The sequence below is a fragment of the Pseudomonas sp. RC10 genome, assembly GCF_038397775.1.
Lineage (GTDB): Bacteria > Pseudomonadota > Gammaproteobacteria > Pseudomonadales > Pseudomonadaceae > Aquipseudomonas > Aquipseudomonas bambusae.
Map to the genome: position 1 here is coordinate 6129677 of NZ_CP151650.1, position 57671 is coordinate 6187347.

The following is a 57671-nucleotide window of genomic DNA, read 5'->3' on the forward strand; positions in this document are numbered from 1 at the left end:
GGGGATGTGAGTCAGTTGCCAGGGCTGATCGTCGCGCGCTGCCTGGCCGATGAAGCGCTGCATGCGCGTGCGTGGTTGATTGAATTGTGGAAAGTGCTGCGGCCTGCGCTGCTGGGCAGAGAGGCTGTCGCGCCGAGAATCTGGAGTACCTGATTTTGCGGATTCACACATCTCTGTGGGAGTGAGCTTGCTCGCGATAGCGGTTTGTCAGAAAAGGATATGTGTCTGACAAACCGCTATCGCGAGCAAGCTCACTCCTACAGGATTTGTGGCGGTCACAACTTATTTGGCTTTTTGAAACGGAAAAACACATGGACCTGACGCCACGCGAAAAAGACAAGATGCTGATCTTCACCGCAGGCCTGGTGGCCGAGCGGCGACTGGCCCGGGGCTTGAAGCTCAACTACCCGGAAGCCATGGCCTTCATCTCCGCCGCGCTGCTGGAAGGCGCGCGCGATGGCCAGACCGTTGCGGAACTCATGCACTACGGCACCACCCTGCTCACCCGGGAACAAGTGATGGAAGGCATCCCGGAAATGATCCCGGAAATCCAGGTCGAGGCCACGTTCCCGGACGGCACCAAGCTGGTGACCGTGCACCAACCGATTGCCTGAAACACCCCTTTTTGAACAAGTGAAAACGAACATGACGTATACGATTCGTGACGCGCTGCTGACTGACATGCCTGCCGTGCTGGACATCTACAACGACGCCGTCCTCAACACCACGGCGATCTGGAACGAACAGCCGGTGGACCTGGCCAATCGCGAAGCGTGGTTTGCCGCGCGCCAGACCCAGGCCTACCCGATTCTCGTGGTCGTCGATAACGCCGGTCATGTGCTGGGCTATTCCTCGTTCGGCGACTGGCGGCCCTTCGAAGGCTTCCGTCACACCGTCGAACATTCGGTCTATGTGCGCGCCGACCAGCGCGGCACCGGCCTTGGTCCCTTGTTAATGAAAGCGCTGATCGAACGCGCCAAGGCTTGCGACAAACACATGATGGTCGCGGCCATCGAAAGCGGAAATGCCGCCTCGATTCACCTGCACGAACGGCAAGGCTTCATCACCACCGGCCAGATGCCGCAAGTCGGCACCAAATTCGGCCGCTGGCTGGACCTGACCTTCATGCAGCTGGACCTGTCGCCGGGGGCCAAGGCCCCGCCGTCTCAGGCGCCGTCGCAGGGTTCGAACCCATAATCCGATAGCCAACCCTATGCCCTGATTTCTCTCTTTGAAGGAAGCCAAGTCATGAATGCTGCTCAGTTGCGACGTGTCACCGGTGAAAGCTTTGCGCATTACCGCCACGGTCTGGTGGCGTTGTTGCTGGACGCTGTGCACCGGGGCGCGTCCATCGGTTTCATGGCCGATCTGAGCGCCGACGAGGCGTATAGCTGGTGGGAGAGCATCAAGACCGAGGTCGAGCAGGGCAAGGTGCTGATGTGGGTCGTGGTGCAGGACGAGCAGGTGCTGGCGACCGTGCAATTGGCGCTGTGCCAGAAGGCCAACGGCCTGAACCGCGCCGAGGTGCAAAAGCTGCTGGTGCTGCACCACGCCCGCCGTCGCGGCCTGGCCACGCAATTGATGCAGGCGGTCGAACAGGCCGCTGCACAGCAGAAACGCGGACTGCTGTATCTGGACACCCTGGCCGGTTCGCCTGCCGAAGATTTTTACCGCGCGCTGGGTTACGAGCTGTGCGGCCAACTGCCGGACTACGCCTGCAACCCTGACGGCGAGTACAACGCCACCGCCATTTACTACAAGTTACTGTCGAGGAAGAGCGCATGATTCCTGGTGAATACCAGATCCAGCCCGGTGACATCGAGCTCAATGTCGGGCGCCGCACGATCACCCTCAGCGTCGCCAACAGCGGCGACCGGCCGATTCAGGTCGGCTCGCATTTCCATTTTTTCGAAACCAACGACGCCCTCACCTTCGATCGCGCCGCCAGCCGCGGCATGCGCCTGAACATCCCGGCCGGCACTGCCGTGCGGTTCGAACCGGGCCAGGCGCGGGAGGTTGAGCTGGTGGACCTCGCCGGGCATCGTCGGGTGTTTGGTTTCGCCGGGCGGGTGATGGGCGATCTGTGAGTCGCACAGCATGAAACGACGCCATCGCGAGCAAGCTCACTCCTACAGGTAATGCGCTGTCCTGTAGGAGTGAGCTTGCTCGCGATAGACCGCAAAGCGGTCCCGCTCAGAACTCACTGACGCGGTCTCAAATCCAATTGAATCTCAAGGCATGCGCATGAAAATTTCTAAACAAGCCTACGCCGACATGTTCGGCCCTACCGTCGGTGACCGGGTGCGTCTGGCCGACACCGAGCTGTGGGTCGAGGTCGAGAAGGACTTCACCACCTACGGCGAAGAAGTGAAATTCGGTGGCGGCAAGGTCATTCGTGATGGCATGGGCCAGGGCCAGCTGTCAGCCGACGACGTGGTCGACACGCTGATCACCAACGCGCTGATCATCGACCACTGGGGCATCGTCAAAGCCGACGTCGGCCTCAAGAACGGGCGCATCGCAGCCATCGGTAAAGCAGGCAACCCGGACATTCAGCCGGACGTGACCATTGCCATCGGCGCGGCCACCGAAGTCATCGCCGGCGAGGGCATGATCCTCACCGCTGGCGGCGTCGACACGCACATCCACTTCATCTGCCCGCAGCAGATCGAAGAAGCGCTGATGAGTGGCGTGACCACCATGATCGGCGGCGGCACCGGCCCTGCGACGGGCACCAACGCCACCACCGTCACCCCCGGCAAATGGCACATGATGCGCATGTTGCAGGCCGCTGAAGCGTTCCCGATGAACATCGGCTTCACCGGCAAGGGCAACGTCAGCGTGCCTGAACCGTTGATCGAGCAAGTGAAAGCAGGTGCCATCGGCCTCAAGCTGCACGAAGACTGGGGCACCACCCCTGCCGCCATCGATAACTGCCTGACCGTTGCCGACCAATACGACGTGCAGGTGGCGATCCACACCGACACCCTGAACGAATCCGGCTTCGTCGAAACGACCCTCGGCGCGTTCAAGAACCGCACCATTCACACCTATCACACCGAAGGGGCTGGGGGCGGACACGCGCCGGACATCATCAAGGCGTGCGGCTTTCCCAACGTGCTGCCGAGCTCGACCAACCCGACCCGGCCGTTCACCCGCAACACCATCGACGAGCACCTGGACATGCTGATGGTTTGCCATCACCTGGACCCGAGTATCGCCGAAGACGTGGCGTTCGCCGAAAGCCGCATCCGTCGCGAGACCATCGCCGCCGAAGACATCCTCCACGACCTGGGCGCGTTTTCGATGCTCAGCTCCGACAGCCAGGCCATGGGCCGCGTGGGTGAAGTGATCCTGCGCACCTGGCAGACCGCCGACAAGATGAAACGCCAACGCGGCGCCCTGCCGGGTGACGGCGAAGGTAATGACAATTTCCGGGTCAAACGCTACATCGCCAAATACACCATCAACCCGTCGATCACCCACGGCATCAGCCACGAAGTCGGTTCGGTGGAAGTGGGCAAATGGGCGGACCTGGTGCTCTGGCGCCCGGCGTTCTTCGGCGTCAAGCCAACGCTGATCCTCAAGGGCGGCTCCATCGCAGCCAGCCTGATGGGCGACGCCAACGCCTCGATCCCGACCCCGCAACCCGTGCACTACCGCCCGATGTTCGCGAGCTACGGCAGCGCCCTGCACGCCAGCAGCCTGACCTTCATCAGCCAGGCCGCCTTCGACGCGGGCGTGCCGGAGCAACTAGGCCTGAAGAAACAGATCGGCGTAGTCAAAGGCTGCCGCAGCGTGACCAAGGCGGACCTTATCCACAACGACTACCTGCCGAAGATCGACGTCGATCCGCAGACCTATCAGGTCAAGGCCGACGGCGTGCTGCTGTGGTGCGAACCTGCGGACGTGCTGCCGATGGCGCAGCGGTATTTTCTGTTCTGATGAGCGCACTCCTCACGCGGGATGACGCCGCCTTGTAGGAGTGAGCTTGCTCGCGATCTCGTTAGGTCAGTCACCTGAGTGCTGCAGGCAGACCGCTATCGCGAGCAAGCTCACTCCTACAGGGGCTGCGGTGCTTCTGATGAATCCGTTGTTCTTCCCGTCACGACATGGCGCTAATATGGCCCCACTTCATTCAGTGCCCTGCCAGCAAGGTTGTCCCCCATGCGTCTTTCCGACTTCATCGTTCAGCACGTGGACCGCATCGTCGACGAGTGGGAAAAATTCGCGGCGACGCTGACGCCTGCGGCGGATTCGATGAACAGTGTGGAACTGCGCGATCACGCCAAGGCCATTCTGCTGGCGGCCGCGCGGGACATGAACACGGCGCAGACCAAGTCCGAGCAGATCGCCAAATCGCAGGGTGAAGAGGTCGGTAAGACCCCGACGCTGGATGAGGCCGCCGCCAGCCATGGCGAACTGCGGCACACGGTCGGCTTCGACCTGGTGCAGATGACGTCGGAGTTTCGTCACCTGCGCGCAACGGTGATCCGGTTTTGGGTCGAAAGCCTGACTTCGCCGGAGATCGCGTACTTTACGGACATGATCCGCTTCAACGAAGCCATCGATGAAGCGCTGGCGGAGTCAACGGCGGCTTACGCCGAACGTGTTACCCGTTCGCGCGACATCTTCCTGGCGATTCTGGGCCACGACCTTCGCGCGCCGTTGCAAGCCATTGGCATGTCGTCCGAAATCCTGATGCGCAAGACCACCATCAACGATGCGGACATGGCTTACATCAAGGCCATCAAAAGCAGCGGTCGGCACATGGCGACCATGGTTGGGGATTTGCTGGAGTTCGTGCGCAGCCGTCTCGGCTCAAGCCTGCCGGTCGAGCGCAAGCCGATGGAGATGACCATGGCCTGTCGTGAGGCCATTGATGCCGCCATCGCGGGTCATCCCGACTGCGACCCGACCTTCACTACCCGCGGCGAGACGCAGGGCGAGTGGGACCGCGCGCGAATTGACCAACTGCTGCAAAACCTGATCGGCAACGCCCTGCAACATGGTGCCTCGCCGCACAAGATCAGCGTGACGCTCACAGGCAGCGAGCATCACATCAGTCTGTCGGTGCACAACGAAGGCGAGCCGATTGCGCAGGAAGCCATCGGCAGTATTTTCGACCCGATGGTGCGCGCGCTCAACGAAGAAGCGGGCACGCACAACCCTTCAACCAGCCTGGGGTTGGGGTTGTTCATCGTCAAGGAAGTGGTCAACGCCCACGGCGGGAGTATCACCGTGACGTCGAATGTCGGGGATGGGACCACGTTTACGGTGGTGCTGCCGAAGAGGGGGTGAACGGCGTCAAATCATCGGATGTACGCATTCCCCTGTGGGAGCGAATTCATTCGCGATGGGTTCGCTCTGGCGATAAAAATGCGTCGAATGTACCGCCGTCTCGCGAATGAATTCGCTCCCACAGGGGGTAAGCGGTGCTGAACGTATCGCGATGCACATTCAATCCTGCAAAAACCTGCCCAGCCGCTGTTTGAGCATGCGGTTTTCGGCCCGCACCTGCTCAAGCTCATCCAGCAGGTTCAGCGCCAGGGCGACGCCGTCCCATTCCATTTCCAGATCATGGTGCAATTTGGCCGCACGCTTGGCGATCGACAGCGAGTACGTGTCGAACAGCCAATCATCCGGCCTGTGTCCCTGGGGTTCGACGATGCCGTGTTCGACAATCTCGATGACATAGGCGGCCGGCATATCGACCACCTGGCAGAACTCCTTCATGTCTACGACCAGGGTATTGCGCATGATCAGTTACTCCATTGAGCCCTCGGATCGAAAGCGGCCTTTTCGGCCAGTTTCTCCCACAGCGCTTTGGTGGCGTCATCGGTGGACTTGGGCATGACGATTTTCAACTGTGCGAACAGATCGCCACGCTCGCCCTGCTTGTTCAACAGACCATTACCTTTAACCCGCAATCGCTGCCCGCTTTGACTGTCCGGACGAATGGTCAGGTTGATCTTGCCGGTCAAGGTCGGCACCGCAACCTTCGTACCCAGCGCAGCCTCCCACGGGGCCAGCGGCACGGTGATGATGAGGTCATGGCCTTCGACGTCGAAGCGCGGGTGCGGCGCCAGACGAATGGTCAGGAACAGATCGCCATTTTCGCCCCCGGCAATGCCCGGCGCGCCTTGTCCTTTAAGACGAATGCGCTCGCCGTCGCTCACGCCCGCGGGAATCTTCACATTGAGGTTTTTGGTGATGTCCGCCATGCGCTGGCCGTTGGCGCTGTGCTGCGGCACCTTGAAGCTGATCTTCTTTGACTCGGTGGAGAGGGTTTCTTCCAGAAAAATCGCCAGGTCCAGTTCCACGTCTTGCCCTCTACGTCCCGTGCTGCGCGGACGTCCGCCCGGCTGACCGCCACGATTGCCAAAAATAGAACTGAAGAAGTCGGAGAAATCCCCGCCCTCGAAACCGCCACCGCCAAACCCCGGGCCTGCGCCCGCGCCACCACGGCCCTGCCAGCCCGGAGGCGGCTGGAAACGGCCCTGCTGGCCGTATTTGCGGATGTCGTCGTATTCGGCGCGCTTTTCAGGGTCGCTCAGCGCTTCATAGGCCTCGGAGGCCTCTTTGAATTTGTCTTCCGCGCCAGGCTCTTTGCTGACGTCGGGGTGATACTTGCGCGCGAGCTTGCGGTAAGCGGTCTTGATCGTCTTCTCGTCCGCAGTCGGCTCAACGCCAAGGATCTTGTAATAATCTTTGAAGTCCATCTAACGGTCACCCATTCCGGAGTCTCCAGCACAGTTCCGTCCCGCGTTATCAAATGAGAACGTCGACCGCGCTGAATGTTGCAAGGTTATCGGCACACGGCCTCGCGAGCTTGAAACAGGGTCCAAACCGGCCGTATGCATTGAGAGTTGCCTTGGAGATTGGGGGTGATGTGCGCTGATTCAAGCGGCCCGCGTGAAATAGACGCCTACGAAAAGAAAAACCGACGTGCGCGCTACGAATCTGGCGCTTTGTCGCATACACTGCGCGGCCGTTTTTTTGACCGGAACGTACAGACATGAGCACCCCATCCCCAGCCCGTGCCGTAGGCATCGATTTCGGCACCTCCAACTCCACGGTCGGCTGGCTGCGCCCCGGAACGGAAACCCTGATCGCGCTGGAGGACGACAAGATCACCCTGCCCTCGGTGGTCTTTTTCAACATGGAAGAGCGTCGCCCGGTCTACGGCCGTCTGGCGTTGCACGAATACCTGGAAGGCTATGAAGGCCGCCTGATGCGCTCGCTCAAGAGCCTGCTGGGTTCCAAGCTGATCAAGCACGACACCAGCGTGCTGGGGACGGCAATGCCGTTCAAGGACCTGCTCGGGCTGTTCATCGGCGAGCTGAAAAAGCGCGCCGAAGCTGTTGCTGGTCATTCATTCGAACAAGTGGTGCTGGGCCGTCCGGTGCATTTCGTCGATGACGATGCGGCCGCCGACCAGGAGGCTGAAGACACCCTGGCCGAAGTGGCGCGCAAGATTGGCTTCAAGGACGTGTCGTTTCAGTTCGAACCCATCGCGGCGGCCTTCGACTACGAGTCGACGCTGGAGCGTGAAGAGCTGGTGTTGATTGTCGACATCGGCGGGGGTACGTCTGACTTTTCGCTGGTGCGCCTGTCGCCGGAGCGTCGTCGGGTCGATGACCGCCAAAGCGACATCCTCGCCACCGGCGGCGTGCACATCGGCGGCACCGACTTCGACAAACAGCTCAGCCTGCAAGGCGTGATGCCGCTGTTCGGCTACGGTAGCCGGATGAAAAGCGGCGCCTACATGCCCACCAGCACCCACATGAACCTGGCGACTTGGCACACCATCAACTCGGTTTACTCGCAGAAGTCGCAACTGGCGCTGGGCAGCATGCGTTACGACATCGAAGACACCTTGGGCATTGATCGCCTGTTCAAGCTGATCGAACAGCGCGCCGGGCACTGGCTGGCGATGGAAGTGGAAGAAACCAAGATTCAACTGACCCATGCCCACAACCGCGTGGTGCCGATGGACCGTATCGAGGCCGGTTTGAACGCCGACCTCAGCCGCGAGCTGTTCGAGGCGTCGATCGATGCGCTGCTGGAGCGTGTGCGACAAAGCGTGACGAGCCTGCTGAACGATGCAGGGGTGGGCGTGACCGACGTGGACACCGTGTTCTTCACCGGCGGTTCCAGCGGCATCCCCGCCCTGCGCAACAGCGTCGCGGCGATGCTGCCGAACGCGCGGCACGTCGAAGGGAACATCTTCGGCAGCATCGGCAGCGGGCTGGCGATCGAGGCGAAAAAGCGGTACGGCTAAGAACGCCGCCGTATGATCGCTCCCACGCTCTGCGTGGGAATGTCGCTCCGGACCCTCCGCGTCCCTCGATGCAGCGCGTGGGTACGATCATACCTGTAGGAGCCGGCTTGCTAGCGAAAGCGGTGTGCCAGACGGCGAATAGGGTCTGACGTACCGCATTCGCCAGCAAGCCGGCTCCTACAAGGAGATCAGGTTACCGGCCCAGCACGTAAACCCAGCCGTCAGACCAACTCCACCTTGCGCAACTCGCTCTTCAAATACGCGTAATAAATCGGCCCCGCCACCACGCCGGGCAGGCCAAATGCCGCTTCGAAGATCAGCATCGCCAGCAGCAATTCCCACGACTTCGCGCTGATCTGCCCGCCGACGATCCGGGCGTTGAGGAAGTATTCGACCTTATGGATCACGATCAGGTACCCCAGCGCCGCCAACGCGACCCAGATCGACAGCGACATGCCGACGATGAAGATCAGCGTGTTGGACATGAGATTGCCCACCACTGGCAGCAAGCCGAGCAGGAAGGTCAGGACGATCAGCGTCTTGGTCAGCGGCAGGTGCACGCCGCACAATGGCAGGATCACCGCGAGGAACACCGAGGTGAACGCCGTGTTCAGCAGCGATATCTTGATCTGCGCGAACACGATGTTGCGGAACGCCTGACTCAGCAGGTGCAGACGCTCGAACAGCGCGGCGGCCAAGGGCTTGCGTTTGGTGACGTCGGGAATGCGTTGCAGCGCAATGATCGCACCCAGGACCATGCCGATCAGCAGGGTCACGAACATGTGTGCGGCGCCTTTGCCGAGCAATTGCAGCTCGCCGATGTGCTTGGTCAGCCACGCGCTGAGGGAGGCCTGGAATTCAGAAGCGCTGGCGGGCAAATAGCCGTCGATGAACGGCGGCAACTGGCCACGGGCACGCTCCACCAGAATCATGAATTTATCCAGCGACGCGCCGGGATTCTCGGCTTCGTGCAGGATGAAACTGATCGCGCCCGCGAACAGCAGCGCAAGAACACTGACGACGAGCGTGCCGAGCAACGCCACGGCCAACCAGCGCGCGCGTTCACCGGCGATCAGGCGTTGCAGTTGCGGGGTGAGCATGTCGACCAGTTCGTAAACCAGCAGACCCGCGAGCAGACTGGGCAGGAGCTTGAGCGGTAACACCAGCAGCAGACCGCCGAACACGAGAATGCAGCTGGCGATGTACACATGACGCGGCGAAAACGTTGGCATACAGCCTCAAAAACGAACGGCCTGAAAAGATGGGCAGTCTGCCAGCGTTCCCTGTTAAGGACCAGCGCCTAGAAGTGTCGTTAGTCGCTCTAACTGACACGCAAATACCTGTGGGACCGAATTCACTCCGGGCGGTGATCTGACAATTGGCCACTACGGCGATACATCTGCAAAGTCTTCGCTGCCGTTTCGCGAATGAATTCGCTCCCACAGGTCCGTTTCATCTCGATAACTCTGGTAACAAATGCCTTATTTTTTCTTCAGGCAGTCACTCATGAACGTCTTGCGCGCATCGCCTTTCAGCGCCTGGGTCGAGGCCGTCGCGTTGCAGGTTTTCATCTTCTCCTGCTGGGTGGCCGCCGGAGCGGGCGCGGCTTTCAGGCAGGTGCTCATGAACGCCTTGCGGTCGTCGCCTTTCAAGGATTTGGCCGACGCATCGGCATTGCAGGTGGTCATTTTGTTTTGCTGTGCCGTGGCGGCGAAACCTTGAGCGCACATCAACAAGCCCATGACCAACAGAGGAACACGCAGCATTTTCATCGACTTTCTCCGGGATGGCCGCACAGACGCAGCGTTGAACGCAGTGTAGTCAAAGAATGTTGCGACATATTTCCGCGAAACCGGCCAGCGAGGTAGACGCCAATGCTGACAAGCCGATAATGACGCCTCATTCTTCTGCCGGTTTTCCCATGCAATACCTGTATCCCCTGCTCACCGTCATGATCTGGGCGGGAAACAACGTCATCACCAAAGCGGCCGCCGGGCGTATTTTCCCTGCCGAGATCGGCTTCTATCGCTGGCTGCTGGCGGGCTTGCTGTTCACGCCATTCCTGCTTGGTCCGGTGCTGCGCAATCGGGCGGCGATTCGGCCCATCGTCGGCAAAGTCGTGGTGCTGGGCGTGCTGGGAATGGCGATTTATCAGAGCCTCGCGTACTACGCGGCAAACATCACAACCGCGACCAACATGGGCATCATCCTGTCGCTGGTGCCGGTGATGACGCTGGGCATGTCGATTGCGAGTCTTGGCACTGCGCTGACGGCAGGCGCGTTGGTCGGCGCACTCGTGTCGTTCGCGGGCGTGCTGTTAGTGGTGTCGCAAGGCAGTTGGGCCGTGCTGATCGCCCATGGCGTCAACTTCGGGGACTTGATGATGCTGGTCGCGACGCTGGCCTACGCGACTTACAGCACGCTGCTGAAGAAATGGCAGCTGCGCATGCCGCCGCTGCAATTGCTGTATTTGCAGATTCTGGTGGCGATCATCGCGCTGTTTCCGCTGTTCCTGCTCTCGCCGAAAACCGGGCTGAACGGCAGCAACATCCCGCTGGTGCTGTACGCATGCATCCCGACGTCGATGATCGCGCCTCTGCTGTGGATGAAGGCCATCAGCATCCTTGGCCCCAGCCGCACGACCTTGTTCTTCAATCTGGTGCCGATTCTGACGGCCTTGGTCGCTGCCTTGGCGTTGGGCGAGCAACTGGCGTCCTATCACTTCATCGGCGGCGCATTGACGCTGGGCGGCGTGATCCTCGCTGAACGCTGGACCACCCCGCTGCGCAAAGCCGCAACCCGTTAGGATCTACGCCTCTTCGCGATCTTCCGCGCTGTGAATCGACACGTCGGTAATGCCCGCGACATGGGGCAGACCGACGTGTGGATTGCCCGCATCGAGGGGATCGTCATCCACCGCAACGTGGTGCTTGTGCGCCAACTCGTGGACGACCTCAATGATCGGCACATCCAGGTTTTCGATCACATCGACGTGATGTTCGCCAGCGAGGGTGTACTCGATCTCATAAAGCTCTTTATCGCTCATCGCATCACTTCCTTTGCGGCCCATTTGGGCCGACAGATCACGAACTACGGCTAAAAAAGTCAGAGGCCAGCGGCTTTCAATCGCGAGGCGTGTTCGAGAAACAGCCCCACGGGATCAGCCCCTTTGCCGACCAGCCCGAAGTGCTGGTTGACGATGTCGAAATGGTCGAGCGGGAAGTCGTCACCGATGACTGTGCCCAGGTGCGAACTGAATCGCCCGACCATGCCATCAGATTGACCTCGCTCTTTCGTGAACGTGCGAGCGAATATTCGGCAGGTGAGATTAGCGGCATCGAGGCGGTTTTTTCCCCGGTCCGTGCGCCCCGGTTGCAAGGTGCCGGACCACGAGTAATACCGCACGCCGTTGACCAGTTCTTCGCCCTGCCCGCCCCAGCTTTCAGGCAGGCCTTGCGGGAACAGCCGATTGAAACGTGCAACGCCACGGGTGGTCAGCGAATGGTGAGCAGCGTCGACGTCGGTCGGCAGCCGCGTACCGCGATAACCCGTGTCGAGCAGAGCAAGCGCCAGCGTGGTCAAGCGGATGCCTGCGTTCACGGCCCGACCACGCACCGTCGTTTGTGGGTAATGTTCTTCGAGGTAGTCCGCCAGTTCCGAGCCGTGATTGGGACCGGCGACTGAGGTAACGGAAGCCACCAAGTCCGGCCGCACGCCCGCGACGTAGCGAATGGTCAGCGCACCCTGGCTGTGGCCGATGAGGTTGACCTTGGCGGCCCCCGTGTCCCTGAGGATTTCTTCGATTCGCGCAAGCAGTTGTTCGCCGCGAATTTCGGTGGAGTTCACCGCCGAGACCATCACCGGAATCACCGTCGCCCCACCCCGTCGCAACGCCGGGACGATGCCGTACCAGTACGGATAGACGATCAGCTTCACAAAGCCCAATAACCCCGGCACCAGCACAATCGGATAACGCGTGGCCTGTTCTTGCGTCATGGGCGGTTGAATCTCCTGATGTCGAATGTCAATCCCTCTGTGGGAGCGACCTCATTCGCGATGGGTCAGTCCAGCCAAAACATTTCCGCCGGATGTACGATTTTTCGCGAATGAATTCGCTCCCACAGAATCCGCGTCCAGCCGCCTCCCCTGCTCAGCCCGGAATCTAAACCCTAGCCGCAAACCATTCATCATTGATGACAAAACGGGGTAATGCCCCATCGCCATCTTTTGATCGAACTCTTTCAATCGGCCAATGCTCATAAGTGCAACGGGCCACCAATGGCCTTTCTCTGGAGTGACCGGTTATGTACAAGCAATCCTTGGCAGTAGTGTTCGCAATGGCCGCGCTGGCGGGCTGTACATCGACAACCCTGCAAAACCCGGTGGACTACGCGACGTATCGCAATGAGCCCCTGGTCAAGCAGGTCGACACGGGCATGACCGAACAGCAAGTGCTGACCCTCGGCGGCGAGCCTTCCACCCGTGTGCATCGCAAGGTTCACCCTGGCACGTGCAACAACTACATCTTGAATAAGGATGGCCATCAACAGGCGTATTACGTGACCTTTGGCGCCAACGACCGCGTGGACAGCAAAGGTTTCATGACCTGCGAACAGCGTGAGGCGAATGAAAAGGCGATGTGATCCACACACAATCTGAACTGTAGGGGTGAGCTTGCTCGCGATGGCGGTCTGTCTCATAAATTGATACCGGCTAACACACCCTGATCGCGAGCAAGCTCACTCCTACACGGTTCCTGTGTCCCGTGCGGACGACGACAAAACAAATAAAACTTTTCCCCGCGCTCGACACTCACACCTTAAGACCCGATCTCACCGGGCGCCGGTCAGGCTTTTACGACCAGCGCATCAAGAGCGAGACGGCAAAAAACCGGATTAGCCCTGGAGATGAATGATGAGCGATGTGCAGCAATTAACCGATGTCAGCACCCTGCGCGAACGTGCGCGTCACAACGTTGAAAACGGTGCAGTGACCGAAGGCTATGACGGCGACCGCGAAGAGATCATTCGCCTGCTGAACGCCTCGCTGGCCACCGAATGGGTGTGCGTCCTGCGTTACAAGCGCCACTACTACATGGCCAAAGGCGTGAAAGCCCAGGTCGCGGCGGCCGAATTTCTTGAGCACGCCGAGCAGGAAGCCGAGCACGCCGACAAACTGGCCGAGCGTATCGTGCAACTGGGCGGCGAGCCGGAACTGAACCCGGACCTGCTGTCGAAAAACTCCCACGCGCAGTACGTGGCCGGTAATACGCTGAAAGAGATGGTCACTGAAGACCTGATCGCCGAGCGCATTGCCATCGACAGCTATCGCGAGATCATTCAGTACATCGGCGACAAAGACCCGACCACCCGTCGCATCTTCGAAGAGATCCTGGCGCAGGAAGAAGAACACGCCGACGACATGGCGGACATCCTCGACGGGCTGTGATGCCTGAGCGGGAATGCAAAAAGCCAGGGCATGTGCTCTGGCTTTTTTATGGGTGACTGTTGGGCAGGTGGAGGCAGGTCTGCCCCCTTCGCTGCCGTCGTGACCTCCGGCGTCTCCCGCGGGGGCTTGCACAAACCCTGTAGGAGCCGGCTTGCTGGCGAACCCATTGTGCCAGTCACCGCATTCATCGCTGATCCGAGCGTTCGCCAGCAAGCCGGCTCCTACAGGGTGTACGCAGGCCACACCACTCTCCACTGACATGACGCCACCGACGGCAAGCCGCGCAGCTGCAGGTGATCTCCGCTTCACTTAACGGTTTTAGGCGCCTTGCCCGCGCGCATCTGCTCCAACAGCGGCGCGCACTGATTGGGCTCGCCACCACTCGGCGCGACCAATGCCAGCAACCCCGCCGCAGGTCCGACCGCCGCACCCAGCAACACCATCCCAGCACCCCGCAGTAGCAGGGGACCAGATTGCACACCGGCACTTGGCTTGATGAACGGACCGCGCACGTACAGCGGCGACCGCAGGGAGAAGACACGGAAACCCTTGGATTCCGGCGTGACCTTCAAGTCCAACTGCTCGGCCTTCATGTTCGCCGTGCCGTCGATGTAGATGATCGCGTTCTCAGTGTCGAACACCGACAGCTTGCTGGTCGCCAGCCCGTCTTTGAACCCGAAGTCGGAGGCCGCGCAGTTGATCTTCACGTTCTTGTCGCCGAACAGCGTACCCACGACGTAGTTACCGACGTTCAGACCGGCAATCTCCATCAGGTCACGGCTGATCGCACCGTCGTTCACCAGCAGCTTCATCTCGCCATTGGCCGTGCCCAGCAATGCCGCCACGGAGTTACCTTTGCCAGCAATGTCAGCGTCGCCGTTCAGCTCACCAAAGCTGGTTTTCATCGGTTCAAAGGTCGGGAACAGTTGCTTGAGCTTGAAGCCGCGCGCGGTCAACTTCGCGCGTCCTTCCAACGGTTGGGAGTGGCCATTGAGCTTGATGTCTGCGTCCAGTTTGCCGCCCGCGACGCCAAAGCGCAGGGGTTGGAGGCTCAATTGGCCGTCGTTCAGCACCACATGCGTATAGAGGTCAGTGAACGGCAGCTCGGCGCTCTGGACGATTTTCTTGCCGGTGAACTCGACGTCCGCGTCCATCGCGCTCCAGCGGTCGGTTTTGAATTCCTCCACCGGCAGCACTTTGTCGGTAGGCTGTTTGCTCTCGCCGCCTCGGGATTTCTGTTCGGCGTTTGAATCGGCGCCAATCAGCGGCTTGAGGTCAGCCATCAGCAATTGATTGGAGACCAGCGCACCGCTCAACTTTGGACGCGGCTCGCTGGCGACAAAACCCAGATCGCCGTGGATGTCGCTGTTGCCGATCTTGCCGTTGAAGCCTTTGTACTGGAACGACGCTCCGGCCGGATCATGGAGTTTGGCGATCAGTCGGCCATCGGTGGAGTACGGCGGGGAGTCCGGCAGCGTCACGCCGGTCAGTGGGTACAAGTTGCCCAGGCTGTCGCCGGACAGTTTCAGACTCAGGTCCAGCTCACCCAGGTTCTGCGGGTCGGTGACCGTGCCTGCAACCGCCACCCGCGTGTTGCCCGCACTGACATCCGCCTGAACCGGAAACGGCAGCGCCGCATCTTTCAACGCCAGCAAGCCACCGACTTTACCGGTGCCGTTAAGGGCCTGACCGTGGTATTGGCCTTTCGCCTTGAAGCCGAACGCGTAGTCCTGAGCCGACGCGCCTTTGTCTTTCACTTTCTTCGCTTCGCCGCTGCCGACGATGTCACTGAACGGAATCGGCTTACCAAGCGGGTCGATGACCACTTCCACGGCGGTGTTGATTTTCTGGTCGTTGTAACTCACGAAGCCTTTGTCGAAGCCGATCGAGCCGATGTCCACCACCCAGTTCGACGGTTTGGCGTTGGGGTCGCTCTTGGGCAGGTCGAACACCCAGTTGGCGCGACCATCGGCCAGACGTTCAATCTTGGCATTGGGTTCGGTCAGGTCAATGCGCGGAATAACGACGCGCTGCGCTAATAATGGTAGCGGCGACAAACGCATTTCCACACGTTTGAGGGTCACCATTTGAGGGACTTTCGACCATTCGGGGTTACCCAGCGCGATGTCTTCAGCCGACATGTGCGGCCAAGGCACCCACGCGCGCCAGCCGCCTTCGTCAGGCTCGCGGCGCCATTGAACGGCCAGATTGCCGTTGATGGCGAACGGTCGGTGCAGCTCGGCCGACACTTTTTCGTTGATGGTCGGCTTGAGCCGGTTCCAGTCGAAAGTTGCGATCACGATGATCAATACAGCCAGCAACAGCAGCAGAATGCCGACTGTCCAGGCGAAAATCTTGCGGCCTCGCGTCATTGCGTTTTCTCCCCAATCTACAGACGGCCCTTCCTGGGCGCGTCTTGCACGTCATACCCCCTCTGACTGACAAAAGCGCCGTGGGTTTGATGAAATCGGGAAATCAGGTTCGGAAAAGTTCCGCACCGGCCTGTCGCAGACATTCCCTGACGTGCTGAGCAAGCCGACCAATCGAGCTACAAGCCCCGTAAATAAAGGCCCGCGCCGCCGAATCAATTCTGTCGATGGTCACCATCAGCCCTTTGAACTTCTTTATCCCCGCTCCGCCAGTAAAATTGCCCTCACGTTCACAACACGCCCTTTCCAAGAGCAACCACCATGAAACGCCAATTGATCGCACTGACCCTTTCCCTTCTCGCCTCCAGCGCGTTCGCGATGCCTGCCAGCGAACAACCGATGCTCGGCGAAGTGAAACTGTCCCAGGAAGCCGGTCTGCCCACCTTGGCGCAGGAAGGGACTGATCGCGTGATCCATCAGTACCAGCGCGTTGCTATCGAAGAAAATTGCGACAACCTTGCGCACCGCTACCAGCGTGTCGCCGACAACGGCCCTGACCGTCTGGTCCAGCAGTATCAGCGCGTTTCCTGATCCCAATGTTCAAATGCCAAAGCCCGGCCCTGATGCCGGGCTTTTCGTGTCGACTGCCCATTGCGGAAAACCGGGTTCGACGCCGCGCAAACGCATTTGCTAGAGTGCTGCCCACTTCTCCTTCAGATATTGCCTACTCCATGCTGCCCCGCGCCGAACAGAAACAGCAGACCCGTCACGCCCTGCTCGATGCAGCCCGGGGGTTGATGGAGAGCGGTCGCGGCTTTGGTAGTCTGAGCCTGCGGGAAGTGGCGAAAACGGCGGGAATCGTGCCCACTGGCTTTTATCGCCATTTCGACGACATGGACCATCTGGGCCTGGCGTTGGTGAGCGAGGTCGGCCAGACCTTTCGCGAAACCATTCGCCGGGTGCGACACAACAGCGACATCAACACCGGGATCATCGATGCTTCGGTGCGGATTTTTCTTGAAGTGGTCGCGGCCAATCGCTCGCAGTTTCTGTTTCTGGCCCGTGAGCAGTACGGCGGCTCGCTGAAGGTGCGTCAGGCGCTGGGCGCCTTGCGTGAGGCGATCATCGCCGACCTCGCGACCGACCTGGCGTCGATGCCCAAATTTCATCACCTGAATCCCGATGACCTCGCGGTGATGGCCGATCTGGTCGTCAAAAGCGTGTTCGCCATGCTCCCCGAACTGATCGACCCGCCACCCGTGACCTTGGCGGAGCACATGACGCCTCGGGCCAAGATCACGCAGCAACTGCGTTTCATCTTCATCGGCGCCAAGCGCTGGCAGGGCCTGGGCAGTACGGAGTAGCTGCCTGCACTTTTGGCTATCCGATTTCCTGTAGGAGTGAGCTTGCTCGCGATCAAGGTGTGCCAGTCAATATCGACGGCACTGACACTGCGCTATCGCGAGCAAGCTCACTCCTACAATTCTTCCAACGATCGACCCAAACCAGTGCATCGTCTTCAATCACGCACCAACATAACCCGCACTAGCGCCCCACCTTCTATCACCTCCTCAGGCCCCGCCGCCCATTCCTGACTGACCTGTCAGTTGGCAAGCCCCTTGCTCTGCCTATTCCATCGCACATTGCTGGAAGTTTTCCGATGCTGGTGATTCATCAACGAATCGAACCCCAGACTGACTGGGCCGCTGAGCTGCATTTGAATTTCGAAGCGCGGAGTAAAAGCCGTCTGCGCTGTTTCAGTGCCGAGGGCGAAGACGTGGGGCTGTTCCTCGAACGGGGGCAATCGCCGCTGCGCGACGGGGATTTTCTCAAGGCGGAAGACGGACGCATCGTGCGCGTCTGCGCTCGGCCGGAGCAACTGATGCACGTCACCTGCAGCAGCGCTTACGAGCTGACCCGCGCCGCCTATCACCTCGGTAACCGACACGTCGCACTGCAAGTCGGCGATGGCTGGCTGCGTTTGCTCGACGACTACGTGCTCAAGGCCATGCTCGATCAGTTGGGCGCGACCACCGAGTCCATTGAAGCGCCCTTCCAGCCGGAACACGGCGCGTATGGCGGTGGGCATCACCATTCGCGTGCGGGGGAAGAAGACTTCAACTACGCGCCGCGCATTCATCAGTTCGGCGTCCGCAAATGAGCCTGCGGCCATGAATAAAGCGTGGGCGCTGTTGCGTCTGGCGAGCCCGCAGCTGCCAATTGGCGGCTACAGCTATTCCCAAGGGCTCGAAATGGCTGTGGAGCGATCCATCGTCAGCGACCCGCCCAGCGCCGCGCGCTGGATCGGCGATCAACTGTTGCTGAACCTGTGCCGCTTCGAAGCCCCGCTTTTATTGGCCCATTGCACGGCGGCGGCCGACGAGGACTGGGCCACGTTGCTGCAACTGAGCGAAGAGCATCGTGCCAGCCGGGAAACCCGTGAGCTGCATCTGGAAAGTCGGCAGATGGGTTACTCGTTGCAGCAGTTGCTCATCGGTCTGCCTGAGCTCGATCAGCCTGCCCGGGATTTCCTGCGCCAGACCGATGAGCCGCATCTGGCCCTGGGCTGGGCGCTCGCCGCACGCGCCTGGCACATCGACCCGCAGGACGCCCTCGCCGCCTGGCTGTGGAGCTGGCTGGAGAACCAACTGGCCGTGCTGATGAAAACCCTGCCGCTGGGGCAACAGGCCGCGCAACGCCTGACCAGCGAATTGACGCCCCTGCTGCAAACCGCGCAGCTACGTGCCACTGAACTTGATCCTGAACACATGGGCAGCGCGCCGTTTGGCCTGGCGTTGGCAAGCATGGCCCATGAGCGCCAGTACAGCCGACTGTTTCGATCGTGACCCTTTATTGGCCCCCCTACGAACTGCACAAAAAAAGATCAACGGAGAACACCTTATGAACAGCCAACCTTTGCGCGTCGGTATCGGCGGCCCGGTCGGGTCCGGCAAGACTGCGCTGACCCTCGCCCTCTGCCTGGCGTTGCGCGAGCGCTACAACCTCGCCGTGGTCACCAACGACATCTACACCCGCGAAGACGCCGACTTTCTGGTGCGCAACGAGGCCTTGGCGCCTGAGCGCATCATTGGCGTGGAAACCGGCGGCTGCCCACACACTGCGATCCGCGAAGACGCGTCGATCAATCTGGAAGCCGTGGATCAGTTGAACCGTCGTTTCGAAGGCCTGGACCTGATCATCGTCGAATCGGGCGGCGACAACCTGTCCGCGACGTTCAGCCCTGAATTGTCGGACCTGACCATCTACGTGATCGACGTGTCGGCAGGCGACAAGCTGCCGCGCAAAGGCGGGCCGGGCATCTGCAAATCCGACCTGCTGGTGATCAACAAAATTGATCTCGCGCCGCTGGTGGGCGCGTCGCTGGAGATGATGGACCGCGACACCAAAAAAATGCGCGGCGACAAACCGTTCGTGTTCAGCAACCAGAAAACCGGCCATGGCCTGGAGGACATCATCGCCTTCATCGAGCGCCAAGGCCTGCTGACCGCTGCCTGATTTCATTCACTAAGGACGATAATTGATGAATCGCAAAACCTTATCGCGCACCAAAATCCTCGGCGCCTTGGCGCTGCTGCTGGTTCCGGCCTTGGCGTTCGCTCACCCCGGCCACGATGAAAGCGGTCTGGTGGCGGGCATCAGCCACCCACTGAGCGGCATCGATCACCTGTTGGCGATGGTGGCCGTCGGGTTGTGGGCCGCTCAACAGAAAGGCGCCGCTCGCTGGGCGCTGCCGATGACGTTTGTCGGCACCATGCTGATCGGTGGATTGATGGGCTTTGAAGGCCTGGCATTGCCTGGGCTGGAAAGCGGGATTGCGGCGTCGGTGTTTGCACTGGGTCTGGCCGTGGCACTGGCGGTGCGTCCGCCGCTGTTCGTGGCTGTGTCGGCGACCGCGCTGTTCGCGATGTTCCATGGCGTGGCCCATGGCCTTGAGCTGCCGGAGATGTCCAGCCCTTGGGGTTACGCATTGGGCTTCGTCGGCGCCACCGCTGCGCTGCACACCGCCGGTTACGCCGTGGTGCGCTTCCTGCCAGCGGCGGCTGCGCCGATTGTGCGGGTTGCCGGAGCATTGTCGGCTGCGACGGGGGTGTGGTTGTTCGCGGGCTAAAGGCCTCCACCTATCCTGTGGGAGCCGGCTTGCTGGCGAATGCGGTGGGTCAATAATACTTGGATGACCTGACACTCCGCTTTCGCCAGCAAGCCGGCTCCCACAAAAGCATCTGCCCCCAGCCAGTTACATTTGATCCACCCGTTCACCCCGCCATCCCCGCCTCCTGCTACCATGTCGCGCAATTTGACCTCTGCCGCGACGCCATCCGATGCCTGACGTTTCTCTGACCGCCTCCAAGCCTGAACTGTCCGCTGTGTTCGCCACCGTGCAGCAGCATTTCATGGCAGTGATCGTCCCGCTTTGGCAGGGGCCGGGCTGGAATGCCGAGATGGCGCTGCCGTATGAGGCGCTGGACGCTCAACACCAACCGTTGCCCCCTCAGCGTTACCGGGCCATGGCCTGTGCGCGGCAGCTGTTTCTGTTTTCCAGTTTCATGGGCAACCCGCAAGTGCCCAATGCCGAAACTCGTGCGGCGGCGCTGTTCCGCTCGCTGCAACGGCATTTCCATGATGCCGAACACGGCGGCTGGTTTTACAGCATCGACCCACAGGGCGCGCCGCTGGACCGTCGCAAAGACCTCTACACCCACGCGTTCATCGTCTTCGCCTGCGCGCATTACTGGGCGAAGGTGCGCGAGCCGTTGGTGGAATCGGTACTCAATGCCGCGCTGCACGTCGTCGCCGAGCGTTTTGCCGATGGCGATGGCTTGTACGAGTCCGTGCTGAACGAAGACTGGTCCTCGCTGGACGCCGGGCCTCTGCAGAACCCGTTGATGCATCTGGCTGAAGCGTTTCTGGCGACGCTGGAAGTGCGCGAAGACGCCGACACGCTCGCTGCCCTCGACGCTTTGGCAGAAGCCATGCAGCGTCGCTTTGTCGATGTTGAGCACGGCGTGATGCTGGAGAAACCCCTCGGCGCTGTGGATAACTGGTCCGAGCCGGGGCATCAGTTCGAATGGTTCTACCTGCTGGAGTCGTCGGCACACCTGCGCGGCACCCCGCTGCATCGCTCGCTGACCACTGCGTTTGGCCACGCTGAGGCGCAAGGGGTCGATCCGATCACAGGGGCTGTGGTCGCGACGCTGGATGTGGAAGGCGTGGTAAAGGATGGCACTCAGCGCATCTGGGCGCAGGCCGAGTACCTGCGAGCGTTGACGCTGCGCCCTGATAGCCACGCGTTGCTGGCGCGTCAGTTGAACGCCTTGCAGCAGCGGTTTTTGCATGCAGGCGGCTGGAGCGAGTGCCTGGATAGCCAGGGACAGATTAGCCGCAGCGACATGCCGTCGACCACGCCCTATCACTTGGCGACGTGCTATATCGGGCTGGCGGAATACTTCAGCGCCTGATCAATTGCCTCCCGAATTAATTCGCTCCCACAGAATTGAGAACGCCTCAACACTGTGGGAGCCGGCTTGCTGGCGAATGGGGAGTGTCAGGCAATTCATCCCTAACTGACCCACCGCTTTCGCCAGCGAGCCGGCTCCCACAGGTCATCAATCCAGTCTTACTTCGCATCGCCACGGGTACGATCAATCGCAAACCCGGCCCAGGTCTGGCTCACAGGCATCAGTTCCAGGTTGTTGACGTTGACGTGCGCCGGGGTGTTCATGATCCAGAAAATCGTCTCGGCGATGTCTTGCGGCTGGATCGGCTCGGCGCCCGCGTAAGTGGCGTCGTACTTGGCCTGATCGCCACCGAAACGCACCAGGGAGAACTCGCTTTCACACAGGCCGGGCTCAAGGTTGGTCACCCGCACGCCGGTGCCGATCAGATCGTTGCGAAGGTTCAGCGAGAACTGTCCGACGAAGGCCTTGGTACCGCCATACACGTTACCGCCCGGATACGGATAATTGCCCGCGACCGAACCCAGGTTGACGATGCTCGCGCCACGGCCGTAGGCGATCAGGCGCGACAGTAGCGTGCGAGTGGTGTAGACCAGCCCTTTGACGTTGGTGTCGATCATGGTGTCCCAGTCGTCCAGGTCGCACTTCGGCGCAGGATCGATGCCCAGCGCCAGACCGGCGTTGTTGATCAGGCCACGAATTTTCGCGAACTCGGCAGGCAGACCCTCTACGGCCTTTTCCACAGCCGCACGGTCGCGGACGTCCAGCGTCAAGGTGTGCACCTTGGTCTGCTTCGACAGTTCGGCGCTCAACGCCTGCAAACGCTCTTCACGGCGGCCGGTCAACACCAGCGACCAGCCTGCTTCTGCAAAGCGGCGTGCGCAGGCTTCGCCAAACCCGGATGTAGCACCGGTAATGAACACGGTAGAAGTCATGTCGTTCTCCTGACGGGGGTTTCGGCTTGGGAATAAGCTCGGGTGAACGCAGCGCAGCGGCTACGTGTAGGAAAGTTCTGGAGAATGCCCGCGCAGGCGGCTCGGGATCAAGTCTGCGCGTAACAAACCTCACACTGCATTGTGGATACGTTCCTACTGTATAAAAAACAACCAAACATGCCAAAGCCTTATGCCATCAGGGCTGGGCGCAGTTTTGCCCACCTTATCCACAGCCAGACACACAAAATCGGTGTGCAACTCGCAGGCCTACACGTCACGGCATGCGGGGGCTGTGGGCAATTTAAAAGGGATTTTCCCTTGACCTGCTAATACGTATCTGCCGCCCGTCGAGCGCCCAGGTTGTGCGAACGGACAGGATCGGTCGTCCAACGTCAGGGATTGCGCTATCTGCGGCGGTCTTTCCAAGGGTTGCACACAGAGTTATCCACAGGCTAGCCGGAGCAAAAGGCTGGATAAAAAACCAGCCCCTAAACCGTTGACAAACTCCGCAGAAATAACGGCCAAACCTACTGATCAATAAATGAACAACCCTCTGTAAGCCTTATAAACAAAGGCCTGTAGCCAACTGCCACCAACTTATTCACAGTCACCTCCACAGTAAAACTGAACAAGTCAAAAACGTGACAAAACAACCATTTGCAGCGGCTAAGTGTCGCGCTTTAGCAACTCTTCAAAATTGTTTTCCACAATTGGGGTCGTTCGGAAAAAAATTGATTCGAGCCATTCACACTGCCCCGCCAATGCCACTGAGCATGTAGAAGCCGGCTTGCTGGCGAAGGCGGTGTGTCAGGCGATTCATCTGTTACTAACCCACCGCCTTCGCTGCCGTCGTAACCTCCGGCGTCTCCCACAGGAATGAACTGCCCCCAAGAAGTTGGACACCCATCCAACCCCTGGGGGATCTATGGTCAAGTACACCGAGCAGTTCAAGCTCACGGCGGTCACCGCCTACCTAAACGGCACCGACGGCTTCCGAACAGTGGCCAGACATTTTGGCATCGACTTCAGTCTCCTTCGACGCTGGGTCGCCAGTTATCGGACTGGCAACAGCATCAAGCCAATGTCGTATGCGCGGCGGTACAGCGAGGATTTCAAGCGCCAAGTCTTGACCTACATGCATGAGCATCGACTTTCGCTACGCCAGACCGCTGCGCATTTTGACCTTGGGCGGTCCTCCCTGATAGGCATCTGGCAACGCCAGTATTACAGTGACAGTCCTGTCACCCCTACTGCCATCCAGCCAGCCGACACGCCCATGAAAATCAAACCCGCCAAACCCACCGACACCAACGATGCACAAAAGCCACGAGAGCAGTTGATGGCTGAACTTGAGTACATGCGCATGGAGAACGCTGTCCTAAAGGAGCTCAAGGCCCTGCGCGAGGAAAAGGAGCGAACACGGGGGAAAAAGTCCTGATCGTCCGCAAACTCAAGCACCGATTCCCATTGCCCGACCTCCTTGAGCTGGTCGGGCTGGCACGCAGCACCTTCTATTACCAGGTCAAGGCTGAGCAGAAACCGGACCGGCATGCGGCGCTCAAGGAACGGGTGCAGCAGGAATATCACAAGCAGAGAGGGCTGTATGGCTATCGGCGTATTGCGCTTGCGCTCAGAAAGGAAGGAACGCTGGTCAACAAGAAGGTCATCGAACGGCTGATGGCCGAACAGGGTTTGCAATCGGTCGTACGGCCCAAGAAATACCGTTCCTACCGGGGGACTGTTGGCAAAATCGCCGCGAACCTGCTGGAGCGTAATTTTCATGCACCCCGGCCAAAACAGAAGTGGGTAACCGACGTCACCGAGTTCAAAGTGGGTCAGCAGAAGCTCTACTTGTCTCCTGTGATGGATTTGTACAACGGCGAAATCATCGCGTACGAAACAGCCAGTCGGCCTTACTACGAATTGGTGGGGAACATGCTCGACAAGGCGTTGGCTTGCTTGGGAGACGCGCCCAAACTGGTCGTTCATTCGGACCAGGGATGGCACTACCAACAGCCACGCTATCGCCACGCACTCAGCGAAAAAGGTGTGAAACAGAGCATGTCCCGCAAAGGCAATTGCCTGGATAATGCGGCGATGGAGAGTTTTTTCGGCACGCTGAAGTCAGAGTTTTTCTACCTGAAGCGTTTCGAGAGTGTGGAAGAATTGAAGGTCGGCCTGGATGAGTACATTCATTACTACAACCATGACCGCATCAAGCTGAGGCTCAATGGCATGAGTCCTGTTGAATACAGGACTCAGGCTGCGGCGTAAACTGTCCAACTTTTGGGGGGCAGTTCAGGAATCCGGGTATGCCGACAGTCGGTGACCGACGCCATTCCCTGTAGGAGCCGGCTTGCTGGCGAAGGCGGTGTGCCAAGCGATTCATCTGTTACTGACCCACCGCTTTCGCTGCCGTCGTAACCTCCGGCGTCTCCCACAGGGTGATGTGTTGAGTCAGGAATTGGCGCGTTGAAACAAAAGCGCCCCGAGTGTTTCCACTCAGGGCGTCTGTCATTGCGGGTCAGCTAGCGGACTCAATGCCCGCCGAGATAGGCGTTCCGCACTTCTTCGTTGGTCAGAAGCTCCTGGCCGGTGCCTGTGAGACGAATCTCGCCATTGACCATCACGTAGGCGCGGTCTGACAGCTTCAGGGCGTGGTTGGCGTTCTGTTCGACGAGGAAGATCGTCATGCCGGTTTTCGCCAGTTCACGCAGGGTGGAGAAGATCTGCTTCACGATGATCGGCGCCAGGCCAAGGCTTGGTTCGTCCAGCAGCAGCAGCTTCGGGCGGCTCATCAGGGCGCGGGCGATGGCGAGCATTTGCTGTTCGCCACCGGACATGGTCATGGCGCGTTGGTTACGACGCTCCTTGAGGCGCGGGAAGAGCTCGAACATGCGCTGCATGTCTTCGCTGGCGTACTTATCCCCAATCGGAATCGTGCCCATCATCAGGTTTTCTTCCACCGACATGTCGGGGAACACACGGCGGCCTTCCGGCGACTGCGCAATGCCATTGGACGCGATGTAGTGCGACGACTTCTGCGTGATGTCGGTGCCCTGATAGATGATCTGGCCGCTGGCCGCGCGAGGCTGGCCGAAGATCGACATCAGCAGCGTGGATTTGCCCGCGCCGTTGGAGCCGATCAGGCTGACCGTTTCGCCTTCGTTGATGTGCATCGAGACTTTCTTCAGGGCCTGAATCGGCCCGTAATACACGTCGATCTCTTTCAGTTCGAGGATCGGCTTACTCATACCAACTCCTCTTCATCAGCACCCAGGTACGCCGCGATCACCTTCGGATCGTTGCGAATCTGCTCCGGCTTGCCCTTGGCAATCACGTTGCCGTGGTCGAGCACGACGATATCGTCGGAAATGCCCATGACCATGCCCATGTCGTGCTCGATCAGCACGATGGTCATGTCGTGGTCGTCGCGCAGGTGACGAATCATGCCGCTCAGCGCTTCGGTTTCCTGTGGGTTGAGCCCTGCGGCCGGTTCGTCCAGGCAGATGACCTGCGGACGGGTGCACATGGCGCGGGCGATTTCCAGACGACGCTGCTGGCCGTAGGAAAGCTCACCGGCGAGGCGGTTGGCGCAGTCCACCAAATCCACCACTTCCAGCCAGTAGAAGGCGGTGTTCAGCGCGTCTTCCTCGGCCTTGCGGTAGCCCTTGGTGTTGAGGATGCCCGCGATCATGTTGCGGTTGACCCACATATGCTGGGCGACTAGCAGGTTCTCGACAACGGACATTTCCTTGAACAGGCGAATGTTCTGGAACGTACGCGCCAGGCCCGCACGGTTTACCAGATGCGTGCCGCCGAACATTTTGTAGAACAGACGGCTGCCGAAACGCTTGGGCGAGGCGAAGTCGCTGACGCGGAATTGCTCGCCGAGCAGCTGGATCACGTTGGTTTTCTTGCCGCGCGCGTTCAGCTCGATCTTGCCGCCGGTGGCTTTATAGAACCCGGTCAGGCAGTTGAACACGGTGGTCTTGCCCGCGCCGTTAGGGCCGATCAGGGCGAAGATCGAGTTGCGGCGCACTTCCAGGCTCACGTCGCTGAGGGCCTTGATACCGCCGAAGTGCATCATCAGGTTCTCGACGGACAGAACGATTTCGTCGCTCATCACGCGCCCTCCACTTTTGCCAGCACGCCTTTGCGTGGTTGTACGCCGCTGCGGCTGATGCGAATCAGGCCACGTGGGCGCCAGATCATCATCAGCACCATCAGGATGCCGAACAGCAGCACGCGGTATTCCGCGAAGCTGCGCAGCATTTCAGGGGCAACGGTCAGCACGAATGCCGCAATCACCACGCCCACGGTCGAACCCATGCCGCCGAGGACAACAATGGCCAGGATCAGCGCGGATTCGAAGAAGGTGAACGAGGTCGGGTTGACGAAGCCTTGGTAGCTGGCGAAGAACACCCCCGCCAAACCTGCCGTCGAGGCACCGATGGTGAACGCCGAGAGCTTGACCAGCACGTGGTTCAGGCCCATGGAACGGCAGGCGATTTCGTCTTCACGCAACGCTTCCCAAGCCCGGCCGACCGGCATGCGGGTCAGACGGTGCTTGATGTACAGCACTGCCAGCACGACGAGGAACAGCACGGCATAGATGAAGATGAATTTCAGGTCAGGGTTGTATTCGAAGCCGAAATATTCGTGGATCGGAATCCCGCCATCTCTGGCACGACGCCCGAACTCCAGGCCGAAGAACGTTGGCGAAGGCACCGGCACGCCGTTCGGGCCGCCGGTGAACGACAGCCAGTTGTTGAGCACCAGACGAATGATTTCACCGAAACCCAGGGTCACGATAGCCAGGTAGTCGCCGTGCATGCGCAGGACCGGGAAGCCCAGGATGCAACCGGCAAACGCCGCAGCGATGGCCGCCAGGGGCAACGCCGACCAGAAACCCAGGCCCAGATACTGATAACCCAGCGCCAGACCGTAAGCACCGATGGCGTAGAACGCCACGTAACCCAGGTCGAGGAGACCGGCCAGGCCGACCACGATGTTCAGGCCCAGGCCCAGCAACACGTAGATCAGCCCAAGAATGACCACGGTCAGGACGTATTTGTCAGCGAACACCGGGAAGATCACCGCGATCAGGATCATCAGCGGAATGATGAAACGCAGGCGAGTCTTGTAACCCGGTGGCAGCACGTGGACGCCAGAGCCGGTGCTCTCGAAACTCTGGGCGATGGCCACGCCTTTCGGGGTTTGCAGGAACAGGCTCATCAGGAAGCGACCGACCACCACCACACCGACCAGCGCCGCGACGCGACCCGGTTGCATGTTGAAGCCATAGCCGTCCAGCACGATGCCGACGATGGGGCCGAACACGATCAGCGCCAGCAAGCCGGCAACCACCGCGTCGATCAGACTTTGTTTGATATCGATGGGTTTGACAGGAGCAGACATGGTTACACCTTCGCCACGAGTGGGCGACCCAGCAGGCCTTGAGGACGGAAGATCAGAATCACTACCAGCAGGCCGAAACTGAACACGTCTTTATAGTCGGAGTTGATCAGACCGGAGAATTGCGACTCGGCAACCCCCAGGATCAATCCACCGAGCATCGCGCCCGGCAATGAACCGATACCGCCGAGTACCGCTGCGGTGAAAGCCTTGATACCGATGACGAACCCGGCGAAGAAGTCGAACGTGCCGTAGTTCATGGTGATCAGAACGCCTGCGAGTGCGGCCATGGCTGCACCGATGACGAACACGTAGGAAATGATCCGGTCGGTGTTGATCCCCAGAATCGAGGCCATCTTGCGATCCTGCTGCGTGGCGCGGCACATGCGGCCCAGCTTGGTGTACTTGATGATGTAGGTCAGTACGCCCATGCCGACGAACGCGGCGATCAGGATAAATATCTTGGTGTAAGTGATCTGCACGAAACCATGGCCGACTTCAAACCGCATGGCACCTTCGAGCAGGGTCGGAACACCTTGCTGACGTGGGCCCTGTGCGATTTGCGCGTAGTTTTGCAGGATCAGGGAGATACCGATGGCACTGATCAGCGGTGCCAGACGTGTCGAATTACGTAGTGGCTTGTAGGCCACGCGCTCGATGACGAAGCCATACACACCGGTCACCACGATGGTGAAGATCAGCGTGCCGAGAATCAGGAAAGGGAACGAGTCGATACCGAAGAACGACAGCACGGCGAGGCCGATGGCTGCGAGGTAGGCGGAGATCATGTACACGTCGCCGTGGGCGAAGTTGATCATGCCGATGATGCCGTAAACCATCGTGTAACCGATGGCGATCAGGCCGTAGACCGAACCCAGGGTCAGGCCGTTGACCATTTGTTGCAGGAAAATACCATCCATCACGCACGCTCACGAACTTGAAGGCCAACCTGGCGCGGACCGGAAACTCCCTCGTGAGGAATGACGGGACGCGCACGATGGCAACAGAAGAATCCGACGCCGCGCAAGGCGGCATCGATTACCGGGTCAGGCCGTTTCGAGGTTCCAAGCCCGCAAAACGGCTGACTCGACTAGGCGCTCAACTTACTTCTGCTTTTCGAGCTGGTGATATTTGCCATCCTTGTCCCACTGGTAAACCACGTAGTCGGAGACTTTCAGGTCGCCTTTGGTGTCCCAGTTCTTCTCACCCATGACGGTTTTCACGGGGTGCGCTTTCAGCCACTTGGCCGCTTCCTCGCCTTTGGTGGACTTGGCGCCAGTGAATGCAGCGGCCAGGGCCTGAACCGAAGCGTAGGAGTACAGGGTGTAGCCTTCAGGCTCGTAACCGCCTTTGCGGAATTGATCCACGACAGCCTTGCTGTCTGGCAGCAGGCGTGGGTCGGCGCCGAAGGTCATGTACACGCCATCGACGTACTGAGCGCCGCCAGCGGTGGTGACCAGTTCGTCGGTTACAACGCCGTCGTCGGACATGAACTTGACGTCTTTCAGGCCTTGCTCACGCATTTGGCGAACCAGAGGACCGGCTTCCGGGTGCAGACCACCGAAGTAAACCACGTCGGCACCGGCGCCACGGATCTTGGTCACCAAGGCGCTGAAGTCTTTCTCGCCACGGGTCAGACCTTCTTCCAGCACAGGCTTCACGCCGCGAGCGGTCAGTTGCTTCGCGGTGGCGTCAGCCAGGCCTTTACCGTAGGTGTCTTTGTCGTTGATGACCGCGACTTTCTTGCCTTTCAGCACGTCGACGATGTAATCGCCAGCGACGATACCTTGCTGGTCGTCACGGCCGCACATACGGAACATCGCGCCCAGGCCACGTTCGGTCACGTTCGGGTTGGTCGACGCAGGTGTGATCGTGATGATGCCGGCTTCGTCATAGACTTCCGACGCAGGGATGGTCGAAGACGAGCAGAAGTGGCCAACGACACCGACCATTTTGTCAGACGCAGCCTTGTTGGCGACGGCCACGGCCTGTTTCGGCTCGCACGCATCGTCGTATTGAGTCAGCGCGATTTTTTCCCCGTTCACGCCGCCCGCAGCGTTGATAGCGTCAGCCGCAGCCTGAGCGCCTTTCCAGAATTGCAGACCGAACGAAGCGTTGGCGCCGGTCATTGGACCAGAAACGCCGATCTTGACGTCAGCCTGTGCAAAAGTAGCCACACCCATTGCAGTAGCGACTGCGAGTGCCAGAAAGCCTTTCCTGTAAAACGTCTGCGACATGAGTTGGTGCTCCTAGGTTTTTTAATTAGCACTGCGACCACAGAGATGCTCTGAGCAAGTGGCGTGCCATCGGTTTTTTATTCTGAAAAAAGTCGTCGTTTTGTTGTTATTCGACTGTTTTGAGCCCTTTTTTACTGGGCGTGCAACCGTCTAAACCGCGCAAGGTGCAACCCTGCGACTTTTATAGAGCAACCCTCCCGAATAACGCGCGCAACCGCACTGCCCTGACCTGTACAACCCTGTTGTTACAGCTTGCGTCACCGAACTGCACACCGGCGGTGCGGGGCCGCTACGGGACGCACCATTTGAGGGTAGTGGATATACGCGAAAGTGTTGATTTGTGACAAACATTTCGCCTCAGATCACAACCCTGAGACATTGCCCCGCATGGTATAGCGAAAAGCCAGCTTCGTATAAAGAGCTGCGTAAAGCAATGGCCGAGAGCGGCTGCATGGGAGCAAACGGGATCGGCAGCACATTCGGGTTGCCGCCGCACAGGTAATCAGCGAAGGCTTTACCGACCACCGTACCTGTCGTGTTGCCACGGCCGTTGTATCCGGTCATCGCGACCAGTCCTGGTGCAGGCTCGTACATGCGCAGCAAATGATCGGGCGTGAAATCGATGCAGCCCGTCCAGGTGCATTCCCACTCGACCTTTTTCAGGTACGGGAAATAGTGCTGCTGAATGCGGTCTGCCCAGGCCTTGAGGAACCACGTCGGCTTCTGATTGCCGTTACCCAGGCTGCCCAGCAACAGGCGCCCATCCGCGTCGCGACGGATGCTGCTCAGCACCTGGCGGGTGTCCCAGGAGCCCTGTCCACCGGGAAGAATCTGCTGGGCAGCCTCTTCCGTCAGCGGCGCGGAGGCCACTTGATAGTAATAGCCAGGGAAAAAGCTGCGGCGGACTTCAGTCCAGTCGCCTTCGGTGTAGGCGTTGGACGCGATGACGACTTGATCGGCGATGACCGAGCCGTTGTCGGTGATCACGCACCAACGTTGGCCCTGACGCTCCAGCCGCTTGACCGGCGAGTGATCGTAACGCTGGCCTCCCAGCGAGGTAACCGCTGCAGCCAGACCGCTGGTGTAGGCCATCGGGTTGATGGTGCCTGCGCGGTGGTCGAGCAGCGCGGCGGTGATTTCCCGAGTGCCGGTGGCTTCCTGGCAGGCTTTGCCGGTCAGCAGTTCGATGGGCGCGCCACGGCGTTTCCATTGTTCTTCGCGGCTGCGCAGATCCAGCTCGCCCTTGGCGTTGTGCGCCATGTGCAGCGTGCCTTTGCGCGTGGCCTGGCAATCGATGTTGTATTTTTCAATGAGGCTGAACACCAGCGACGGCGCGTTGCCGAGCATGGTGTTGAGCTGGCTGCCGATTTTCTCGCCGAAACCGGCTTCAATCTCGTCGGGCGGAATCCACAGCCCAGCGTTGACCAATCCCACGTTACGCCCCGAGCCACCTTGGCCGGTGCGATGGGCTTCGACGATGGCGACGTTCTTGCCCTGTTCAAGCAAATGCAGCGCTGCCGACAACCCCGTGATGCCTGCGCCGATCACGCACACATCGACGGTCACTTCCCCCTTCAACGCCGGCGCCTCAGGCCTCTGCGGCGTCAGCGTTTCCCACAGACATTCTTCGCGTAGCGGCATCGCAAAACCTCGAAAAGGACAAACGATGATTCAATTCAATATTGCTTATTCTTACGCTATCGCGAGCAAGCTCACTCATACAGAATCAACGCTACCCTGTAGGAGTGAGCTTGCTCGCGATCAGGTTGACGCGGTGCAGTTGCTACACCGCGTCACAGGCATCAATCAAACGTAATCCCCTGCGCCAACGGCAGCTCGCGGGAGTAGTTGACGGTCGCGGTCTGGCGACGCATGTAGCCCTTCCACGAATCCGAGCCGGACTCACGGCCACCGCCGGTTTCCTTCTCACCACCGAACGCGCCACCGATCTCTGCACCACTCGGGCCAATGTTGACGTTGGCGATGCCGCAGTCGCTGCCCAGCGCCGAGATGAACTGTTCGGCCTCACGCACGTCGGTGGTGAAGATGCACGAAGACAGGCCTTGTGGCACGTCGTTGTTCAGGCGCACAGCGTCAGCGAATTCCTCGTAACCGACTACGTAAAGGATCGGCGCGAAGGTCTCGCTGCGAACCACGTCGCTTTGCTCAGGCATTTCGACGATGGCAGGTGACACGTAGAACGCGTTCGGGAATTTGTCGGCCAATTGACGCTTGCCGCCGAACACGGTGCCGCCTTCGCTCAAAGCCTGCTCCAGCGCTTCCTGCATGTTTTCGAAGCTTTGCTTGTCGATCAACGGACCGACCAGATTGCCTTCCAGCGGGTGGCCGATACGCACTTTGGCGTAAGCGGCTTTCAGGCGCTCCACGAATTCGGCCTTGACCGAGTTATGCGCGATCAGACGACGCAGGGTGGTGCAACGCTGACCGGCGGTGCCGACGGCGCTGAACAGCACGGCACGAACGGCCAGGTCCAGATCGGCGCTTGGGGTCAGGATCATGGCGTTGTTGCCGCCCAGTTCCAGAATGCTGCGAGCGAAACGCGCGGCGATTTTCGGCGCCACTTCACGGCCCATGCGGGTGCTGCCGGTGGCGCTGATCAGGGCGACACGCTCGTCATCCACCAACGCTTCGCCAGCGTCGCGGCCACCGATCACACATTGCGCGAGGAATTGCGGGGCGTCCGAGAACTCAGCAGCGACGCGGTCGAACAGGGCCTGGCACGCCAAGGCGGTCAGCGGCGTCTTTTCCGACGGTTTCCAGATCACCGAGTTGCCGCACACCAGCGCCAGCGCGGTGTTCCACGACCAGACCGCCACCGGGAAGTTGAACGCGCTGATCACACCGACGACGCCCAGCGGGTGCCAGGTTTCACGCATGTGGTGGCCCGGACGCTCGGAGGCGATGGTCAGGCCGTACATTTGGCGGGACAGACCGACCGCGAAATCGCAGATGTCGATCATCTCCTGGACTTCACCCAGACCTTCCTGAGTGATCTTGCCCGCTTCCCTCGACACCAGCTCGCCGAGGTCAGCCTTGTGTTTGCGCAGCGCTTCACCGAACAGGCGCACCAATTCGCCACGGCGTGGCGCCGGGACTTTGCGCCAGGCGTCGAACGCGTGCTCGGCACGGGTGATGCGCTGCTCGACTTCGGCCGCTCCTTCCCAACTGACCGAAGCCACCTGACTGCCATCGATCGGCGTGTGAACAGGCTTGTCGCCCTTCTGGTAAAGAGCAGGGTCGACACCGAGACGGGTTAGCAGATCGTTGAGCATGATTTCTCCTGGATTCGGATGAGCCGTAAAACGCGATTGCGGAATACTGGGATTGAGGTGTTTCGTCAGCCTCTAGTAATAGCTGGCGTGACGTCATGCAACAAACGACGATTAAGCGAGATATCATTCCGTTTTTTCATGCTGACGCCGAGCAGGCCTGAATATGCTGAACAGACGCCATCTGCCGTCCATCACCGCGCTGCAATGTTTCGAAGCGGTGACCCGGCACCTGAGTTTCACCCGTGCCGCCGAAGAGCTGAATCTGACCCAAAGTGCGGTCAGCAAACAGGTCGCGCAACTTGAAGAGCTCGTCCAGCACCTGCTGTTCAGACGCGTGCGCCGTCGTCTACAGCTCACGCCAGCCGGGGCTTTATATTTGGCAGAGGTGCGAAAAATCCTCACGCAGATGGAGATGTCCACGCACTTCCTGCGTTCCTACGGCGGCGAAACCGAAGTCCTGCGGGTTTCGACGCCCTCGACCTTCGGCGCCCGGTGGCTGGTCCCACGTCTGAAAGGCTGGCGTCTGCGGTATCCGCACATTCATCTGGACCTGGTAAACGAACAGGAAAGCGATGACCTCGCCCAGAGCCGCTGTGACCTGTCGTTCTATTTCGGCCAGGGCGCCCGACCCGGCGCGGAAAGTGTGAAGCTGTTTGGCGAAGAACTGGTGCCGGTCTGTTCACCGGACAGCCTTCCCGACAAACCCTTTACTGACCCGACCCAGCTTGCCGATCTGGTCTTGCTGCAAAACGCCCATCGCCCGCAGGGCTGGCATGAGTGGTTCGAAAGTCAGGGTTATCAGACCGAACACAGCTATCACGGCCCGCGTTTCGAAACGTTCTACATGTGCATCCGCGCGGCGCAGGTCGGCTGTGGCGTCGCGTTGCTGCCGCGCTTTCTGGTTGAAGAAGAGTTGGCCGACGGCAAGTTGGTCATTCCGTGGCCTCATGCCCTCCCCAGCCACGACGCCTATTACCTCGCCTACCCGGAACACGCGGCAGAAGTGCCGAAAATCCGGGGATTTGTGGAATGGATGTTGGAGCAGCTGGATCAACCGACACCGCAATAAGTGATCAGAATCACTTCCCCCTGTGGGAGCGAATTCATTCGCGATGCGTTGGTATGGGCAATAGAGCTGCGTCGAATGTACCGGCTTTTCGCGAATGAATTCGCTCCCACAGGGCTCAGGCCTCGTGCCCGGCGCCTTGGTGACGACATCCGCCGCTGAAACATTTCTGCCCCAAGCCGGCGACGACTGGCATTATGTCCGTCATCGTCAATAACACGCCGGACGTAGCGGCCTGAAGCCATCAGCCCCGCTGCCACAAGGTTGTATGCGACACCGACTCGATTTCCACGAGCCGCATGTTTGCGGCCACTGCTGGCTGGAGCGACACAATGAGTGAGAGCGCTTTCGCAGATCGCATCGTTCAGAACCTGCTCGATACCGACCTCTACAAGCTGACCATGATGCAGGCCGTCCTTCACAACTACCCCAACGTCGACGTTGAGTGGGAGTTTCGCTGCCGCAACGGCGAGGACCTGCGGCCTTATCTGATGGAAATTCGCCACCAGATCGAGCAGCTGTGCGACCTGTCCCTGAGCGTCGAAGACATCGGCTTTCTCGAACGCATCAGCTTCATGAAGCCCGATTTCCTGCGCTTCCTCGGTCTGTTCCGCTTCAACCTGCGCTACGTGCAGACCAGCATTGAGAATGACGAGTTATGCATCCGCCTCTGCGGCCCCTGGCTGCACGTGATCCTGTTCGAAGTGCCAATCCTGGCCATCGTCAGCGAAGTGCGTAACCGTTATCGCAACCCCAATACCCTGTTGATTCAGGCGCGCGATCAGCTCTACCGCAAGTTCGACTGGCTGACCGCCACCGCCACGCCTGACGAGTTGGCCGAACTGAAAGTCGCCGATTTCGGCACCCGCCGCCGCTTCTCTTTCGCGGTTCAGGAAGACGTCGTTTCAGTGCTGAAAAAGGACTTCCCCGGCCAGTTCGTCGGCACCAGCAACGTGCACCTCGCGCGCAAGTTCGACCTCAAGCCCCTCGGCACCATGGCTCACGAATGGATCATGGCGCACCAGCAATTGGGTCCTCGACTGATCGACAGCCAGAGTGCCGCCCTCGATTGTTGGGTGCGCGAGTACCGTGGTCTGCTGGGTATCGCCCTCACCGACTGCATCACCACAGACGCCTTCCTGAACGATTTCGATCTGTTCTTCGCCAAGCTTTTCGACGGCCTGCGCCACGATTCGGGCGATCCGGTTCAGTGGGCCGAAAAGTGTATTACCCACTACCAAAAGCTGGGCATCGATCCGATGAGCAAAACGCTGGTGTTCTCAGACGGCCTGAACCTGCCCAAAGCGCTGGAAATATTCCGGGCGCTGCGTGGTCGGATCAATGTCAGTTTCGGCATCGGCACCAACCTCACGGCTGATGTGCCGGGGGTCCAGCCGATGAGCATCGTACTGAAGATGACCGCCTGCGCCGGCCAGCCGGTGGCGAAGATTTCCGACGAGCCCGGCAAGACGCAATGCAAGGACCCGGAATTCGTGTCCTACCTGCGCCACGTATTCAAGGTGCCAGCCTGACCCGAGCACCGTACTGCCCCACTTTTTTACATGCCTCTTTTTCTTCTTCATAAGGAGTCAATCATGCAAGCCGTACAGCTCGAGATCGCTAAAGAGCTCAAGGTTCAGGCCCCCTTCGCCAATCAGGGCGAGCTTGAAACCGAGGTCGCGCGTCGAATCCAGTTCATCAAGGACTGCCTGCACAACGCCCGCCTGAAAGTACTGGTACTGGGCATCAGCGGCGGCGTCGATTCGCTGACCGCCGGCCTGCTCGCCCAGCGCGCCGTGAAGGAATTGCGCGACAGCACCGGCGACAACGCCTACCAGTTCATCGCCGTGCGCCTGCCGTATCACATTCAGCACGACGAACACGAAGCCACGGCGTCGGTGGATTTCATTAACCCGGACGAGCGCCACACCGTGGACATCGCCCCGTCGGTCAAGGCGTTGGTTGAGCAAGTCAAAGCCTTCGAAGGCCAGTCCGATGCGGCGGTGGATTTCGTCAAAGGCAACGTCAAGGCACGCACGCGGATGGTCGCGCAGTACACCATCGCGGGCGTTCGCGGTGGCCTGGTGATCGGTACCGACCACGCGGCGGAAGCGGTGATGGGCTTCTTCACCAAGTTCGGCGACGGCGCCTGCGACCTCGCCCCGTTGAGCGGTCTGGTGAAGAATCAGGTCCGCGCCATCGCCCGCAGCTTTGGTGCCCCGGAGTATCTGGTCGAGAAAATTCCGACTGCTGACCTCGAAGACCTGGTGCCGGGCAAACCAGACGAAGCCTCCCACGGCGTGACTTACGCCGAGATCGACGCCTTCCTGCACGGCCAGCCCCTGCGTCAGGAAGCCTTCGACATCATCGCCAACACCTACCGCAAGACCCAGCACAAGCGCGACCTGCCTTACGCGCCATAGTGAAAGACCTGTAGGAGTGAGCTTGCTCGCGATTGCAATCTGTCAGAAACATCACCTGTTGCTGATACACCGCATTCGCGAGCAAGCTCACTCCTACAGGGTCGCGCCAGGCCCATCGCCCAGCATTCGAAAACGGAATGAACCCGTCGTTTTTTTTCGCTTGATGGCGTCCGTCATCAAGGCTTTCATAGCGGCCTGACTTTCTCGCTCAGAGACGCTAACCATGACTGCTTTCCAAGGCCTCTTTTCCCTCGTCGCTTCCACGGTCGGCCAGCCCGCTGCTGACTGGCTCGAACGTCGTGTCGACGTCCCGCAAGCGCTGCATGATTTCTCCTGGTCCGACGAAGGCGTTCATCGCGTATGGCTCGCGGAGGCGCTGAACCTGTGCCTGTTTCATAAACTGGTGCAAGCGGTGCCGGACGGCCTGCGTTACGTTGACGAACAGTTCGAAAGCGGTCGCAAAGTGGTGTTCGATCACGGCGCCATCCGGACCGTGGACTGGGCGCAAAACGGCGAATTGCCCCGGGGTCGTCAAGCGTTCTCGCGTCTGCTGGAGCCACTGGGCTTTACTGACGTGCGCACCTATCCGCTGACCAAACTGAACATGACCGGCTGGGGCTATCGCCAGATGGACCTGCCGGAAGACATCGCGCAGTTCTTCGTGTCGGAGCTGCATCCGGGGCGTTTGAGCCAGGCGTTTCAGGACGCTGTCAGCCGCGTGGTGAGTTCCAGCCGCGACCCGCTGACGCCTGACGACATGAGCATCCTCCAGCGTCTGCGCACGACGCGTCATTGCAGTCTCGAAGAAGCCACACGCCTGCTGTCGGGGCTGTATCGCGCATTCGGTCGTCAGCATGGGGTGGTGCAGGAAGCCGATTATCGTCAGCTGCTCGACGAAAGCGCGGAAATGGCGTGGATTTCAACGGAAGGCAACAGCTTCAACCACCTGACGGATCGGGTCGGAAATCTGGAAGCCACGGTGGAAGAGCAGATTCGTCTGGAGCGCCCGATGAAGGACAGCATCGAGGTGTCTACGTCAGGTCGCGTGATGCAGACCGCCTACAAGGCTTGCACGGTGAGTCGCGAGCTGCTCAATGCCGAAGGCGTGCTCAAGACGCATCAGGTGCCGGGGTCGTTCGTCGAGTTCATCCAACGCAAGATCGACCCGGAAAACGGCAAGATCGACCTGAATTTCGACAGCAGTAATGCACAGGGTATTTTCAAGATGACCGCGTCAAAGAATTGAGGCTATAGCGTTGTAGGAGTGAGCTTGCTCGCGATAGCGGTGCGTCATTCGAAGCAGCGATGGCTGACACACCCCTGTCGCGAGCAAGCTCACTCCTACAGTTTTTGGGCACCTGAAGCTGCGTTACTTCAGGGTAATCGTGCCCTTCATCATGCTGATGTGGCCTGGAAACGAGCAGAAGAAACCGTATTTTTCTGCCGAGTCCAGCTTCGACACATCGATCTTCAACGAATCGGTCTCGCCTGCGCCAATGACCTTGGTGTGAGCAATCACGCGCGCGTCGCCTTCTTTCAGGTAATCCTTGTCGATGCCAGCGCTCATGCCGTCAGTGGCAATGGGCTGCATGTCGGCTTCTTTGCTGACCACCAGGTTATGGCCCATCACGTTCTTTGGCAGGCTGCCGGAGTGCGCCAGATTGACGGTGAATTCCTTGCAGCTCTTGTCGATTTCGATGACCTTCTTGTCGAAGGACATCTGGTCGGTTGAGTCCACGGTCACCGAACATTCGGCGGCCAGCAGATGGCCGCTGGCCAAGGTCAGCAGGGAGGCAGCAACGAGCTTGCGAATCATGGTGAGTCTCCTGAATGGGGTTGCTCTGTTTTTTGTATACAAAGATTGCCTCAATCCTAAACAATTTATCAACCCAAGATTATGAAACATCTCTGGGCGGGCTCTATCAGGCCCATCGAGACAATCAAGCAGCCAACCATACAGGGTCTTTCTAAGATGAGCCCGTCACTCATCAATCAGGACGATCATCATGCAACTCAACAGCCTTTTCCGCAGTTTGCTCGCCGCCTACGCCTGTGGCGCCACCGGGAGCTACGACCGCGTCGCTCAGGATTACAACGACTACCGTCACGCGTGAGTTCTGGAATCCGGAGATTCACTCATCCAGCGGCATGACCGTTACACGCACTTCCGGGTCGTGATTGCCGCCGCCGAGGATGACGCCGCGCAAGGGTGAGACGTCGGAAAAATCGCGCCCCCACGCCAGACTGATATGCTCAAGCGCAGGCTGAATGTTGTTGGTGGGGTCAAAATCCACCCAACCCAGCACCGGACAGAACACCGAGACCCAAGCGTGGGATGCATCGGCACCGATCAGACGCGGCTGGCCGGGCGGCGGCTGAGTTAGCAGATAGCCGCTGACATAACGGGCCGCAAGCCCACGTGAGCGCAGGCAGGCAAGCATCAAGTGCGCAAAGTCCTGGCAGACACCACGCCGGGTCTCCAGCACTTCCACCAACGGTGTCGCCACCTGCGTCGCTTCGCCATCGAACGTGAACTCGTCGAAGATCTTTTCCATCAGCGCCTGACCACACAGCAGCAAAGGCTCCCCTTCTGGAAAACAATCGGCCGAAAACTCGACGAACGATTGCTTCAGGTGCACGTAGGGCGATTCGAAGCGGTAGCGGCAGGCTTCCAGAATGCCTGGCGACATCTTCGTCGCGCTATAGGTCAGCGTGCTCCGGGTCAACTCCCAGGCCGGTGACTGTCGGAAATCCAGCACCGGTCGCTCCAGCACCTCAATCTGCAACCGCGCGTTGACCTGCAATTCATCGTGGGGCCGTTCGAACGCCAGCCGGGTCAGCGGATTGCCGAACACGTCCAGCTCATCCCGGCGCGTGGTCGGCGCCGGGCTGATCTCCAGATGCTGCTCAAGGCAACGCTGCCAAGGGCTGCACCGTGGCCATAAATGCGCCAGTTGCTGGGCCAGCGACACCGGGCTGTCGTATTTGTAGTGGGTATCGTGAAGGATCTGGTAGAAAGCGCTGCTCATCAGACGGACACCGTGCGCTGGCTGACATCATCGACGTGGGCGAAATGGCGCAGGGCCAAGCGGTCAGAGACCTGGCCGCTGGTGTCGCCGATGCTTTGCAGCAAGTCCGCCAAGCCGTGCAGCGCAGCCTTGACGCTGCTCTGACCGAACAGCCCGTTTTCCAGACAACCCAGGTCGAACGCTGCCAATCGCTGGCGCAAGACCGCGAGGCTATTGTCCTGGGGCACGCCAAAATCGTCGTTCAAACGCTTCACCGAACGCGTCACCAGCTTGAGCTGGAACAGCACGGCGTGGGGGTTTTGCTCGTCCAGCAGCAACAAATCGAGGACCGGAATCAACTGCGGCAACGCCAGATACCGCGAACGGTAAGTGATGCTGCTGTTGCCCAGTTCCAGCAGCCAGTCCAGCGCGTCCTGATCGAACACCGCGTCGCTGCGCAGGAATGCGGCCAGACTGGTGCTGAGGAACTGCAAACGCTCGATGCGCCGCCCGATCATCAGGAAACGCCAGCCTTCGTCGCGGGTCATGTCGTCCAGCGCAAAACCGGACAGCGCCGCGAGCGACATCACCAAGCGGTTGAGAAAATCCAGCAGCTCGCCGAAGTCGGGGGCGTCGGTGTCCAGGTTCGCCGCTTCACGCTGCAATTCGACCAACGCTTGCCAGTTCTCCCGAGACAACTTGCCGCGCACCTGCGAAGCAGCCCACTGCAAACGCTGCAGGTTGGAACGCAGACTGAACGGCCAGTCTTCGCCCAGCAACGCTGCGAGCAAGCGATCGTGCAGCTCGCTCGGCTCGTCTTCGTCCTCGCGTGGCACCAGATTCAAGCGCTCGCCCAGCTCGACCGCCGCTTGCAGCGCCAGCGGGTCATCGCCATCGACGTAGCGCGCCAGCATGATCCGCAGCAGGCGAGCACTGTCGTCGCAACGCTCGCAATAACGACCGAACCAGAACAGGTTTTCCACGACACGCGACGGCAAATAAGGATCACGGCGGATCAGGTCATGCACGCCCAACGAGTGACGGCCTTTCCACGGCTCGCTGCCTAACGTGCGCTCGCCCAGAATCCACGTGTCCTTGCTGGCCCCGCCACGCTGCATCGATACCACATCGGCATCGGCATCGGCGGCCACCCGCGTCAGGCCACCCGGCAGCACGCGATAGCCGTCGGCAGTCGCGACGGCATACACCCGCATGCCGATGGCACGAGGTTGAAGCTGTGCGTCGGCGCCCTGCCAGACCGGCGCGTGAGACAGCTGCGCCAGTTCCTGAGCGACATAGGCGTAAGGCCGCGCCTGCATCCGCGCCGCCAGCGCCTGACGCTGTTCATCGTTCAAGTCCCGGCCGAATACCGGCACGAAGCTTTGCGAAGGAAAGGCCGGTTTGATCAGCAATTCCGGCATTTTTTCCAGCGCTTGGGCCAGAACGGGAGGCTCGCCGCACCACCAAGTCGCGATGGACGGCAGGATCAGCTCTTCGTCAAACAGGTGCTCGTTGATCTTCGGCAGAAAACCCAACAGGCCCGGCGACTCCAACACGCCGCTGCCCAAGGCGTTGGCCACCAGCACGCGGCCCTGACGCACGGCTTCCAGCAGCCCCGGCACGCCAAGGGCGGAATCGGTGCGCAGCTCCAGCGGGTCGCAGAAGTCGTCGTCCAGACGCCGCATGATCGCGTGCACCCGACGCAGGCCGCTGAGGGTTTTCAGGTACACCGTGGCGTCGCGGACCGTGAGGTCGCTGCCTTCGACGAGCGGATAACCCAATTGCCCGGCGAGGTACAAATGCTCGAAATAGCTCTCGTTGAAGCGACCCGGCGTCAGCAGCACGACCAGCGGCACTTCGTTGCTGCTCGGCGCCTGTCGCGCCAGTGTTTCCTGCAACGAGCGGAAGAAACCCGAGAGGTGCTGCACTTCCAGATCGCGATACAGCTCGGGGAAAGCGCGAGACACGATCAGCCGGTTTTCCAGCGCATAACCCGCACCGGACGGCGCTTGCGTTCGGTCAGCGGTGACCCACCAGCGGCCATCGGGGGTGCGCGCCAGATCAACGGCGTACACGTGCAAAAAGGTGCCTTCCGGCGGCGTCATGCCTTGGCAGGGCCAGAGAAAATTGTTGTGGCCAAAGACCAGCTCGGCAGGCAAAAGACCCTCGGCGATCAGGTTTTGCGGACCATAAAGGTCGGCCAGCACCGCGTTGAGCAGTCGCGCACGTTGGGCGATGCCTGCCGCCAGTTGCTGCCACTCCTCGACCGGAATCAAATGCGGCAGCAGGTCCAGTTCCCAAGGACGATCGGCCCCTTTGGGGTCGGCATAGACGTTGTAGGTGACGCCGTTTTCCTGAATCTGCCTGGCCAGCAACGCCTGCCGCTGGATCAACTGGGCGGGGGTGCTGCGTTGCAGCTGCTCGTAGAAACGCAGCCAGTGCGGCCGAATGGCGCCGCTGGCGTCGAGCATCTCGTGATAGGTGCCCGCAGAGAGCGGGTATCGGTCAAGCAGGTCGGGCATGGAAGGCTCGGCAGACAACTAAAGAGGTCAGATTAGCGCAGACAACGTGACACGAAGTGGCTCGCTTCCCTGCGGCCGCTCTCTGAGCCGGCCAGCCCGATTCATGAGATCAGGCTGGCCGTCCGGGCCATTTTTATCGGTGCAGACGCAAATCCAGCGTCATGGGCAATTCATCATTGAGGGTCAGTGCAGGCACTGCCAGCTTGCCGGGGCTGTGGCCGACGCGGAAAAACCGCGACAGGCGCCGACTTTCGGCTTCGTTGGCGTTGACCGGCAGGGTTTCGTAATTGCGCCCCCCTGGATGCGCGACATGATACTCGCAGCCGCCCAGCGAGCGCTGCATCCATGTATCAAGAATGTCGAAAACCAGCGGCGCATGCACCGGAATCGTTGGCTGCAAGGCGTTGAACGGCTGCCAGGCGCGATAACGCACGCCCGCGACGAATTCGCCTACACGTCCGGTCGGTTGCAGCGGCACGGGCACACCGTTGCACGTGAGCATGTAGCGCTGCGGCGGCAGGCCCGTGACTTTCAGCTGCAAACGCTCCAGCGACGAGTCCACGTAACGCACCGCACCGCCAGCGGCGCCCTCCTCGCCCAGCACGTGCCAGGGCTCCAGCGCCTGACGCAGTTCCAACTCGATTCCGCTAACCGCGTAGTCGCCAACCTTTGGAAAACGAAACTCCAGGTGCGCTGCGAACCACTCGGCGCGCACTGGGTAACCGGCGGCGTTGAGTTCGACAATGACGTCGGCGAAGTCCTGCTCGATGAAATGCGGCAGCATGAAACGGTCGTGCAGCTCGGTGCCCCAGCGCGCCAGCTTGGCCGGTGCGTAAGGCTCACGCCAGAACCGCGCCACCAGTGCGCGCAGCAGCAGTTGCTGCGCCAGGCTCATCCGGGCATGAGGCGGCATCTCGAACGCGCGCAATTCCAGCAGCCCCAGCCGCCCCGTTGCGCCATCCGGCGAATACAGCTTGTCGATGCAGAACTCGGCGCGGTGGGTGTTGCCCGTGACGTCGATCAGCAGATTGCGGAGCAGACGGTCCACCAGCCACGGCGGGCACTCCTCACCCGGTGCAGGCATTTGCGAAAAGGCGATTTCGAGCTCGTACAGCGAGTCGTTGCGCGCCTCATCGACACGCGGCGCCTGAGACGTCGGGCCAATGAACAACCCGGAAAACAGGTACGACAGCGACGGGTGGTTGTGCCAATAGCTGAGCAAGCTGCGCAGCAGATCGGGCCTGCGCAGGAACGGCGAATCCCCCGGCGTCGCGCCGCCCAGCACGAAGTGGTTGCCGCCGCCGGTGCCCGTGTGTCGCCCGTCGATCATGAATTTTTCGGTGGTCAGTCGGGTCAGGCGCGCCTGCTCATACAGAAACTCGGTGCGCTCGACCAACTCGTCCCAAGACGACGACGGCTGCACGTTAACCTCGATCACGCCAGGGTCCGGCGTGATACGGAAGTTGGCCAGACGCGGGTCGCTCGGCGGCTCGTAGCCTTCCAGCAACACCGGGCAACGCAGCTCTTCGGCTGTCGCTTCGATGGCCGCGACCAGCTCCAGATACGCTTCGAGGGATTGCAGGGGCGGCATGAACAGATACAACCGCCCGCCACGGGCTTCAGCGCTCAGCGCGGTGCGGGTCAGCCAATCCGCCGACTCGTCAATCTTCGGCACACGCTCGGCGCCGGCATTTGTCTGTTCGGTGAGGCTGCCAAGCGCGCTGTCGACTTCTGCCCGATCCGGCAGGTCGGGGAAATCCTGGTTGTAATCGGTCGGGTGGATGTAGGGGTATTCCGCGGCCTTGACCCACGGCTGCGAGGCCAGTGGCAACCGATAGCCCAAGGGCGAATCCCCCGGCACCAACCGGCAATGCTCGTCCCGCAGGAACCAGCGCCCGCTCTGCCAATGATCATCGGCGGCAGTGCGCGCCAATGGCAGAACATGGCCAATCACCTTGTCCAGGCCCTGAGAAAACACCTTGGTCAGCCGTGCCCGTTCCAGCTCATCGCCGAGACGTGAATCCTCGGCGCTGACGTTTTTCGGCAACGCGCCTTCGCGCCAGAGGTAATAAAAATGGTCTTCGTAGGCAGGGAACACGTAGCGCGTCGGAAGCTTCAAACGCTCGGCTACGCTGCGCAGGAAACGCCCGGTCATCTCGCCATCGGTGCCGTAATCCTCTGTTTCGTCTGCGATCAGCGCGTTATTGCGCCAGACCGGCTCGCCGTCGCGACGCCAGAAACAGTTCAGCGACCAGCGCGGCAGTTGTTCGCCCGGATACCACTTGCCTTGCCCGAAATGCACGATGCCCTGTGGCGCATAGTGCTTGCGCATGCGCTGATACAGTTCGGCAGACAACACGCGTTTCTTCGGCCCCAGCGCAGCGGTGTTCCACTCGCTGCCGTCGCGGTCGTCGATGGACACGAATGTTGGCTCGCCGCCCATGGTCAGGCGCAAGTCTTCGGCGATCAGATCCTTGTCGATCTGTCGGCCCAACGCCTGAATCTCCAGCCATTGCTCTTCGGTGTACGGCTTGGTGACGCGGGGCGCCTCCCAGATGCGCTCCACCGACATCTCGTGGCTGAACTCGGTTTCGCACGGCTCGACCAGCCCGCTGATCGGCGCCGCCGAGGAAGGCTCCGGGCTGCACGCCAACGGAATATGCCCCTCGCCAGCAAACAGACCCGAGGTCGCATCCAACCCGACCCAACCCGCTCCCGGCAAATACACCTCGCACCACGCGTGCAAGTCAGTGAAATCCACGTCCGTGCCCGACGGCCCGTCCAGTGCCTCGACGTCGGCCTTGAGCTGAATCAGATAGCCCGACACGAACCGCGCCGCCAGCCCCAAATGACGCAGCAACTGCACCAGCAACCAGGCGGAATCGCGGCAAGAGCCAGATGCGCTGTCCAGCGTGAACTCAGGGGTCTGAATCCCCGGCTCCATACGGATCAGGTAATTGATGTCGTTGGCCAGCCGCTGGTTGAGGTTCACCAGAAAGTCGATGGCCGGAATCGGCGTGCGGTCGATGCTGTCCAGATACGCCTGAAACTTCGGCGTCAGCGGCAGCTTTTCCAGATACGGCAGGAGTTCGTGGTGCTCTTCTCTGGCGTACGTGAACGGAATCTTCTCGGCGTAAGGCTCAAGGAAAAAATCGAACGGGTTGAACACCGCCATCTCGGCGACCAGATCAACCTCAATGCGCAACTCGTCGGTCCTCTCGGGGAACACCAGACGCGCCAGGTAATTACCCTGCGGGTCCTGCTGCCAATTGATGAAATGGTTCTCAGGCAGGACTTTCAACGAATAGGACAAGACACGCGTACGACTGTGCGCCGCCGGGCGCAAGCGCACGATCTGCGGACCCAACTCGACCGCTCGTTCGTAGCGGTAATGCGTGACGTGGTGCAAGGCAATGTGAATCGACACGGCGTGCCTCCTGCGAGCCTGGACGGTAGCGGAACCGCGCAAGACTTATGCCACCCCGGCAAGTCAGGCGCCTTCGGCGTTCATGATGCCCGCTGAGCTAAGCACAGCACCAAAATCGCGCCAGCTTCGGCGGATGGTGCAAGGGTCGCACGGAAATGAGGCGGGTGGGGTTATTTGCTTCCCGGGCACCTGAGTTTGACCACAGACGAATCAAAATCAGCTGCTATTGGCAGCGAAACTGTAGGAGATTTTCCATTCTTCTGTGTGAACGGTCTGGTTGTGCTCCCGACGTCTTGTGGCCAGCGCTTCAGTAAGAAAAGGTGCGCCTCGACAATTCGTCGACGACTGTTTCAGGGAGAGTTCATGGCTATCGATATGTTTTTGAAGTTGGGCGATATCAAGGGTGAGTCCAAGGACAGCGCTCACCAGGAAGAGATCGACATTCATACCTTCCAATGGGGTATGACGCAGTCTGGGTCGATGCACCAAGGGGGTGGCGGAGGCGCGGGCAAGGTCAACATCCACAACCTGAGTTTCACCAAGTCGCTGGACAAGTCATCTCCGAACCTGATGATGGCGTGCTCCAGCGGCAAGCATTACCCCGAAGCCACGCTCACCATCCGCAAGGCGGGCGGCAGCAGCCCGGTGGAATACATGATCATTACGCTGAAAGAAGTGATGGTCGCGTCATACAACGCCAATGCCGGAAATAGCGATGAAATCATCAAGGAAGATTTCACACTCAACTTCGGCAAGGTCGAAGTCAGCTACCAACCGCAAAAGGCCGACGGCAGCAAGGATGGCGGGGTGATCAAGTACGGCTGGAACATCCGCGAAAACGTGAAGATCTGAAATGCAAAACGCCAGCTCGAAAGCTGGCGTTTTTTTTACAACGGCGTCACTCAGCGGGGAAAGACAGGCTGACGGGACGGCTTTTTGCCACCCTTCCCGCCTTTGGCGGCATCAGCGCGATCCTTGGCGGCCTGCTTGTTGCGGGCGGCTGCGGCGGCCTTGGCTTCTTCGCGTTTGTCCCACGGCTTACTGCCGTCGCTGCCCCGCTGCGGCAGGCCGGTGTGCTGGGTGAGGATCTTGGTGGTTTTCGCCACCTTGTGGCTGCCAGCTGGCGTCGAGTTCTTGCGACGGGCGCTCTGGTAGCTGTCGGTTTCCGGCTGGTGCAACGGAATCAACTGGTTCTTGCCCGGGCCAATGAGGTCCGAACGGCCCATGCGCTCCAGCGCTTCGCGCAGCATTGGCCAGCCTTTCGGGTCGTGGTAACGCAGGAATGCCTTATGCAGACGGCGCTGCTCTTCGCTCTTGACGATGGTGACCGAATCGCTTTTGTACGTGACCTTGCGCAACGGGTTCTTGCCCGAGTGATACATGGCTGTCGCACTGGCCATCGGCGACGGGTAGAACGCCTGCACCTGGTCCGCCCGGAAGCCATTGCCCTTGAGCCACAGCGCCAGGTTCATCATGTCTTCATCGGTAGTGCCAGGGTGGGCCGCAATGAAGTACGGGATCAGGTACTGCTCTTTGCCCGCCTCTTTCGAGTACTTCTCGAACATGCGCTTGAACTTGTCATAGCTGCCAATGCCCGGCTTCATCATCTGATTGAGCGGGCCTTCCTCGGTGTGTTCCGGGGCGATCTTCAGGTAGCCACCGACGTGGTGGGTCACCAGCTCTTTGACGTACTCCGGCGACTCGACCGCGAGGTCGTAGCGCAGGCCGGAAGCGATCAGGATCTTCTTCACGCCCGGCAGATCACGCGCGCTGCGGTACAGCTGAATCAGCGCCGAGTGATCAGTGTTCAGGTTCGGGCAGATGCCTGGGAAAACGCAAGATGGCTTGCGGCACGCAGATTCGATCTCCGGGCTCTTGCAGGCGATGCGGTACATGTTCGCAGTCGGACCACCGAGGTCGGAAATGACGCCGGTAAATCCTGGGACTTTGTCGCGAATCTCTTCGATTTCACGAATGATCGAATCGTGCGAGCGGTTCTGGATGATGCGGCCTTCGTGTTCGGTGATCGAGCAGAAGGTGCAGCCGCCAAAGCAGCCACGCATGATGTTCACCGAGAAGCGAATCATGTCGTAGGCCGGGATCTTTTCCTTGCCGTACGCAGGATGCGGGATACGTGCGTACGGCATGCCGAACACGTAGTCCATTTCTTCAGTGGTCATCGGAATCGGAGGCGCGTTGAACCAGACGTCGACGTCGCCATGCTTCTGAACCAGCGCACGGGCGTTGCCGGGATTGGTCTCCAGGTGCAGAACCCGGTTGGCATGGGCGTACAACACCGGGTCGTTACGCACTTTTTCCATGGACGGCAGACGAATGACTGTCTTGTCGCGGGTCATGCGCGGGCTGGCCAGAATCTGCACGACCTTGGCTTCGTTCGGATCTTCAGTCGGCCCTTTTTCCTGCTCGATAGCGCATGCCTGGGTGTCCTGAGTATTCACGTACGGGTTGATGATCTTGTCGACCTTGCCCGGACGGTCGATACGCGTGGAATCGACTTCGTACCAGCCTTCAGGCGTGTCGCGCCGAATGAATGCGGTGCCGCGGACGTCGGTGATGCTTTCAATGGTTTCGCCATAAGACAGACGGGTGGCGACTTCAACGATGGCGCGCTCGGCGTTGCCGTACAGCAGAATGTCGGCGCAGGCGTCGATCAGAATCGAATTGCGAACCTTGTCCTGCCAGTAGTCGTAATGCGCGATGCGGCGCAGCGACGCTTCGATCCCGCCCAGCACGATAGGGACGTTCTTGTAGGCTTCCTTGCAACGCTGGCTGTAGACCAGGCTCGCGCGGTCCGGGCGCTTGCCCGCCATGCCGCCAGGGGTATAGGCGTCGTCGGAACGGATTTTCTTGTCGGCGGTGTAGCGGTTGATCATCGAGTCCATGTTGCCCGCTGCGACACCGAAGAACAGGTTCGGCTCGCCAAGCTTCATGAAGTCGTCTTTCGATTTCCAGTCCGGCTGAGCAATGATCCCGACGCGGAAGCCTTGCGACTCCAGCAGCCGGCCAATGATCGCCATGCCGAACGACGGGTGATCGACGTACGCATCGCCAGTCACGATGATGATGTCGCAGGAATCCCAGCCAAGCTGATCCATTTCTTCCCGGCTCATGGGCAGGAAAGGCGCTGGTCCGAAACATTCGGCCCAGTACTTCGGATAGTCAAATAACGGCTTGGCTGCTTGCATGTCGATGACCAGTGTTCGTAATCGGGGAGGCGAGTTTCTTGTGGAAATTCGCGGGCGCGGAGAATAGCACAAATTTTGATCAAATCCGACTGTAATAGTCGGCCTTGCCAGCGTTTTTCGATCAATTGCACTGTCATTTCTGACAGTATCCCGCCCCTGTAAGCGAGGCTAGAGTAGACGCAGCGCTGGCCATTGCAGGATGCAGGCATCATGTCCGACTCCATGCACCGGAACACCCCTTCTGTAACGGTTTACGACAGCCGGGGCCTGACAGTGCGGCAAGTGACCTACTATCGGGCTGAGGTCGAGGAAGAGGCGAAACCCCGAATCAACGCCCAGACTTACGACTGCCAAGGTCGCGCCGTGGCGGCTTGGGACCCACGCCTCTTTGAGCGACAGTCGCAGGAGCCCGACCTGCACCCCAACGTCGCAACCCTGTACAGCCTTTCAAACACTGTATTGTCCAGCCGCAGCGTGGATGCCGGTGAAACAATCTCTCTTTCAGCAGAATCTGGCGTCGCTCTGGAGCAATGGGATGCCCGCTCGACGCATTGGCACACAGAATATGACGAGCATTTGCGACCGACTGTGGTTCATGAGCGCATGGCCGGACAGCCGCAACGGGCCTGCGAACGGTTCACGTATGGAGGCACCGATGCGGATTCAGCCTCTCATAACCAGTGCGGGGAGTTGATCCGGGTCGACGACAGCGCGGGCACCATGGTGACCACCGAGTACGGCCTGTTGGGCGGGACGCTAATAGAAGAACGCCGAATGCTCAGTCTGATCGAGCCTCCTGATTGGCCGCCTTCAGCCGAGGAACGTGACGCCCTGCTGGAGCCCGGCCCTGGCGCCATTACCCGCAGACATTTTGACGCCACCGGCACCGCCATCAGCACGACGGATGCGCGGGACCACCAGCAAAACATCGGCTTAAACATTGCTGGCCAGTTGGCACAGGTCATCCTCACGTTGAAGGGCAGCGCACAGCAGTTATTACTGCGAGATATGCAGTACAACGCCCAGGGGCAGGTCGAGTCGCAAACCGCAGGCAACGGCGTGGTCAGTCAATACCGCTATCACCCAGCGGACGGCCGCCTGCAGACGCTGAAAACCCTTCGGCCTGCCAACGACCCGCTGCAATCATTGACCTACACCTACGATCCGGTGGGTAACGTCGTGAGCATCGCTGACGATGCCCAAGCGACTCGTCACTTCGCCAATCAACGCATCGAGCCGGTCAACATCTACCGCTACGACAGCACGTATCAGTTGATAGAGGCGCAAGGCAGGGAAACAGCACCTGCGTCAACCGGTCCGCAGCTGCCTGACCTACTGACATTGCCGATAGACACCAGTCAATGGCTCAACTTCACCGAACGTTACCGCTACGACTTGGCGGGCAATATGGTTCAGCTGAGGCATGAAGGCCGTCAGCCCTACACCCGCGATTTTGAGGTGGATGCGACCAGCAACCGCGCCCTGATCAAGACGGAGGGCAGCGCACCGCCGGACTTTGCCAACGGTTTCGATGCCGGGGGCAATCTGCAGCGCCTGTCCCCCGGCCAGGCCATGTCCTGGGATGCCCGCAATCGCTTAACGAAGATCATCCCCGTCAGTCGCAAGGACGCCGAGGACGACGCTGAGCATTACCTGTACGACAGCAGCGGGCAGCGGGTTCGCAAAGTTGGCACAAGCCCCGTACGAGCCGCTGCACATACGCGGGAGGTCCGCTACCTTCCGGGCCTGGAATTGCGCAGCGACACTGCCAACGATGAGCAGCTGGAAGTCATCGTGATCCAGGCCGGCCGATGCACAGTGCGCTGTCTGCGTTGGTTGAGCGGACGTCCCGCCGACATCGAAAACGATCAATTGCGCTATTCGGTCGACGATCATCTGGGCTCCAGCACGCTAGAGCTGGACGGCAGGGCGCGACTGATCAGCCACGAAGGCTATTACCCTTTTGGCGGAACGGCTTGGTGGGCGGCGCGCTCGGTGGTCGAAGCGAAGTACAAAGTGGCGCGGTATTCGGGGAAAGAGCGGGATGCCAGCGGGTTGTATTACTACGGGCTGAGGAATTACGCGCCGTGGTTGATGCGCTGGATTAGTGCGGACCCTGAAGGTCAAGTGGATGGGCTTAATCTGTATCGGATGGTGCGTAACAGCCCGATTAACCGTACCGACGTTCAAGGGGGGCTAAGCGTGGACTTTAGCCTTATCCTTGGAGTTTCTGCGGTTGTGCTGGCGATAGTCATCTACGCGCTTGGTCAGCTTTCTGAAGCCAGGTATGAACGTCGCCAGATCATCTCTCGACGGCTCGTAGGGATTTATACCCAAGATCTCAATCTCACCCCTACGGAGGCGGAGGCGCTCGCTGCGTACTACGATTCAGCGGCACCTGTCCCTGCAAGTCACATACACGTCGGCCCTGATCGGAAAGGGAGCCTACAGATCTATCAGGCCCGAACCAAAAACGAGGCTCTCGCACTTAGTAAGGCAAAGAAACCTCATGAGGTCGCTAAAGCGGTACGTGATCACGGCATCCCCTCGGCAGCGGAGTTAAGGCCCGCTCCTGAGAAGGCACCGCGCCAATACCCGAGCAACGATCAATCACCATCAGTCAGCGCCCCGACCTCGGCGCGTCCGTCATTTGACGTAGCGGCGCAGGGAACAAGCACAGGCCTGACAGCCGATGAGCTTCGTCATATTCGAGAAAGAGTCACCCCTGGCAAACGAGGCTCTACCGCGTCGAACGCAAGCCTTGATTCCGACCACGAAATCGCCGCTCCAGCGCCCACCAGCAGCGCGGCCAGACAAATTTTCACCATGGACCCGAGCGGCTTTTTCGAGGATGCAAATATTGTCGACTGGCTTGGCCGCCGCCCTGGTATGGAAGTAAATCTGAGAGCGGCATTAGATAGGTTCGACCCTAATCGCAAAGGACATACCGGATTACGTGGAATGAAAACGACGGATATCCACAGTGGCACCGCTGGTGGCAGGGGGGATTTGCGTCTGGGCTTTACCGTCCGGGGTAACGTTTTTTACCCGCAAGCCATCCTGTCACATAAAGGCAAGGGTACGATCCTCGCCCAGCGCGGGGCATAGTCGAATAACCATAAAGACGCTGTGCAGGACGCACTACTCATCATCATCAAAGTTGTAACTGCCCGGCGCCAAGTTTTCGAAACGGGTGTACTTGCCGATAAACGCCAGACGCACGAAGCCAATCGGGCCGTTCCGCTGTTTACCAATGATGATTTCAGCGATGCCTTTATGCTCGGTTTCCGGGTGATACACCTCGTCCCGGTATACGAACATGATAACGTCGGCGTCCTGCTCGATCGCTCCGGATTCACGTAAGTCGGAGTTCACAGGGCGCTTGTTGGGGCGCTGTTCCAGCGAGCGGTTAAGCTGGGACAGTGCAACGACCGGGCAGTTGAACTCCTTGGCCAGCGCTTTCAGGGACCGGGAGATCTCGGAAATTTCGTTGGTCCGGTTATCGCCGCTGGAACCCGGAATCTGCATCAACTGCAGGTAGTCGATCATGATCAAGCCGACATCACCATGCTCTCTCACGAGACGTCGAGTACGCGCACGCATCTCCGAAGGGCTGATACCGGCAGTATCGTCGATGAACAGTTTGCGATCATTGAGCAAATTCACGGCAGAGGTCAGACGCGGCCAGTCGTCATCATCCAGTTGACCGGAACGCACCTTGGTCTGATCGATACGCCCGAGGGACGACAGCATACGCATGATCAGCGATTCGCCTGGCATCTCCAGCGAGAACACCAGCACCGCTTTTTCGCTGCGCAGCACCGCGTTTTCCACAAGGTTCATCGCGAAGGTGGTTTTACCCATCGACGGACGGCCCGCGACGATGATCAAGTCGGAAGGCTGCAAACCGCTGGTTTTTTCGTCCAGGTCGGTATAGCCCGTGGACAGGCCGGTGATGCCCTCACCCAGGTTGAACAGGGTGTCGATGCGGTCGATGGCTTTGGTCAGCAGGTCATTGACGCCCACCGGCCCGCCCGTCTTCGGGCGCGCTTCGGCAATCTGGAAAATCTGGCGCTCGGCTTCGTCGAGAATCTCCTCAGCAGTCCGCCCTTCCGGGTTGAACGCGCTGTCGGCGATATCGTTACTGATGCCAATCAACTGCCGCAAGGTCGCCCGCTGCCGCACGATCTGGGCGTAGGCCTTGATGTTGGCAACAGATGGGATGTTTTTTGCCAATTCCGACAGATAGCCCAGACCGCCGACCTGTGAGGTCTGGCCTTCCTTGTCCAGCTGCTCGGACAGGGTTACGACGTCGATGGGCAGGTTCTGATCGGCAAGCTTGGCGATGGCGCGGAAAATCAGACGGTGGTCATGGCGGTAGAAGTCGCCGTCCGAGACTTGATCCAGCACGCGCTCCCACGCCTGGTTATCCAGCATCAGACCACCGAGTACAGCCTGTTCGGCCTCGATGGAATGGGGCGGCACCTTCAGGGCTGCGGTTTGCAGGTCGTATTGCTCGGGAGCAGAAATATCGTTCATGGCCACACGAAATCAGGGGTTTGAATCAGAAGTTGATCAACAATACCTAGAAATGACAAAGGGCACGACCCAAGAAATGGATCGCGCCCTTTATTGACCGGCTAGCGCACGAGTCGCCAACTGGTCGGACACCAGCACCGAAGCACCGGCATCAAGCAGCTTAGGCAGCTACGACGACCACGCGAACGGTGGCTTCAACGTCGCTGTGCAGGTGCACGGCTACGTCGTATTCGCCAACGTTACGGATGGTGCCGTTCGGCAGACGAACTTCAGCTTTAGCGACTTCAACGCCAGAGGCGGTCAGTGCATCAGCGATGTCGTGAGTACCGATCGAACCGAACAGCTTGCCTTCGTCACCAGCGGTGGCAGTGATAGTCACTTCCAGCTCAGCCAGTTGAGCAGCGCGACTTTCAGCAGAAGCTTTCTTGTCAGCAGCGGCTTTTTCCAGCTCAGCACGACGCTCTTCAAACGCGGCCAGGTTGGCAGCGGTTGCAGCGGTGGCTTTGCCGAAAGGCAGCAGGTAGTTACGGCCGTAACCAGCCTTAACGTTTACTTTATCGCCCAGGTTGCCCAGGTTGGCGATTTTTTCCAGCAGGATGAGTTCCATTTGGTAATAACCTCTTAACTTTAACCTTCACCGTTCGCAGAACCGTTATCGGCATCTTTCGACGCCAGACGGCCGCGAAAATCAATCAGGCTGTCGACAATGGCAAACACCACCAGCAACGGATAAATCAGCTGCATGAACAGCACCAGCGTGACGTACAAACCCACCAGCCAAAACCGGGTCAGGCGCTTCGTAGCCACCAGACCGTGAATCAGGGCCAGCCCCGCGAACATGAGCGGTACGCTGCACAACGGTGTCAGCATCGCCAGTTGAGGACCGAAATTCGGCCCCACCAACATGCACACCAGCAGCACCAGCATCGGTGCCCGCGGGAGTCTCAAACTGCGAAATTCGCGTCCGAAACCGCCCGGGTTATACAACAACGCCTGCCAGTACCGCCCAAGGATCAGGCATACCACGCTGACGATCTGCAACACCGCCGCAATCAGGCCGTTCAGGACCGGTGTAATCAGTGCCCCCAGACGCGCTCGCTCTTCTACCGACATCTGTTGGTAGACATCACCGAAGACGTGGGGCAAGAGTTTCTGCAACTCCCCCGCCATGGCTTCGATGGGCTCGCGGAAAACCGCCCCCAGGATCACGCCATACAACAATCCCAGTCCGATGCTGACCAGCAGCACACGGACCCACGACTCGCTGGCGCGCAACACGGCCGCCAACCCCCATGAACCCAGCAACACCATCAGGGTGCGGGGATCACCGAAATACCACCAGACCAAAGCCGGCAGCAGAGCCCAGGCGAGAACGCTCGAAGCGCCACTCAACCCGCGCCGCAGAAGCACAAGGCAACCCGCGGCGGCACTCAACCAGAACAACAGCGGCAACGCCGCACATCCAACCACTACCAGAGTGGCCTGCACGCGGCCGCGCATGATGAAGTCAGCCATGGCGCGCATGCGATTTATCCCTTACTGCGTTTTTGTCGACTGAACCTGGTCTCAGCGGCCGTGGCTGTCGGTGTAGGCCAGCAGGGCCAGGAAGCGGGCGCGCTTGATAGCGGTAGCCAGCTGACGCTGATAACGAGCTTTGGTACCGGTAATGCGGCTAGGAACGATCTTGCCGGTTTCGGATACGTAGGCTTTCAGGGTGTTGAGATCTTTGTAATCGATCTCCTTCACATTTTCAGCTGTGAAGCGGCAGAATTTACGACGACGGAAGAAACGTGCCATGTAATAGGCTCCTCAAAAGGTCCGTGGATTACTCGTCAGCGTTATCGCTGTTGTCGCTGTCATCACTGTCAACGCCTTCGGCGTCGGAGTGCTCAGGACGGTCGCGACGCTCACGGCGCTCACTGCGGTTCTCTTCAGCCTTGAGCATTTCGGACTGGCCAGTAACGGCTTCGTCGCGACGGATGACAAGGTTACGGATCACGGCATCGTTGTAACGGAAGTTGTCTTCCAGCTCGGCCAGGGCCTTGCCAGTGCACTCAACGTTCAGCATCACGTAGTGAGCCTTGTGAACATTGTTGATTGCGTAGGCCAGTTGACGACGGCCCCAATCTTCCAGACGGTGGATCTTGCCGCCGTCTTCTTCGATCAGCTTGGTATAACGCTCAACCATGCCGCCGACTTGCTCGCTCTGGTCCGGGTGAACCAGAAAGATGATTTCGTAATGACGCATGAATGCTCCTTACGGGTTGTAGCCTGCCGCCAAAGCGGTCAGACAAGGAGTGAATAACACTGGTTTATCTTGCACAGGGACAGGCACGTGAGCGCCTGCCATGACAGCAAGGGGCGCAATTGTAGAGAAGGGCTGGGGAGGGCGCAAGGCAATTGGTGATTATTTGAGCAGTAACAGCTGCAAGCCGCAAGCTACAAGCTACAAGCTGACCGTGGGCAGGCTTAAGCTTGATGCTTGCAGCTTGAAGGTTGTTATTTCCGCGAAGCGGCAGCCTTGGCGCTGCGTTGGCGCATTGCCTCGAACAGGCAAACACCTGTTGCCACAGAGACGTTCAAGCTGCTGACGCTGCCTGCCATCGGCAGGCGAACCAGATAGTCGCAGTGTTCGCGGGTCAGGCGCCGCATGCCCTTGCCTTCCGCGCCCATGATCAGGATGGTCGGTCCAGTCAGGTCCTGCTGATACAGCTCTTGCTCGGCCTCACCCGCCGTACCGACAACCCACAACCCGCGCTGCTGGAGTTTTTCCAGCGTACGGGCAAGGTTGGTGACCGCAACCAGCGGAATCACTTCCGCAGCGCCACAGGCCACCTTTCGTACAGTCGGTGTCAACGTCGCCGATTTGTCTTTCGGCACGATTACCGCCAGCGCACCCGCCGCATCAGCAGTACGCAGGCAAGCGCCGAGGTTGTGCGGGTCGGTCACGCCGTCGAGAACCAGGATCAGCGGCGGGCCTTCGGTGCGATCCAGCAGTTCGTCGAGCATCGCTTCGCCCCAGACCTGGCTCGGACTGACATCCGCGACAACGCCCTGATGGACACCTTCGACCCATGCGTCCATTTCGCGACGTTCGGCCTGCCCCACCGCCACACGATTTTGCGCGGCGAGGTCGATCAACACCTGAACACGGGGATCGCTGCGACCCTCCGCCAGCCAGATCTGCTTGACCCGCTTGGGATGGTGACGCAACAACGCTTCTACCGCGTGAACGCCGTAGATTTTTTCCAGCTGACTCATGACTTCGCCTTAGGTTTACGCACACTGCCGCCCTTTGCATCGGGCGCTGAGCCCGACTTTGGCGGGCCCTTGCGGTGTTTACTCGGTTTTGCGGACTTCCCGGACGGCGCGGAATCACTCCGCGACGACTTTCCCGACGACGCCTTGCTACCACCCTTCGCTTCTGCCAGAAGCGCTTTCTTCATCTCACGGCTTTTGCGGACTTCGGCATTTTTTGCGGCCGCATCGCTCGGACGATACGCCTCGACAACCGGTTCTTTGGTGGCGCTGCGACGGCTTGGGCGAGACGCCGTGGCCTTGTCCTGCTCATTATCTTTCGGCTTTTCCGCAGCGGCAGGCTCGGCAGCCTTGCGCTTGCGACCCACCGGCGCGCTGGTGGTTTTTTCTGACATTTCGAAGTCGATCTTGCGCTCGTCGAGATCGACGCGCATGACCCGCACTTCAACGGTGTCGCCCAGGCGGAAGCTACGGCCCGTGCGCTCACCCGCCAAACGGTGGTGAACCGGATCGAAGTGGTAGTAATCGCCTGGCAACGCGGTCACGTGCACCAGGCCTTCCACGTAAATGTCGGTCAGCTCGACGAACAGCCCGAAACCGGTCACCGCTGTGATAACGCCCGGGAACGACTCACCCACGCGGTCTTTCATGAACTCGCACTTGAGCCAGTTCACCACGTCACGGGTGGCTTCGTCGGCCCGGCGCTCGCTCATCGAGCATTGCTCGCCCAACTGCTCCAGTCCCGCTTCGTCGTACGGGTAGAT

At 59.9% G+C, this 57671-nt stretch carries 52 protein-coding genes (2 of these 52 running past the window's edge); 25 read left to right on the top strand and 27 right to left on the bottom strand.

Annotated elements, in window-relative coordinates; genetic code table 11:
- From AAEO81_RS27580 to AAEO81_RS27610, 7 genes are all read left to right on the top strand, one after another.
- A protein-coding gene (locus AAEO81_RS27580; protein ID WP_341960250.1) for an urease accessory protein UreD crosses the window boundary here: on the top strand, positions 1–153 show its end. 693 nt of this gene lie to the left of the window's left edge; only the last 153 of its 846 coding nucleotides appear in the window; its start codon lies beyond the left edge, outside the window; its stop codon occupies positions 151–153.
- A gap of 158 nt (positions 154–311) precedes the next feature.
- Positions 312–614 (top strand): urease subunit gamma, encoded by a 303-nt coding sequence (locus AAEO81_RS27585; protein ID WP_081563993.1) that lies wholly within the window; start codon positions 312–314, stop codon positions 612–614.
- A 31-nt stretch (positions 615–645) separates the two neighbouring features.
- On the top strand, positions 646–1197 hold the full coding sequence (locus tag AAEO81_RS27590) for an N-acetyltransferase family protein (RefSeq protein WP_341960254.1): 552 nt from the start codon (positions 646–648) through the stop codon (positions 1195–1197).
- 51 nt (positions 1198–1248) lie between these two features.
- Positions 1249–1785, top strand: coding sequence for a GNAT family N-acetyltransferase (locus AAEO81_RS27595; protein WP_341960256.1), 537 nt, complete (start codon positions 1249–1251; stop codon positions 1783–1785).
- Complete coding sequence (locus tag AAEO81_RS27600) at positions 1782–2087, top strand: urease subunit beta (RefSeq protein ID WP_081563916.1); 306 nt, start codon at positions 1782–1784, stop codon at positions 2085–2087. The genes AAEO81_RS27595 and AAEO81_RS27600 overlap by 4 nt, the downstream gene beginning before the upstream one ends.
- A gap of 157 nt (positions 2088–2244) precedes the next feature.
- Positions 2245–3945, top strand: coding sequence for an urease subunit alpha (gene ureC, locus AAEO81_RS27605; protein WP_341960260.1), 1701 nt, complete (start codon positions 2245–2247; stop codon positions 3943–3945).
- A gap of 222 nt (positions 3946–4167) precedes the next feature.
- Entirely contained in the window at positions 4168–5301 is a 1134-nt protein-coding gene (locus tag AAEO81_RS27610) for a HAMP domain-containing sensor histidine kinase (RefSeq protein ID WP_341960262.1), read from the top strand.
- Positions 5302–5460: 159 nt separating this feature from the next.
- Here AAEO81_RS27610 and AAEO81_RS27615 read toward each other — a convergent pair whose 3' ends face one another.
- Complete coding sequence (locus AAEO81_RS27615) at positions 5461–5760, bottom strand: chaperone modulator CbpM (protein WP_341960264.1); 300 nt, start codon at positions 5758–5760, stop codon at positions 5461–5463.
- Positions 5761–5762: 2 nt separating this feature from the next.
- Positions 5763–6722 carry a curved DNA-binding protein gene (gene cbpA / locus AAEO81_RS27620; RefSeq protein ID WP_166595970.1) on the bottom strand — a complete coding sequence of 320 codons (960 nt, stop codon included), beginning with the start codon at positions 6720–6722 and terminating at the stop codon, positions 5763–5765.
- A gap of 296 nt (positions 6723–7018) precedes the next feature.
- Here cbpA and AAEO81_RS27625 point away from each other — a divergent pair, with 296 nt between their 5' ends.
- Positions 7019–8284 (top strand): Hsp70 family protein, encoded by a 1266-nt coding sequence (locus AAEO81_RS27625; RefSeq protein ID WP_341960266.1) that lies wholly within the window; start codon positions 7019–7021, stop codon positions 8282–8284.
- 221 nt (positions 8285–8505) lie between these two features.
- Here the strand turns inward: AAEO81_RS27625 and AAEO81_RS27630 are convergent, their stop codons facing one another.
- Positions 8506–9516 (bottom strand): hypothetical protein, encoded by a 1011-nt coding sequence (locus AAEO81_RS27630; RefSeq protein ID WP_166595972.1) that lies wholly within the window; start codon positions 9514–9516, stop codon positions 8506–8508.
- A gap of 249 nt (positions 9517–9765) precedes the next feature.
- The gene (locus AAEO81_RS27635) at positions 9766–10056 is read right to left on the bottom strand and encodes a PsiF family protein (protein WP_166595973.1); all 291 of its coding nucleotides are present in this window, start codon (positions 10054–10056) and stop codon (positions 9766–9768) included.
- 149 nt (positions 10057–10205) lie between these two features.
- Between AAEO81_RS27635 and AAEO81_RS27640 the strand changes: the two genes are divergently transcribed.
- The gene (locus AAEO81_RS27640; RefSeq protein WP_341960269.1) at positions 10206–11090 is read left to right on the top strand and encodes a DMT family transporter; all 885 of its coding nucleotides are present in this window, start codon (positions 10206–10208) and stop codon (positions 11088–11090) included.
- A 3-nt stretch (positions 11091–11093) separates the two neighbouring features.
- On the opposite strand, the gene AAEO81_RS27645 is transcribed toward AAEO81_RS27640, so the two are convergent.
- Both AAEO81_RS27645 and AAEO81_RS27650 read right to left on the bottom strand, forming a co-directional pair.
- Positions 11094–11330, bottom strand: coding sequence for a hypothetical protein (locus AAEO81_RS27645; RefSeq protein WP_166595975.1), 237 nt, complete (start codon positions 11328–11330; stop codon positions 11094–11096).
- Between the two features lie 59 nt (positions 11331–11389).
- Complete coding sequence (locus AAEO81_RS27650; protein WP_166595976.1) at positions 11390–12280, bottom strand: triacylglycerol lipase; 891 nt, start codon at positions 12278–12280, stop codon at positions 11390–11392.
- Between the two features lie 308 nt (positions 12281–12588).
- On the opposite strand from AAEO81_RS27650, the gene osmE reads away from it, so the two are divergent.
- The gene (osmE, locus tag AAEO81_RS27655; RefSeq protein ID WP_166595977.1) at positions 12589–12927 is read left to right on the top strand and encodes an osmotically-inducible lipoprotein OsmE; all 339 of its coding nucleotides are present in this window, start codon (positions 12589–12591) and stop codon (positions 12925–12927) included.
- A gap of 271 nt (positions 12928–13198) precedes the next feature.
- Positions 13199–13732, top strand: a complete 534-nt coding sequence (locus AAEO81_RS27660; protein ID WP_166595978.1) for a ferritin-like domain-containing protein — start codon at positions 13199–13201, stop codon at positions 13730–13732.
- A gap of 305 nt (positions 13733–14037) precedes the next feature.
- Here the strand turns inward: AAEO81_RS27660 and AAEO81_RS27665 are convergent, their stop codons facing one another.
- On the bottom strand, positions 14038–16104 hold the full coding sequence (locus AAEO81_RS27665; protein ID WP_341960272.1) for an AsmA family protein: 2067 nt from the start codon (positions 16102–16104) through the stop codon (positions 14038–14040).
- A gap of 318 nt (positions 16105–16422) precedes the next feature.
- On the opposite strand from AAEO81_RS27665, the gene AAEO81_RS27670 reads away from it, so the two are divergent.
- The 7 genes from AAEO81_RS27670 (at position 16423) to AAEO81_RS27700 (ending at position 21578) form a co-directional block, all read left to right on the top strand.
- Entirely contained in the window at positions 16423–16692 is a 270-nt protein-coding gene (locus AAEO81_RS27670) for a hypothetical protein (protein ID WP_166595980.1), read from the top strand.
- 140 nt (positions 16693–16832) lie between these two features.
- Positions 16833–17465, top strand: coding sequence for a TetR family transcriptional regulator (locus tag AAEO81_RS27675; protein WP_166595981.1), 633 nt, complete (start codon positions 16833–16835; stop codon positions 17463–17465).
- A 296-nt stretch (positions 17466–17761) separates the two neighbouring features.
- Positions 17762–18262 (top strand): urease accessory protein UreE, encoded by a 501-nt coding sequence (gene ureE / locus AAEO81_RS27680; RefSeq protein ID WP_341960275.1) that lies wholly within the window; start codon positions 17762–17764, stop codon positions 18260–18262.
- A 10-nt stretch (positions 18263–18272) separates the two neighbouring features.
- Complete coding sequence (locus AAEO81_RS27685) at positions 18273–18947, top strand: urease accessory protein UreF (RefSeq protein ID WP_341960276.1); 675 nt, start codon at positions 18273–18275, stop codon at positions 18945–18947.
- Between the two features lie 55 nt (positions 18948–19002).
- A complete protein-coding gene (gene ureG / locus AAEO81_RS27690; RefSeq protein ID WP_062378949.1) occupies positions 19003–19617 on the top strand; it encodes an urease accessory protein UreG in 615 nt (204 codons plus the stop codon).
- Positions 19618–19642: 25 nt separating this feature from the next.
- Positions 19643–20230: a HupE/UreJ family protein gene (locus AAEO81_RS27695; RefSeq protein WP_341960279.1), complete on the top strand. Its 588-nt coding sequence runs from the start codon at positions 19643–19645 to the stop codon at positions 20228–20230.
- A 211-nt stretch (positions 20231–20441) separates the two neighbouring features.
- A complete protein-coding gene (locus AAEO81_RS27700) occupies positions 20442–21578 on the top strand; it encodes an AGE family epimerase/isomerase (protein ID WP_341960280.1) in 1137 nt (378 codons plus the stop codon).
- A 158-nt stretch (positions 21579–21736) separates the two neighbouring features.
- Here the strand turns inward: AAEO81_RS27700 and AAEO81_RS27705 are convergent, their stop codons facing one another.
- Positions 21737–22510: an SDR family oxidoreductase gene (locus AAEO81_RS27705; protein ID WP_341960282.1), complete on the bottom strand. Its 774-nt coding sequence runs from the start codon at positions 22508–22510 to the stop codon at positions 21737–21739.
- 925 nt (positions 22511–23435) lie between these two features.
- On the opposite strand from AAEO81_RS27705, the gene AAEO81_RS27710 reads away from it, so the two are divergent.
- Positions 23436–24784 (top strand): IS3 family transposase gene (locus AAEO81_RS27710; RefSeq protein ID WP_341960283.1). Its coding sequence is split into 2 segments (ribosomal slippage): positions 23436–23900 and positions 23903–24784, totalling 1347 coding nucleotides; the frame shifts between segments, so codons are not numbered across the junction.
- 263 nt (positions 24785–25047) lie between these two features.
- Here AAEO81_RS27710 and AAEO81_RS27715 read toward each other — a convergent pair.
- From AAEO81_RS27715 to AAEO81_RS27745, 7 genes are all read right to left on the bottom strand, one after another.
- Positions 25048–25764 (bottom strand): ABC transporter ATP-binding protein, encoded by a 717-nt coding sequence (locus AAEO81_RS27715; RefSeq protein ID WP_166595987.1) that lies wholly within the window; start codon positions 25762–25764, stop codon positions 25048–25050.
- A complete protein-coding gene (locus AAEO81_RS27720; protein WP_166595988.1) occupies positions 25761–26636 on the bottom strand; it encodes an ATP-binding cassette domain-containing protein in 876 nt (291 codons plus the stop codon). The genes AAEO81_RS27715 and AAEO81_RS27720 overlap by 4 nt, the downstream gene beginning before the upstream one ends.
- The gene (gene livM, locus AAEO81_RS27725; RefSeq protein WP_166595989.1) at positions 26636–27931 is read right to left on the bottom strand and encodes a high-affinity branched-chain amino acid ABC transporter permease LivM; all 1296 of its coding nucleotides are present in this window, start codon (positions 27929–27931) and stop codon (positions 26636–26638) included. The genes AAEO81_RS27720 and livM overlap by 1 nt, the downstream gene beginning before the upstream one ends.
- Before the next feature lie 2 nt (positions 27932–27933).
- Positions 27934–28848, bottom strand: coding sequence for a branched-chain amino acid ABC transporter permease LivH (locus AAEO81_RS27730; RefSeq protein ID WP_341960286.1), 915 nt, complete (start codon positions 28846–28848; stop codon positions 27934–27936).
- Between the two features lie 183 nt (positions 28849–29031).
- Positions 29032–30165 (bottom strand): branched-chain amino acid ABC transporter substrate-binding protein, encoded by a 1134-nt coding sequence (locus AAEO81_RS27735; protein ID WP_341960287.1) that lies wholly within the window; start codon positions 30163–30165, stop codon positions 29032–29034.
- Positions 30166–30522: 357 nt separating this feature from the next.
- Positions 30523–31806, bottom strand: coding sequence for an FAD-binding oxidoreductase (locus AAEO81_RS27740; RefSeq protein WP_341960289.1), 1284 nt, complete (start codon positions 31804–31806; stop codon positions 30523–30525).
- 161 nt (positions 31807–31967) lie between these two features.
- Positions 31968–33458 (bottom strand): aldehyde dehydrogenase family protein, encoded by a 1491-nt coding sequence (locus AAEO81_RS27745; protein WP_341960291.1) that lies wholly within the window; start codon positions 33456–33458, stop codon positions 31968–31970.
- A gap of 163 nt (positions 33459–33621) precedes the next feature.
- On the opposite strand from AAEO81_RS27745, the gene AAEO81_RS27750 reads away from it, so the two are divergent.
- From AAEO81_RS27750 to AAEO81_RS27765, 4 genes are all read left to right on the top strand, one after another.
- Positions 33622–34527: a LysR family transcriptional regulator gene (locus AAEO81_RS27750; RefSeq protein WP_341960292.1), complete on the top strand. Its 906-nt coding sequence runs from the start codon at positions 33622–33624 to the stop codon at positions 34525–34527.
- 329 nt (positions 34528–34856) lie between these two features.
- Entirely contained in the window at positions 34857–36056 is a 1200-nt protein-coding gene (gene pncB / locus AAEO81_RS27755; protein ID WP_166595995.1) for a nicotinate phosphoribosyltransferase, read from the top strand.
- A gap of 63 nt (positions 36057–36119) precedes the next feature.
- The gene (nadE, locus tag AAEO81_RS27760; RefSeq protein ID WP_166595996.1) at positions 36120–36947 is read left to right on the top strand and encodes an ammonia-dependent NAD(+) synthetase; all 828 of its coding nucleotides are present in this window, start codon (positions 36120–36122) and stop codon (positions 36945–36947) included.
- A 223-nt stretch (positions 36948–37170) separates the two neighbouring features.
- Positions 37171–38193: a DUF1338 domain-containing protein gene (locus tag AAEO81_RS27765; protein WP_341960293.1), complete on the top strand. Its 1023-nt coding sequence runs from the start codon at positions 37171–37173 to the stop codon at positions 38191–38193.
- 123 nt (positions 38194–38316) lie between these two features.
- Here the strand turns inward: AAEO81_RS27765 and azu are convergent, their stop codons facing one another.
- From azu to AAEO81_RS27785, 4 genes are all read right to left on the bottom strand, one after another.
- Positions 38317–38763, bottom strand: a complete 447-nt coding sequence (gene azu / locus AAEO81_RS27770) for an azurin (protein WP_341960295.1) — start codon at positions 38761–38763, stop codon at positions 38317–38319.
- 316 nt (positions 38764–39079) lie between these two features.
- Positions 39080–39976 carry a transglutaminase family protein gene (locus tag AAEO81_RS27775; protein ID WP_341960296.1) on the bottom strand — a complete coding sequence of 299 codons (897 nt, stop codon included), beginning with the start codon at positions 39974–39976 and terminating at the stop codon, positions 39080–39082.
- Positions 39976–42477, bottom strand: a complete 2502-nt coding sequence (locus AAEO81_RS27780; protein ID WP_341960297.1) for a circularly permuted type 2 ATP-grasp protein — start codon at positions 42475–42477, stop codon at positions 39976–39978. The genes AAEO81_RS27775 and AAEO81_RS27780 overlap by 1 nt, the downstream gene beginning before the upstream one ends.
- Positions 42478–42610: 133 nt before the next feature.
- Entirely contained in the window at positions 42611–45904 is a 3294-nt protein-coding gene (locus AAEO81_RS27785) for a transglutaminase family protein (protein WP_341960299.1), read from the bottom strand.
- A gap of 363 nt (positions 45905–46267) precedes the next feature.
- Here AAEO81_RS27785 and AAEO81_RS27790 point away from each other — a divergent pair, with 363 nt between their 5' ends.
- Positions 46268–46756: a type VI secretion system tube protein Hcp gene (locus tag AAEO81_RS27790; protein ID WP_166596002.1), complete on the top strand. Its 489-nt coding sequence runs from the start codon at positions 46268–46270 to the stop codon at positions 46754–46756.
- A 50-nt stretch (positions 46757–46806) separates the two neighbouring features.
- Here the strand turns inward: AAEO81_RS27790 and AAEO81_RS27795 are convergent, their stop codons facing one another.
- Complete coding sequence (locus AAEO81_RS27795) at positions 46807–49110, bottom strand: YgiQ family radical SAM protein (RefSeq protein ID WP_341960300.1); 2304 nt, start codon at positions 49108–49110, stop codon at positions 46807–46809.
- A 210-nt stretch (positions 49111–49320) separates the two neighbouring features.
- Between AAEO81_RS27795 and AAEO81_RS27800 the strand changes: the two genes are divergently transcribed.
- A complete protein-coding gene (locus AAEO81_RS27800) occupies positions 49321–52218 on the top strand; it encodes an RHS repeat-associated core domain-containing protein (RefSeq protein WP_341960301.1) in 2898 nt (965 codons plus the stop codon).
- A 33-nt stretch (positions 52219–52251) separates the two neighbouring features.
- Here AAEO81_RS27800 and dnaB read toward each other — a convergent pair whose 3' ends face one another.
- The 7 genes from dnaB to rnr form a co-directional block, all read right to left on the bottom strand.
- Positions 52252–53649 (bottom strand): replicative DNA helicase, encoded by a 1398-nt coding sequence (gene dnaB / locus AAEO81_RS27805; protein WP_166596004.1) that lies wholly within the window; start codon positions 53647–53649, stop codon positions 52252–52254.
- Between the two features lie 160 nt (positions 53650–53809).
- The gene (gene rplI, locus AAEO81_RS27810) at positions 53810–54256 is read right to left on the bottom strand and encodes a 50S ribosomal protein L9 (protein WP_166596005.1); all 447 of its coding nucleotides are present in this window, start codon (positions 54254–54256) and stop codon (positions 53810–53812) included.
- A gap of 20 nt (positions 54257–54276) precedes the next feature.
- On the bottom strand, positions 54277–55173 hold the full coding sequence (locus AAEO81_RS27815) for a hypothetical protein (RefSeq protein ID WP_166596006.1): 897 nt from the start codon (positions 55171–55173) through the stop codon (positions 54277–54279).
- Between the two features lie 42 nt (positions 55174–55215).
- Positions 55216–55446 (bottom strand): 30S ribosomal protein S18, encoded by a 231-nt coding sequence (rpsR, locus tag AAEO81_RS27820; protein ID WP_037015707.1) that lies wholly within the window; start codon positions 55444–55446, stop codon positions 55216–55218.
- A 28-nt stretch (positions 55447–55474) separates the two neighbouring features.
- Complete coding sequence (rpsF, locus tag AAEO81_RS27825; protein ID WP_062379020.1) at positions 55475–55897, bottom strand: 30S ribosomal protein S6; 423 nt, start codon at positions 55895–55897, stop codon at positions 55475–55477.
- A gap of 251 nt (positions 55898–56148) precedes the next feature.
- Positions 56149–56910 carry a 23S rRNA (guanosine(2251)-2'-O)-methyltransferase RlmB gene (rlmB, locus tag AAEO81_RS27830; RefSeq protein ID WP_341960304.1) on the bottom strand — a complete coding sequence of 254 codons (762 nt, stop codon included), beginning with the start codon at positions 56908–56910 and terminating at the stop codon, positions 56149–56151.
- Positions 56907–57671: the final stretch of a ribonuclease R gene (rnr, locus tag AAEO81_RS27835; RefSeq protein WP_341960305.1), read on the bottom strand. 1869 nt of this gene lie beyond the right edge of the window; 765 of the gene's 2634 nt are visible here — the last part of the coding sequence; its start codon lies beyond the right edge, outside the window; it ends in the stop codon at positions 56907–56909. Before rnr ends, rlmB begins: the two co-directional genes overlap by 4 nt.

What these genes read in the sequence shown, in the direction of transcription:
- AAEO81_RS27645 (WP_166595975.1), bottom strand. Translation starts at nt 11,330, where the DNA reads ATGAGCGATAAAGAGCTTTATGAGATCGAGTACACCCTCGCTGGCGAA.
- AAEO81_RS27600 (WP_081563916.1), top strand. Translation starts at nt 1,782, where the DNA reads ATGATTCCTGGTGAATACCAGATCCAGCCCGGTGACATCGAGCTCAAT.
- cbpA (WP_166595970.1), bottom strand. Translation starts at nt 6,722, where the DNA reads ATGGACTTCAAAGATTATTACAAGATCCTTGGCGTTGAGCCGACTGCG.
- AAEO81_RS27625 (WP_341960266.1), top strand. Translation starts at nt 7,019, where the DNA reads ATGAGCACCCCATCCCCAGCCCGTGCCGTAGGCATCGATTTCGGCACC.
- rplI (WP_166596005.1), bottom strand. Translation starts at nt 54,256, where the DNA reads ATGGAACTCATCCTGCTGGAAAAAATCGCCAACCTGGGCAACCTGGGC.
- AAEO81_RS27740 (WP_341960289.1), bottom strand. Translation starts at nt 31,806, where the DNA reads ATGCCGCTACGCGAAGAATGTCTGTGGGAAACGCTGACGCCGCAGAGG.
- AAEO81_RS27730 (WP_341960286.1), bottom strand. Translation starts at nt 28,848, where the DNA reads ATGGATGGTATTTTCCTGCAACAAATGGTCAACGGCCTGACCCTGGGT.
- rlmB (WP_341960304.1), bottom strand. Translation starts at nt 56,910, where the DNA reads ATGAGTCAGCTGGAAAAAATCTACGGCGTTCACGCGGTAGAAGCGTTG.
- rpsF (WP_062379020.1), bottom strand. Translation starts at nt 55,897, where the DNA reads ATGCGTCATTACGAAATCATCTTTCTGGTTCACCCGGACCAGAGCGAG.
- AAEO81_RS27815 (WP_166596006.1), bottom strand. Translation starts at nt 55,173, where the DNA reads ATGCGCGCCATGGCTGACTTCATCATGCGCGGCCGCGTGCAGGCCACT.
- AAEO81_RS27640 (WP_341960269.1), top strand. Translation starts at nt 10,206, where the DNA reads ATGCAATACCTGTATCCCCTGCTCACCGTCATGATCTGGGCGGGAAAC.
- AAEO81_RS27595 (WP_341960256.1), top strand. Translation starts at nt 1,249, where the DNA reads ATGAATGCTGCTCAGTTGCGACGTGTCACCGGTGAAAGCTTTGCGCAT.
- AAEO81_RS27675 (WP_166595981.1), top strand. Translation starts at nt 16,833, where the DNA reads ATGCTGCCCCGCGCCGAACAGAAACAGCAGACCCGTCACGCCCTGCTC.
- AAEO81_RS27660 (WP_166595978.1), top strand. Translation starts at nt 13,199, where the DNA reads ATGAGCGATGTGCAGCAATTAACCGATGTCAGCACCCTGCGCGAACGT.
- AAEO81_RS27795 (WP_341960300.1), bottom strand. Translation starts at nt 49,110, where the DNA reads ATGCAAGCAGCCAAGCCGTTATTTGACTATCCGAAGTACTGGGCCGAA.
- rpsR (WP_037015707.1), bottom strand. Translation starts at nt 55,446, where the DNA reads ATGGCACGTTTCTTCCGTCGTCGTAAATTCTGCCGCTTCACAGCTGAA.
- AAEO81_RS27720 (WP_166595988.1), bottom strand. Translation starts at nt 26,636, where the DNA reads ATGAGCGACGAAATCGTTCTGTCCGTCGAGAACCTGATGATGCACTTC.
- AAEO81_RS27800 (WP_341960301.1), top strand. Translation starts at nt 49,321, where the DNA reads ATGTCCGACTCCATGCACCGGAACACCCCTTCTGTAACGGTTTACGAC.
- AAEO81_RS27635 (WP_166595973.1), bottom strand. Translation starts at nt 10,056, where the DNA reads ATGAAAATGCTGCGTGTTCCTCTGTTGGTCATGGGCTTGTTGATGTGC.
- AAEO81_RS27665 (WP_341960272.1), bottom strand. Translation starts at nt 16,104, where the DNA reads ATGACGCGAGGCCGCAAGATTTTCGCCTGGACAGTCGGCATTCTGCTG.
- AAEO81_RS27590 (WP_341960254.1), top strand. Translation starts at nt 646, where the DNA reads ATGACGTATACGATTCGTGACGCGCTGCTGACTGACATGCCTGCCGTG.
- ureC (WP_341960260.1), top strand. Translation starts at nt 2,245, where the DNA reads ATGAAAATTTCTAAACAAGCCTACGCCGACATGTTCGGCCCTACCGTC.
- AAEO81_RS27705 (WP_341960282.1), bottom strand. Translation starts at nt 22,510, where the DNA reads ATGACTTCTACCGTGTTCATTACCGGTGCTACATCCGGGTTTGGCGAA.
- AAEO81_RS27615 (WP_341960264.1), bottom strand. Translation starts at nt 5,760, where the DNA reads ATGCGCAATACCCTGGTCGTAGACATGAAGGAGTTCTGCCAGGTGGTC.
- AAEO81_RS27610 (WP_341960262.1), top strand. Translation starts at nt 4,168, where the DNA reads ATGCGTCTTTCCGACTTCATCGTTCAGCACGTGGACCGCATCGTCGAC.
- AAEO81_RS27670 (WP_166595980.1), top strand. Translation starts at nt 16,423, where the DNA reads ATGAAACGCCAATTGATCGCACTGACCCTTTCCCTTCTCGCCTCCAGC.
- AAEO81_RS27700 (WP_341960280.1), top strand. Translation starts at nt 20,442, where the DNA reads ATGCCTGACGTTTCTCTGACCGCCTCCAAGCCTGAACTGTCCGCTGTG.
- AAEO81_RS27765 (WP_341960293.1), top strand. Translation starts at nt 37,171, where the DNA reads ATGACTGCTTTCCAAGGCCTCTTTTCCCTCGTCGCTTCCACGGTCGGC.
- AAEO81_RS27685 (WP_341960276.1), top strand. Translation starts at nt 18,273, where the DNA reads ATGAATAAAGCGTGGGCGCTGTTGCGTCTGGCGAGCCCGCAGCTGCCA.
- AAEO81_RS27585 (WP_081563993.1), top strand. Translation starts at nt 312, where the DNA reads ATGGACCTGACGCCACGCGAAAAAGACAAGATGCTGATCTTCACCGCA.
- pncB (WP_166595995.1), top strand. Translation starts at nt 34,857, where the DNA reads ATGAGTGAGAGCGCTTTCGCAGATCGCATCGTTCAGAACCTGCTCGAT.
- livM (WP_166595989.1), bottom strand. Translation starts at nt 27,931, where the DNA reads ATGTCTGCTCCTGTCAAACCCATCGATATCAAACAAAGTCTGATCGAC.
- AAEO81_RS27780 (WP_341960297.1), bottom strand. Translation starts at nt 42,477, where the DNA reads ATGCCCGACCTGCTTGACCGATACCCGCTCTCTGCGGGCACCTATCAC.
- dnaB (WP_166596004.1), bottom strand. Translation starts at nt 53,649, where the DNA reads ATGAACGATATTTCTGCTCCCGAGCAATACGACCTGCAAACCGCAGCC.
- AAEO81_RS27745 (WP_341960291.1), bottom strand. Translation starts at nt 33,458, where the DNA reads ATGCTCAACGATCTGCTAACCCGTCTCGGTGTCGACCCTGCTCTTTAC.
- azu (WP_341960295.1), bottom strand. Translation starts at nt 38,763, where the DNA reads ATGATTCGCAAGCTCGTTGCTGCCTCCCTGCTGACCTTGGCCAGCGGC.
- AAEO81_RS27715 (WP_166595987.1), bottom strand. Translation starts at nt 25,764, where the DNA reads ATGAGTAAGCCGATCCTCGAACTGAAAGAGATCGACGTGTATTACGGG.
- ureE (WP_341960275.1), top strand. Translation starts at nt 17,762, where the DNA reads ATGCTGGTGATTCATCAACGAATCGAACCCCAGACTGACTGGGCCGCT.
- AAEO81_RS27790 (WP_166596002.1), top strand. Translation starts at nt 46,268, where the DNA reads ATGGCTATCGATATGTTTTTGAAGTTGGGCGATATCAAGGGTGAGTCC.
- osmE (WP_166595977.1), top strand. Translation starts at nt 12,589, where the DNA reads ATGTACAAGCAATCCTTGGCAGTAGTGTTCGCAATGGCCGCGCTGGCG.
- ureG (WP_062378949.1), top strand. Translation starts at nt 19,003, where the DNA reads ATGAACAGCCAACCTTTGCGCGTCGGTATCGGCGGCCCGGTCGGGTCC.
- AAEO81_RS27735 (WP_341960287.1), bottom strand. Translation starts at nt 30,165, where the DNA reads ATGTCGCAGACGTTTTACAGGAAAGGCTTTCTGGCACTCGCAGTCGCT.
- nadE (WP_166595996.1), top strand. Translation starts at nt 36,120, where the DNA reads ATGCAAGCCGTACAGCTCGAGATCGCTAAAGAGCTCAAGGTTCAGGCC.
- AAEO81_RS27630 (WP_166595972.1), bottom strand. Translation starts at nt 9,516, where the DNA reads ATGCCAACGTTTTCGCCGCGTCATGTGTACATCGCCAGCTGCATTCTC.
- AAEO81_RS27750 (WP_341960292.1), top strand. Translation starts at nt 33,622, where the DNA reads ATGCTGAACAGACGCCATCTGCCGTCCATCACCGCGCTGCAATGTTTC.
- AAEO81_RS27775 (WP_341960296.1), bottom strand. Translation starts at nt 39,976, where the DNA reads ATGAGCAGCGCTTTCTACCAGATCCTTCACGATACCCACTACAAATAC.
- AAEO81_RS27695 (WP_341960279.1), top strand. Translation starts at nt 19,643, where the DNA reads ATGAATCGCAAAACCTTATCGCGCACCAAAATCCTCGGCGCCTTGGCG.
- AAEO81_RS27650 (WP_166595976.1), bottom strand. Translation starts at nt 12,280, where the DNA reads ATGACGCAAGAACAGGCCACGCGTTATCCGATTGTGCTGGTGCCGGGG.